Annotated in this window: 51 protein-coding genes (2 of these 51 only partly in view); 21 read left to right on the top strand and 30 right to left on the bottom strand. The window is 29.0% G+C overall.

The window, feature by feature from the left end:
• Positions 1-2607, top strand: partial view of an ATP-binding protein gene (locus ACZ5SO_RS13310; protein ID WP_464625248.1) — the 3' portion only. 870 nt of this gene lie to the left of the window's left edge; 2607 of the gene's 3477 nt are visible here — the last part of the coding sequence; the start codon falls outside the window, past its left edge; the stop codon is at positions 2605-2607.
• Positions 2573-3703: a Wadjet anti-phage system protein JetD domain-containing protein gene (locus ACZ5SO_RS13305; RefSeq protein ID WP_464625247.1), complete on the top strand. Its 1131-nt coding sequence runs from the start codon at positions 2573-2575 to the stop codon at positions 3701-3703. The genes ACZ5SO_RS13310 and ACZ5SO_RS13305 overlap by 35 nt, the downstream gene beginning before the upstream one ends.
• Before the next feature lie 6 nt (positions 3704-3709).
• Here ACZ5SO_RS13305 and ACZ5SO_RS13300 read toward each other — a convergent pair whose 3' ends face one another.
• Genes ACZ5SO_RS13300 through ACZ5SO_RS13285 form a run of 4 tightly spaced genes read right to left on the bottom strand, consistent with a single transcriptional unit; the run spans position 3710 to position 9900 of the window.
• A complete protein-coding gene (locus ACZ5SO_RS13300; RefSeq protein ID WP_464625246.1) occupies positions 3710-4663 on the bottom strand; it encodes a YkvA family protein in 954 nt (317 codons plus the stop codon).
• Positions 4664-4694: 31 nt separating this feature from the next.
• On the bottom strand, positions 4695-6905 hold the full coding sequence (locus tag ACZ5SO_RS13295) for a DEAD/DEAH box helicase (RefSeq protein WP_464625245.1): 2211 nt from the start codon (positions 6903-6905) through the stop codon (positions 4695-4697).
• A 4-nt stretch (positions 6906-6909) separates the two neighbouring features.
• A complete protein-coding gene (locus ACZ5SO_RS13290; RefSeq protein ID WP_464625244.1) occupies positions 6910-8244 on the bottom strand; it encodes an ATP-binding protein in 1335 nt (444 codons plus the stop codon).
• A gap of 9 nt (positions 8245-8253) precedes the next feature.
• Positions 8254-9900: a tellurite resistance TerB C-terminal domain-containing protein gene (locus ACZ5SO_RS13285; RefSeq protein ID WP_464625243.1), complete on the bottom strand. Its 1647-nt coding sequence runs from the start codon at positions 9898-9900 to the stop codon at positions 8254-8256.
• A 132-nt stretch (positions 9901-10032) separates the two neighbouring features.
• Here ACZ5SO_RS13285 and ACZ5SO_RS13280 point away from each other — a divergent pair, with 132 nt between their 5' ends.
• Positions 10033-10812: a GNAT family N-acetyltransferase gene (locus ACZ5SO_RS13280; RefSeq protein WP_464625242.1), complete on the top strand. Its 780-nt coding sequence runs from the start codon at positions 10033-10035 to the stop codon at positions 10810-10812.
• A gap of 11 nt (positions 10813-10823) precedes the next feature.
• On the opposite strand, the gene ACZ5SO_RS13275 is transcribed toward ACZ5SO_RS13280, so the two are convergent.
• From ACZ5SO_RS13275 to ACZ5SO_RS13240, 8 genes are all read right to left on the bottom strand, one after another.
• Positions 10824-12920, bottom strand: coding sequence for a glutamine synthetase III family protein (locus ACZ5SO_RS13275; protein ID WP_464625241.1), 2097 nt, complete (start codon positions 12918-12920; stop codon positions 10824-10826).
• A gap of 102 nt (positions 12921-13022) precedes the next feature.
• The gene (locus tag ACZ5SO_RS13270; RefSeq protein WP_464625239.1) at positions 13023-14852 is read right to left on the bottom strand and encodes an amino acid permease; all 1830 of its coding nucleotides are present in this window, start codon (positions 14850-14852) and stop codon (positions 13023-13025) included.
• Between the two features lie 447 nt (positions 14853-15299).
• Complete coding sequence (fabV, locus tag ACZ5SO_RS13265; protein ID WP_464625237.1) at positions 15300-16496, bottom strand: enoyl-ACP reductase FabV; 1197 nt, start codon at positions 16494-16496, stop codon at positions 15300-15302.
• Between the two features lie 3 nt (positions 16497-16499).
• A complete protein-coding gene (locus ACZ5SO_RS13260; RefSeq protein ID WP_464625236.1) occupies positions 16500-16916 on the bottom strand; it encodes a 3-hydroxyacyl-ACP dehydratase FabZ family protein in 417 nt (138 codons plus the stop codon).
• 5 nt (positions 16917-16921) lie between these two features.
• Complete coding sequence (fabF, locus tag ACZ5SO_RS13255) at positions 16922-18157, bottom strand: beta-ketoacyl-ACP synthase II (protein WP_464625235.1); 1236 nt, start codon at positions 18155-18157, stop codon at positions 16922-16924.
• A 9-nt stretch (positions 18158-18166) separates the two neighbouring features.
• Positions 18167-18877, bottom strand: coding sequence for a 3-oxoacyl-[acyl-carrier-protein] reductase (fabG, locus tag ACZ5SO_RS13250; protein ID WP_464625234.1), 711 nt, complete (start codon positions 18875-18877; stop codon positions 18167-18169).
• 1 nt (position 18878) lies between these two features.
• Complete coding sequence (locus tag ACZ5SO_RS13245) at positions 18879-19796, bottom strand: ACP S-malonyltransferase (RefSeq protein ID WP_464625232.1); 918 nt, start codon at positions 19794-19796, stop codon at positions 18879-18881.
• The gene (locus ACZ5SO_RS13240) at positions 19784-20719 is read right to left on the bottom strand and encodes a beta-ketoacyl-ACP synthase III (RefSeq protein WP_464625230.1); all 936 of its coding nucleotides are present in this window, start codon (positions 20717-20719) and stop codon (positions 19784-19786) included. The genes ACZ5SO_RS13245 and ACZ5SO_RS13240 overlap by 13 nt, the downstream gene beginning before the upstream one ends.
• 120 nt (positions 20720-20839) lie before the next feature.
• On the opposite strand from ACZ5SO_RS13240, the gene accB reads away from it, so the two are divergent.
• The 5 genes from accB (at position 20840) to ACZ5SO_RS13215 (ending at position 25163) form a co-directional block, all read left to right on the top strand.
• On the top strand, positions 20840-21280 hold the full coding sequence (gene accB / locus ACZ5SO_RS13235; RefSeq protein ID WP_464625228.1) for an acetyl-CoA carboxylase biotin carboxyl carrier protein: 441 nt from the start codon (positions 20840-20842) through the stop codon (positions 21278-21280).
• Positions 21277-22593, top strand: coding sequence for an acetyl-CoA carboxylase biotin carboxylase subunit (locus tag ACZ5SO_RS13230; RefSeq protein ID WP_464625227.1), 1317 nt, complete (start codon positions 21277-21279; stop codon positions 22591-22593). Before accB ends, ACZ5SO_RS13230 begins: the two co-directional genes overlap by 4 nt.
• 11 nt (positions 22594-22604) lie before the next feature.
• Entirely contained in the window at positions 22605-23375 is a 771-nt protein-coding gene (gene accD / locus ACZ5SO_RS13225; RefSeq protein WP_464627851.1) for an acetyl-CoA carboxylase, carboxyltransferase subunit beta, read from the top strand.
• On the top strand, positions 23368-24276 hold the full coding sequence (locus ACZ5SO_RS13220; protein WP_464625226.1) for an acetyl-CoA carboxylase carboxyltransferase subunit alpha: 909 nt from the start codon (positions 23368-23370) through the stop codon (positions 24274-24276). Before accD ends, ACZ5SO_RS13220 begins: the two co-directional genes overlap by 8 nt.
• A 116-nt stretch (positions 24277-24392) precedes the next feature.
• Entirely contained in the window at positions 24393-25163 is a 771-nt protein-coding gene (locus tag ACZ5SO_RS13215; protein ID WP_464625225.1) for an NYN domain-containing protein, read from the top strand.
• A 48-nt stretch (positions 25164-25211) separates the two neighbouring features.
• On the opposite strand, the gene ACZ5SO_RS13210 is transcribed toward ACZ5SO_RS13215, so the two are convergent.
• Positions 25212-28448: a tetratricopeptide repeat protein gene (locus ACZ5SO_RS13210; protein ID WP_464625223.1), complete on the bottom strand. Its 3237-nt coding sequence runs from the start codon at positions 28446-28448 to the stop codon at positions 25212-25214.
• A 230-nt stretch (positions 28449-28678) separates the two neighbouring features.
• Here ACZ5SO_RS13210 and ACZ5SO_RS13205 point away from each other — a divergent pair, with 230 nt between their 5' ends.
• A complete protein-coding gene (locus ACZ5SO_RS13205; protein ID WP_464625222.1) occupies positions 28679-29542 on the top strand; it encodes an AraC family transcriptional regulator in 864 nt (287 codons plus the stop codon).
• 21 nt (positions 29543-29563) lie between these two features.
• Here ACZ5SO_RS13205 and ACZ5SO_RS13200 read toward each other — a convergent pair whose 3' ends face one another.
• From ACZ5SO_RS13200 to ACZ5SO_RS13190, 3 genes are read right to left on the bottom strand one after another with little or no spacing between them, the layout of a single operon-like run.
• Positions 29564-30550, bottom strand: a complete 987-nt coding sequence (locus tag ACZ5SO_RS13200) for a substrate-binding domain-containing protein (RefSeq protein ID WP_464625221.1) — start codon at positions 30548-30550, stop codon at positions 29564-29566.
• A 16-nt stretch (positions 30551-30566) separates the two neighbouring features.
• Positions 30567-31562: an ABC transporter permease gene (locus tag ACZ5SO_RS13195; protein WP_464625220.1), complete on the bottom strand. Its 996-nt coding sequence runs from the start codon at positions 31560-31562 to the stop codon at positions 30567-30569.
• Between the two features lie 15 nt (positions 31563-31577).
• Entirely contained in the window at positions 31578-33077 is a 1500-nt protein-coding gene (locus ACZ5SO_RS13190; protein WP_464625219.1) for a sugar ABC transporter ATP-binding protein, read from the bottom strand.
• Positions 33078-33222: 145 nt separating this feature from the next.
• Here ACZ5SO_RS13190 and ACZ5SO_RS13185 point away from each other — a divergent pair, with 145 nt between their 5' ends.
• Positions 33223-34155, top strand: a complete 933-nt coding sequence (locus ACZ5SO_RS13185; RefSeq protein ID WP_464625217.1) for an aldose epimerase family protein — start codon at positions 33223-33225, stop codon at positions 34153-34155.
• Here ACZ5SO_RS13185 and ACZ5SO_RS13180 read toward each other — a convergent pair.
• The 6 genes from ACZ5SO_RS13180 to ACZ5SO_RS13155 form a co-directional block, all read right to left on the bottom strand.
• Positions 34148-34837: an RraA family protein gene (locus ACZ5SO_RS13180; protein WP_464625216.1), complete on the bottom strand. Its 690-nt coding sequence runs from the start codon at positions 34835-34837 to the stop codon at positions 34148-34150. The two genes, ACZ5SO_RS13185 and ACZ5SO_RS13180, sit on opposite strands and share 8 nt — an antisense overlap.
• An 8-nt stretch (positions 34838-34845) precedes the next feature.
• The gene (gene ilvD / locus ACZ5SO_RS13175; protein WP_464625214.1) at positions 34846-36513 is read right to left on the bottom strand and encodes a dihydroxy-acid dehydratase; all 1668 of its coding nucleotides are present in this window, start codon (positions 36511-36513) and stop codon (positions 34846-34848) included.
• 53 nt (positions 36514-36566) lie between these two features.
• Positions 36567-37325, bottom strand: coding sequence for an SDR family NAD(P)-dependent oxidoreductase (locus tag ACZ5SO_RS13170; protein ID WP_464625212.1), 759 nt, complete (start codon positions 37323-37325; stop codon positions 36567-36569).
• Positions 37318-38163 carry an SMP-30/gluconolactonase/LRE family protein gene (locus ACZ5SO_RS13165; RefSeq protein WP_464625211.1) on the bottom strand — a complete coding sequence of 282 codons (846 nt, stop codon included), beginning with the start codon at positions 38161-38163 and terminating at the stop codon, positions 37318-37320. Before ACZ5SO_RS13165 ends, ACZ5SO_RS13170 begins: the two co-directional genes overlap by 8 nt.
• Positions 38150-38932: an IclR family transcriptional regulator gene (locus ACZ5SO_RS13160; protein WP_464625210.1), complete on the bottom strand. Its 783-nt coding sequence runs from the start codon at positions 38930-38932 to the stop codon at positions 38150-38152. The genes ACZ5SO_RS13165 and ACZ5SO_RS13160 overlap by 14 nt, the downstream gene beginning before the upstream one ends.
• A 213-nt stretch (positions 38933-39145) precedes the next feature.
• A complete protein-coding gene (locus ACZ5SO_RS13155; RefSeq protein WP_464625209.1) occupies positions 39146-41308 on the bottom strand; it encodes a DUF4954 family protein in 2163 nt (720 codons plus the stop codon).
• Between the two features lie 209 nt (positions 41309-41517).
• Between ACZ5SO_RS13155 and ACZ5SO_RS13150 the strand changes: the two genes are divergently transcribed.
• Positions 41518-42576 carry an alpha/beta hydrolase gene (locus ACZ5SO_RS13150; protein ID WP_464625208.1) on the top strand — a complete coding sequence of 353 codons (1059 nt, stop codon included), beginning with the start codon at positions 41518-41520 and terminating at the stop codon, positions 42574-42576.
• A 1-nt stretch (position 42577) separates the two neighbouring features.
• Here ACZ5SO_RS13150 and ACZ5SO_RS13145 read toward each other — a convergent pair whose 3' ends face one another.
• Genes ACZ5SO_RS13145 through ACZ5SO_RS13130 form a run of 4 tightly spaced genes read right to left on the bottom strand, consistent with a single transcriptional unit; the run spans position 42578 to position 45230 of the window.
• Positions 42578-43615 carry a hypothetical protein gene (locus ACZ5SO_RS13145; RefSeq protein ID WP_464625207.1) on the bottom strand — a complete coding sequence of 346 codons (1038 nt, stop codon included), beginning with the start codon at positions 43613-43615 and terminating at the stop codon, positions 42578-42580.
• Positions 43615-43893: a leader peptide processing enzyme gene (locus ACZ5SO_RS13140; RefSeq protein WP_464625205.1), complete on the bottom strand. Its 279-nt coding sequence runs from the start codon at positions 43891-43893 to the stop codon at positions 43615-43617. The genes ACZ5SO_RS13145 and ACZ5SO_RS13140 overlap by 1 nt, the downstream gene beginning before the upstream one ends.
• A 53-nt stretch (positions 43894-43946) precedes the next feature.
• Positions 43947-44468, bottom strand: a complete 522-nt coding sequence (gene lspA / locus ACZ5SO_RS13135; RefSeq protein WP_464625204.1) for a signal peptidase II — start codon at positions 44466-44468, stop codon at positions 43947-43949.
• Positions 44469-44477: 9 nt separating this feature from the next.
• Positions 44478-45230, bottom strand: a complete 753-nt coding sequence (locus ACZ5SO_RS13130) for a Nif3-like dinuclear metal center hexameric protein (protein WP_464625202.1) — start codon at positions 45228-45230, stop codon at positions 44478-44480.
• A 54-nt stretch (positions 45231-45284) separates the two neighbouring features.
• On the opposite strand from ACZ5SO_RS13130, the gene ACZ5SO_RS13125 reads away from it, so the two are divergent.
• A complete protein-coding gene (locus ACZ5SO_RS13125) occupies positions 45285-47300 on the top strand; it encodes a Lon protease family protein (protein WP_464625200.1) in 2016 nt (671 codons plus the stop codon).
• On the opposite strand, the gene ACZ5SO_RS13120 is transcribed toward ACZ5SO_RS13125, so the two are convergent.
• On the bottom strand, positions 47268-48074 hold the full coding sequence (locus ACZ5SO_RS13120; protein WP_464625199.1) for a TrmH family RNA methyltransferase: 807 nt from the start codon (positions 48072-48074) through the stop codon (positions 47268-47270). The genes ACZ5SO_RS13125 and ACZ5SO_RS13120 overlap by 33 nt on opposite strands.
• Positions 48074-48766: a 16S rRNA (cytidine(1402)-2'-O)-methyltransferase gene (gene rsmI / locus ACZ5SO_RS13115; RefSeq protein ID WP_464625197.1), complete on the bottom strand. Its 693-nt coding sequence runs from the start codon at positions 48764-48766 to the stop codon at positions 48074-48076. The genes ACZ5SO_RS13120 and rsmI overlap by 1 nt, the downstream gene beginning before the upstream one ends.
• Before the next feature lie 290 nt (positions 48767-49056).
• On the opposite strand from rsmI, the gene ACZ5SO_RS13110 reads away from it, so the two are divergent.
• Together ACZ5SO_RS13110 and ACZ5SO_RS13105 are read left to right on the top strand one after the other, a co-directional pair.
• Positions 49057-49713, top strand: coding sequence for a PspA/IM30 family protein (locus ACZ5SO_RS13110; RefSeq protein WP_464625195.1), 657 nt, complete (start codon positions 49057-49059; stop codon positions 49711-49713).
• A gap of 2 nt (positions 49714-49715) precedes the next feature.
• On the top strand, positions 49716-49943 hold the full coding sequence (locus tag ACZ5SO_RS13105) for a PspC domain-containing protein (protein ID WP_464625194.1): 228 nt from the start codon (positions 49716-49718) through the stop codon (positions 49941-49943).
• A 51-nt stretch (positions 49944-49994) separates the two neighbouring features.
• Here the strand turns inward: ACZ5SO_RS13105 and pspF are convergent, their stop codons facing one another.
• Positions 49995-51014: a phage shock protein operon transcriptional activator gene (gene pspF, locus ACZ5SO_RS13100; RefSeq protein ID WP_464625192.1), complete on the bottom strand. Its 1020-nt coding sequence runs from the start codon at positions 51012-51014 to the stop codon at positions 49995-49997.
• A gap of 231 nt (positions 51015-51245) precedes the next feature.
• Here pspF and ACZ5SO_RS13095 point away from each other — a divergent pair, with 231 nt between their 5' ends.
• The 6 genes from ACZ5SO_RS13095 to ACZ5SO_RS13070 all read left to right on the top strand — a co-directional run bounded on the left by ACZ5SO_RS13095 (position 51246) and on the right by ACZ5SO_RS13070 (position 56456).
• Entirely contained in the window at positions 51246-51887 is a 642-nt protein-coding gene (locus tag ACZ5SO_RS13095; RefSeq protein ID WP_464625191.1) for a PspA/IM30 family protein, read from the top strand.
• A 1-nt stretch (position 51888) separates the two neighbouring features.
• Positions 51889-52257 (top strand): hypothetical protein, encoded by a 369-nt coding sequence (locus ACZ5SO_RS13090; RefSeq protein ID WP_464625189.1) that lies wholly within the window; start codon positions 51889-51891, stop codon positions 52255-52257.
• Between the two features lie 5 nt (positions 52258-52262).
• Entirely contained in the window at positions 52263-52634 is a 372-nt protein-coding gene (locus ACZ5SO_RS13085) for a PspC domain-containing protein (RefSeq protein WP_464625188.1), read from the top strand.
• On the top strand, positions 52631-53533 hold the full coding sequence (locus ACZ5SO_RS13080; RefSeq protein ID WP_464625186.1) for a DUF4097 family beta strand repeat-containing protein: 903 nt from the start codon (positions 52631-52633) through the stop codon (positions 53531-53533). The genes ACZ5SO_RS13085 and ACZ5SO_RS13080 overlap by 4 nt, the downstream gene beginning before the upstream one ends.
• A 184-nt stretch (positions 53534-53717) precedes the next feature.
• The gene (gene aspS / locus ACZ5SO_RS13075; protein WP_464625184.1) at positions 53718-55517 is read left to right on the top strand and encodes an aspartate--tRNA ligase; all 1800 of its coding nucleotides are present in this window, start codon (positions 53718-53720) and stop codon (positions 55515-55517) included.
• 51 nt (positions 55518-55568) lie between these two features.
• Positions 55569-56456: a cation diffusion facilitator family transporter gene (locus ACZ5SO_RS13070; protein WP_464625182.1), complete on the top strand. Its 888-nt coding sequence runs from the start codon at positions 55569-55571 to the stop codon at positions 56454-56456.
• Here ACZ5SO_RS13070 and ACZ5SO_RS13065 read toward each other — a convergent pair.
• On the bottom strand, positions 56453-56989 hold the full coding sequence (locus tag ACZ5SO_RS13065) for a GNAT family N-acetyltransferase (protein ID WP_464625180.1): 537 nt from the start codon (positions 56987-56989) through the stop codon (positions 56453-56455). The two genes, ACZ5SO_RS13070 and ACZ5SO_RS13065, sit on opposite strands and share 4 nt — an antisense overlap.
• Before the next feature lie 166 nt (positions 56990-57155).
• Here ACZ5SO_RS13065 and ACZ5SO_RS13060 point away from each other — a divergent pair, with 166 nt between their 5' ends.
• Positions 57156-57671: the start of a phosphopentomutase gene (locus ACZ5SO_RS13060; protein WP_464625179.1), read on the top strand. Its footprint extends 672 nt past the window's final position; 516 of the gene's 1188 nt are visible here — the first part of the coding sequence; its start codon is at positions 57156-57158; its stop codon lies off the right edge, out of view.

Genomic DNA, 57671 nt, shown 5'->3' with positions numbered 1-57671 from the left:
AAAAGATTAAATAAGGAAAAAGTTAAAAATGATTTTTTACCTATTTGGGCAAATCAAGCTAAATTAAAAATTATTAATGAAGAAATTGAAAGAGAAACAAAAGATTTATCAGACACTGAAAATGAAATAACTAATAAAGAAAATGAAAAGAATCAAATTGAAGATAGTATTGCTGAACTACAAAACACTTTAAATACTGATGAAAGACAAAATAGGATTAATTCTCTCTTAGTTAGGAGAAAAGATTTAAATAATACAATTTCACAAATGCAATCAACAGTAGATTCATACTCTTCTAGATTAAATAATTTAAATTTAGAGTTCCCTCAATCAGAAAAAGAATTTAATAATTTAAGAGATGATGCAATAAATAAAGTATCAATATTAGAAAACAAAATTGAAAAACTTCAGGAAGATAAAGATGAATTAACTTCATTAAAAAATACAGTTGTTCAAAATTTAGAAAACATTAATAACCAACTTATTGCAATAGAGAACAAACAAAGCAACATCCCTCTAGAATATTTAGAAATAAGGGACGAGATATGTAATGAGCTAGGGCTACCTATTGAAGATGTAAAATTCTTTGGGGAATTAATTAGAGTCAAAGAAAACTCTTTAGATAAAGCTCTAGCATTAGAATCTCTAATTAGACCATTAGCCTTATCTCTTATAGTTCTACCACAACATGCTCTGAAAATAGCAGATTATCTTTATTATAAAGAATTAAACAAGAAAATAGAAATAATAATAATTGAAGAAGTAAATCCTCTTTTATTAAATAATGGAGAAGATAAAGATCAATTAAATATTTTTGATGATACTGATGAAATTATCTTTGAAGAAGAAAGCTGTCCAACATTCTCTCCTTATATGTTAGAAGTTAAGGAAGATTATCCACATAGAGCTTTTATTGAAAAACTTTTACATGATAATTATAATCATGCCTTCTCCTCTAACAAAGATATAGTATTAAGCTCTGCTAATACTTTTGGAGAAAAAGCTTTATTAAATATTAATAATAAATTTATTAAAGGGATAACTAATGAAAATTTAGATATCCACATTCTAGGATGGGAAATAGAAAAGAAAAAACTTAGATTACAAAATAAAATCCAAGAATTATCAAAACAATTAAAAGATTTTGAAAGAGATATAGAAAAACAGAAAAGTCTTATTAATAAAACAGAAAAAATAAGACAAGCTTATATTTATATCTCTCAATTTAATAATTATTCTACAATTAACATAAACCAATACACAACTCAAATACAAAATATAGATAATCAAATACTAGAGTTAAAAAATGAATCTTCTGATCTTGATGAATTAAATCAACAACTCGAGATAAAAAAAGAACAAAAAAATAATATAGAAAAAGAAATTGTAAATTTGTATAAAAAGTCTGGGGGAACAAGTCAATCTTTAAAGGAAAAAGAGAAAGAAAAAATTGAAATCAATAATTTCCTTTATAATAAAGATTTAACATCAAGTTTTGAACCAGTTTCTCAATTACAAACAGAATATGAACTTCCTTCTTCATTTTCAGATTTAAAAGAAATTAACCATTATCTAGGTTTAACTGATTCAAAAATTCTTAAAGAAATAAATGCCTTAGGAGAAGAAGAGAGATTATCAGAAAAAGACCTTCTAAAAAAATTAACAAAGTTCAAATCAGGTGATAATAATATCCGATTACTATATCCATCTTGGTCTAGTGACACTGAAGACTTAGATGACAATATTGACTCAATCGAAGCTTATGAATTTATGCTAAATAAATTAAAGACAGACTCTTTACCTAAATATAAAGAACAATTTGCTAATTTAAGGACTCGTCAAATTCAACAAGATATCACTGACTTAAATTCAAGTATTAGGGAGTGGAATCGTAAAATTAAAGATAATATAGAAGATTTGAACAAAAGTTTAGATAGCATTGATTATCAAAAAGACCCCCATAGTAAAATCCGCATAACTATGGAAGTTGCTAGAGATAAAGATATTAGAAAATTTAGATTCTTACAAAAGAAAGCTGAACCAGATCCAGGTATTGCAGCTCTAGGTGAGGCTGAAAAACAAAAAGCAAATGAGAATTTTATCTTAGCAGTTCAAGAATTTGTCACAACACTAAAAGAAAACGAAACATTTGCAAGAAAAGTTTTAGATATTAGAAACTGGTATCAATTTGGTGTTGAAGAATATAATTGCGAAACAAATGAACAAATTAGATTCTACAAAGATAGTAGTGCAATATCAGGCGGACAAAAAGCTAAATTAGCCTATACTATTCTTGCAGCAGCAATTGCTCACCAGTTCGATGTATTTAACTTTGATAATAGTGCTAGATCTTTCAGATTTGTGATAGTAGACGAAGCTTTTAGTAAAAGTGATGATGAAAATAGTAGATATGCAATGGACTTATTTAAAGCAATGGATTTACAACTAATGGTTGTTACTCCTATGGATAAAGTAAATCTAGTTGAACCCTATATTAAAAGTGTACAAATTACTGTTTGTAAAGATGGAAAACATTCTTTTGTTCATAGCATAAAAAAAGAAGAGTTAAAAAATGTTGACAATAGAAGCAATAAAAACAAAAGCTAATAATAAATATAATTCTTATTTAAAAGCACTTGTTGAAGATATTAATTATTTCCCTTTAGAAATAAAGGGAAATAAGAATTTTTCTAAATTAGAATATGCTAAGGCTTTTGAATTATTCCAAAAGTTAAACGATAATAGCAAAGCAGTAAAGGGATATGGATATTGCTTTACTTATGAAAAAACTAGTAAAATCAAAATTACTAAAATTTATTTTGAAACTGAATCTGATTATCTTAAATTTATTAAAAAAGAAACTCAAACTAAAAGATTTAAAGAAAATCTTAATATATTACGACGTACTTTACCAATCTCAAACGAAATAATAAAAACTAACTTATCTAAGATATTAAAATGGGATGTATCTACTTGTAAAAATATTGCTTTAATTTCTTCTTTTATTATAAAAAATCCTGAAAGCAATTTATATCAAAGAGAGCTTCCAATAACTGTTCCAACTAAGTTTCTAGAAAAAAACATTTCTACTATCACATCTTTTATTAGTAATTTTATAGAACTAAAAAACGTTGATAACAAATATCAAAAATTAGGATTACTAGATAAATCTTTTATTATAAAAATTAGATCTCACTCTAATTTTAATATTTTTGATAATAATAAAAACTACTGTTGTTCAAATGATATTATTTACCTTACCCCAAAAGCATTTGAAAAATTTTCACACACTGCAAATCGAGTATTCATAGTAGAAAATGAAACTACTTTTTATAATTTCCCCCTCAATCAAAACGATCTATGTTTATATTCAGGTGGTTTTTCTATCCTTAGTTTTATAAAAAATGGTTATTTGAAAAATACTTCTCTATATTATTTTGGAGATTTAGATGAACATGGTTTTGCTATTCTTTCTATGTTTAGAGAAAAATATAGCAATGTTAAAAGTATTCTTATGAATATGGAAACACTTATAGCTTTTAAACATTTTTGGATAGAAGGAAAAGAGTACAAAGGACAATTAACAAAACTAACAAAAGAAGAAGTTACTACTTTAGAATATATTAAAGAAAATAATATAAGACTTGAGCAAGAAAAAATCCCGAACTCTTATATTACAAAAACAATAGAATTACTAACTTAATTATTTTTATTTAAATAAATTAATAAAACTAACAAAGGGAAGTGTTAATATATCTATAAAATTATAGTCTGTGTAATATATTAAAACTCTCTTAAAAACAAAAACTAACACAATAGCTAATATCATTGTTATTACAACTTCAATAATTGTCTTTCTTAAAGCTGTTCTTTGTAAATAGACTAAATCCTTCAAGTCAGGAAGACCATCAAAAATTTTAACTTTATTTTTATATTCTTCTATTTGATTAATGAAAGTATATCTATCTTTAAGATAATCAGAAACGGCTGAATCTATATCTTTGTCCCTTAAATAAATCTTCAAAAATTTAAATACAATTGGAATTGTTTTAATTACTGAATATATAGTCCTTAGAAGAAGGGCAATTACAATTAAAGATGAGATTAAAGCACCTTCTCTTGAACCTGAATATAAAAATAAAATAGCAATTATAAAAGCTATTAAACTCATTAGACTATTTTTTATTGTATTTTTAGCTTTCTTTTTTAATATGGCTTCTAATTTGTTTTTTCCAAATTCAAAAGTTTTATTATATGCTGAGGTAATAGATTCTTGCACTTTATCTGAAATAGATTGTTTAACAACCTTAGGTGCAATATGGTTGCCTAGTTTAATAAGTTTAGATAATTTATTCCATACATATGTTAAAACTGCGGCATCATCAAGCAAACCTCCAACTGGAATAAAATCAGGAATAACATCCACTGGCAATACCAAATATAATAAAGAGCCAATTAATAATACTTTGATACTTGAAGGAACTTCATCACTCATAAATCCATTATAAATATCACTAACCTTATCCCAGATTTTAGCAATTGGTCCTCTTTTCATTTCTGGAAGTTTTACTTCCATATTACTTATTTGAGTATAATCTGCTTCTTTTCCAAGCTTAGAGGCTAATTGTATAGCTTTTTCTTCATCTTTTTTTGCATTTAACATAAATAAAGAATAATGGTCAAATACACTCTCGTCAATAAAGAGAATAGAATAATGGATTAGTACTGTTTTTTTTCTTATTCAATAAATCTGTTAGAGCTTTCTTCATATTTTCAAAATCACAAAAATAATCTAGATATTGTTTTTTTGCTAGCTCAAAAGGGAGATATCTATCAAATTTAAATTTACCATAAATTAATTCTTTTGGAAGAGATAACGAAAGAGGATCAATATCTTCATCAATAATATCTTTTAAGGCTTTTAAGATAATTTCGCAACTCAAATTTGTTTTTTCTATAGTGATACACAAATCATTATCAATAGAGGTTTTAAACCCTCTTTCTTCTAAACATAACGATAAAGAAAGCATTTCTCTCGAACCAAGCCATAAAAATAAATTAAAAACATTCCTTTCACTTTTTATAATTAAAACTTCATTTAATCTAAGGTAATTAAAACGATAACGACTATCTTCTAAATACTTTTTTGCAGAATTATTTAAATAGGGATAAAGGGTAGAACTAGAGAGGATTTCTTTCATTTTATTTACTATTTTAATATCAAGATTAACAAAATAATCACCATCCCATTTAGCAATACCCCCAACACCATCTCTAATTACATTAACTTCATTCTTCTCAATATCTATATCTACTACTTTCCATTTAATTGAAGACAAAACTATCCTATCTCCAATTCGAACATCTTTCCCTATAGTTCCAATTATTTTATCTTCAAATTTTACACTCATCTCTTTATTTGCCATAAAAACAGAATAAAAATCATAAAAGTTTGTTAAACCTTCACCTTTAGGACCAAGATTTATAGATCCATCTTCCATTATTTCTAATAGTTCATTTTCAATCATGTTTAATACAAGACTTTTAAATTCGTCAATTGAAATATATCTAAAAACCTGAATCGATAGAATTCTTCTAGCTAAAGAACTTGGTGCTAATGCTCCTAAAGATTTTATAGTTGATAAGGTTTGATGAAAGAGTAAAAAATAACAATATTTCATCGTGTGAAAAGGCTCAATCCAATTCTCTTGAATATATAACTCAATAATTGCAATTGTTTTAATTAAATCAATTGGAAAATATAATGGATCTTTTTTAAACATAATATTATGTTTTTTAAGCACAAAAGCCATAACTCTTGTTTGGCCTTTTCTCCCACTCCTTCCAAGTCTTTGAACAAAAGAAGAAACAGAAAGAGAAGAACCTTGTTGAATTATTAAATCAAGTTCTCCTATATCAATCCCTAATTCTAAAGTTACAGTTGCTCCAACACAAACTTGATTTTTTGTTTTAAGGGCTTCCTCTGCTTCATTTCTTTGAAGTCTACTCAAAGATCCATGATGGGCAAATACTTCTAATGTATCGTTTTTTATATTTACTAAATCCTTAAGTCCTGAGGTTATTAATTCTACATCTTTTCTAGAATTAGCAAAAACTATACTTTTTTTACCTCTTGCAAGCTTATATATATTTTTTAAAATAGGTTGCTCAACATCTAAAACACCTGTTTCAGCCTCTCCCTTATTTGAATAACTAAATTCCTGAACACTTAGTTTTAAGGCAGAAGCTTTGTCTTTACCAATACAAACACTACATTTCTTATTATTACTTAAATTTAAAAAATTAGCTGCTTGAGTATAAGAAGAAAGAGTGGCACTTAAACCAACATGTCTCACTCCTCTATTTATTAAATGTTCTATTCTAGAAATTAGAGACATTACTTGTAAGCCTCTTTCGTTATTCATAAAAGAATGTATTTCATCGATTACTATATATCTCAAATCTGAAAATAAATATTTTATGTTTCTTCCCTCTCTCATTAATAAAGCTTCTAATGATTCAGGTGTTATTTGGATAATCCCTTCAGGATTTTTCAAAATTTTCTTTTTAGGAGAGACTAAACTTTGTCCATGCCACCTAACCAAAGGAATATCTTCAATTTCTAGCAAATCAAACAATCTTTCAAATTGATCGTTGATTAAAGCTATTAACGGACTTATATAAATCACACTAATTGTAGAACTTGGATTGTAATAAAGATCTGTTAAAATTGGAAAAAACGCAGCCTCAGTTTTACCACTTGCAGTTTGACTTGCTAAAAGTACATTATTATTTGTCTCTAATATTTGAGGAATTGCTTTTTTTTGAATATCCGTCAAGTCTTGCCATTTATTAGAATAAATGTAGTCTTGTATATATGGGGCAAGATATGAAAAACTATCCATACTACTATATTGTAAAGGTGGCAAATTCGTCATCAATTTCTTCTTCACCATCATCTATGGTAGGTGTGCTAAATGTAAAACTATTAAGCTCTAAGATGGATTTAACAGTTGCATTTGGATTTTGATGAAGTAAATTCATAACTTCAATAAAATCTCTAATGATTTCTCGAGGAGTTATTTTTTCACTTGCTCCTATTCTATTTAATTCGCAAGCTAAAAATGTTTTTATATCATCACTTGTAATTGACTCTTCATAAGAAAAAAGCGAGGAGTGAAGATGAACTAATCTTTCCAACAATACAAACAACTCACTTTCACTTAATTTTTTTATTAAAATTATAGGGGATAATAAATCTTTCATAGTATTATTATAAAAAGAACCTTTTGATAACCTACTTCTTAAGGCCTCATAGCTGAAGACACCTCGCCTTTGATCTTCTAGGCTATTAGGAGTAGCTCCCATTATTATTCCCAAGTATTGAGCCTTTCCTTGTAGCGTATCATTATACATAGCTAATAGTTTTTCATAGTTATTAATTCTAGAAATTTTATTAGATATTTTTGATAAATTTATCATTTCATCACACAATACTAATAAGCCTTTATAACCTGCTTGTTTAGCGAATACTGCAAATAATTTAATATACTCATACCAATCTTCATCGCTTACAATTATATTTACACCTAATTCTCTTTTTGCATCTCTTTTGTTTTGGTACTCACCTCTAAACCATTTTAATACATTATCTTTTTTTTCTAGATCACCTACTTCATAACTTAGATAATATGCTTCTAAAAGCTTTGAAAATTCAAAACCATGAACTAGATTTCTTATATTAGAACACTTTTTATAAATTTCATTTAAAGCCCAATTTACTCTATCTTCTTCTTTGATTTGTTTATCTCTAGCCTCAAAGTTTATTTGATTTATCCATTTATCTAAAATTAATGAAAGAGCACCTCCAGAAGGTTTTGTTGCTGTTGCTATATTGTTAATTAATTCTCTATAAGTAGCTAATCCCTCTTTTTTCGTGCCCATTAATCTTCTAGAAGGAGAAAAATCAGCATCCATTACAATAAAGCCTTTTTTAGTAACATGAGATCTAATTATTGAAAATAAAAAGCTCTTACCAGCTCCAAAGGGACCAACTATAAATCTAAAAGTTGATCCGCCTTCTTCTATAATTGAAATATCATTTAATATAGCTTCTAATTCTTGACTTCTTCCAACAGCAATATATTCTGCTCCATCTCTTGGAACAACCCCTCCTCTTAATGAATTCATTAAACTATTTGCTATTCTTCTTGGTGGCATTTTAAATTTAACTTCATTTTCCATTTTATATCCTTAAGACAATGCTTCAGTTAATTGTTGCTTATAATCTTCAACAATCATCTCTTCTTCAATAATTATATCTTCAGTTAATTCAGTGGCTTTTAAATTAATTGCATCAATTATTAAGGATAACATTACATTTTCCTTTTGTGCAATTTTATTTGCCTTATCTAAATTTCCACTCAAAATACTATTTAATACTAGCAACTCTGTCTTTGTAAGACTTTTTACCACTGAAGTATAAATATTATTATTATTTTCTTTTAATTTACCACTAACAGTACTATTTTTAGTAGATTTAATACTTAATTCACCACTTTTATCTGTTTTTTCGCTAATTTTATTTGTTAGATTTTTATTTATTCTTATACTCTCAAAATATGAAATAGCTTGATTGCCCAACTTTGTAGTTTTTAAGTTTTCAGTTTTTTCTACTTCGTCATCTTCTATTATTAATTTGTCCTGTATCTTAGCACTACTTTCTCTAATCTTTGTAACCTCATTTAAATCAATATTGAATTCGCTCTGCTTTTTTGCAAATTCTAGTTGACTGTAAGATAATTTATATGCATTTTTGCAATATGGATTTTCATCAACCCATGTTTTAATAATCTCAAATATTTCTTTTTCTTTGTCAAAGTTCATAAACTTATTTCTCAAAAAATATGAGTTAACAAAACTTTTATCTTCTTCTTTTACTATAGGTCCATCTAATAATTTTCTAAAACTTTTTTTAGAGTACTCGATTATTTTATTAAAAAACTCTATTGAATAAACAGGTGGACCATAATTTTTTAATGTACCATTTGAAACTATAAGTGTTCTCCCAGTTTTTTCAAACAATTTTTTTTCAACATTTATTGGATATAAACAATAAAGTTTATTGATTGAAGTCTTATGTTTTACTTGACTATTTAATGCTTCCTCAATACTAAGTGTAACTCCATTAATCTTTAAATTGAAATCTATTTTCATTAAGATATTTATAATTCTTTTAAAAGAATTCCTAATTAAATAATCATCAATTCTATTTAATTCTAAACCTCTTCTACTCTTAGTATAAATATATTCATATTTGTCAAAGACTGAAGAATCTTCACTATAATTTTCAAAAATATTATATACATCATACTTCTTCTTAAATTCAGCAATTGATAAATTTAAAGGACATTGAAAAAATAAATGTTCAAAAGCTTCAGTAATCAACTTTTTATATTTCACGCCTTTTGTAAATAATCTATCAATTTTTTTAACCAAATTAAGCTTAGAATCAAAAGATGAAGAATAAAAATCATTTAAAACTTCCATCAAATATATTGAGAGAAAAGACATCTGAGGATTTTTAGGTAATATATTTTTTCGAATCTTTGATCTAAATCCAATATAAGCCATCAATTGAGGGGTTTCAAGATTATAATATTGAAAACAACCTGTTCCTAATTTTGGATTAGAAATGTTTAAATCTTCTTCACCTTCTAAATAAAATAAAATCTTTCCATCTTCTAAAAAAGTTCCAATTTGGTTTGATCTATTCTTTATATATTTTTTTAGCTGACTATCATAAGTTCTTTCACTAGTTCGCAAATTATTTGATTCAATAGCAAACTCAACTCTTTTACGATACTTATCAATTAAAAGTTTTAAATCATAATTATTCAAATGGAACTCCTATAAATTAAAGATATAATATCATTAATTTGTATATAATTAAACATTAAAGATTGGTTAGTTTTTTTATATTTGTTTATAACTTTAATTGAAAAATATAGAAAAACGCATTATTTTAAAATTATGATATTAAGCAGAGCAACAGATAATGATATTTCACAGTTAAAAACTCTTTGGTTAGAAGTTTTTAATTCTCCAAAAACTTTTATTAATGATTTTTTTGAAAATAGATGGAAAATTGATCACTGCTACATTGCCAAAGAAAATAATAATATTGTCTCAGCAATTCATTGCTTACAATTTTCTTATACTAGAAATATGACTGTAACAGAAATATCATATATCGTTGGATGTGCAACTAAGCCTGAGTATCGAAAGCAAGGGCTTATAACTTCTCTTTTAGATTTGGCTCATAAAGAAGAAGGCAAAATATTAACACTTAATTCTAATTTAAATCCTTTTTTCGAAAGACATGGTTTTTATTATTCTTCTCAGAATGTTTGCTATCCTTTACTTGTAAATTCACGAAAAAATGTAACTAATTGTACTGATGATATTTCTTCTATCTATGTAAATGCTACCGAAGAGACAGGATCCTTAGATAGAGACTTTTATGCTTGGAAATTATTAAGGGATAATTGTAAAACTATCATTGCTCAAAGCAATCTCCAAAGAGCTTACGCCTTAGTTATTGACGATGTTGCCTTTGAAACTATGTGTGAAGGTAGAGAAAGTGCTATTGCTCTTAAAAAGAAAATGGAAGAATTTAATATATCTCAAGTTTGGATGCCTTCAAATTCTCCACTTTCCTATCTCTTTAATACATCTCCAACCTTTATTCCTTTAGGAATGAGTAATGAAAAAAATATTTGTGCTGGAATTTATATACCTCAACAATTTTAATTCCTTAAATTTTAGACTGAATATAATAATTCGCCATACACAGGAATAGGCCACTCTTTATTTGGAATTATTAACTCTAGCGCATCACTAATTTCCCTAACTTTATCCATTATAGGAGACACTTCTTTATAAAAGGCTTTAGCTCTTATACGAGAATCCTTATTTTTATTAATTTCTTCAACTTTTAATTCAAGTACTTTAATTTGTTGGTTTAATTTTTCTATGTAAGTAGCTATTGTCTTAACAGTTCTAATACTTGAATTTATATTAACATTAGGAATAAGAGTTTTAGTTTGATTTAATGAAGTGGCTAACTTTCCCATATATTCTTGACAAGTTGGCAATATTTGCTTTCTTATCATATCAATTAAAGTTAAAGCTTCAATATTAAAAGTTTTTTCATATTGCTCAAATAAGATATCACACCTAGATAAGATTTCTTCTTTCGATAAAATACCATAAGTTTCAAATAATTCAATATTTTTTTCATCTTCAAGAACTTCAATTGATTCAACTGTAGATTTTAAATTGGAAAGTCCTCTTTTTTTAGCTTCCTTAATCCATTCATCGCAATAATTATTTCCGTTAAATACAATTCTTTTATGTTTAGAATAAGTTCTCTTGACTAAATCACGCATTGCTAAATCAAAATCATCAGCATTTTCTAATTCATCTGCAAACTCTTTTAATGAGTTAGCTACTATAGTATTTATAGTGGTATTAGTATCAGAAATACTCATAGAAGAGCCTAACATTCTAAACTCAAACTTATTTCCTGTAAATGCTAGAGGTGATGTTCTATTTCGATCAGTTGTATCTTTTGGAAAATCAGGAAGGACATGAACCCCGAGAACCATTGAAGTCTTTTCAACCCCTAAGGCTGTTCTTCCATTTGAAATATCTTCTAGTATAGAAGTTAATTCATCTCCTAAAAATATACTTACTATAGCTGGAGGAGCTTCTGCAGCTCCTAATCGGTGATCATTTCCACAACTTGCTGCTGTTACTCTCAGTAAATCTTGATATTCATCAACTGCTTTAATTATAGCAACTAAAAATAATAAAAATTGTGCATTATCTTTTGGATTATCACCAGGTTCTAATAAGTTAACACCTTTATCAGTCGATAATGAAAAATTATTATGCTTTCCTGAACCATTTAGTCCTGCAAAAGGTTTTTCATGTAATAAACAAGATAGGCCATGCTTATCTGCAACTTTTTTCATAATTTCCATTGCAATTTGATTATGATCACATGCTATATTCGTGGATGTAAAAACAGGAGCCATCTCATGTTGTGCTGGAGATACTTCATTATGACAAGTTTTAGAATATATACCTAGTTTCCATAATTCTTTATCGAGGTCATGCATATATGCACTTACTCTTAAACGTAAATTACCAAAATAATGATCATCTAACTCTTGGCCTTTAGGAGGTCTAGCACCTATTAAAGTTCTACCTGTATATTTTAAATCTTTACGTTTCTCAAATAACTTTTTATCAATTAAAAAGTATTCTTGCTCAGGCCCAACAGTTGGTATAATATTTACAATTTGATCATGTCCAAATAATTTAACAATTCGTAATGCTTGCTTTTTTAATAATTCCATACTTCTTAGCAGAGGAGTTTTCTTATCCAAAACAGCTCCACTGTAAGAACAAAAAGCTGTTGGAATACATAAAGTATGATCTTTAAGAAAAGCATAACTTGTTGGATCCCAAGCTGTATAACCTCTTGCTTCAAAAGTAGCTCTTAGACCACCTGAAGGAAATGAAGAAGCATCTGGTTCCCCTTTGACTAACTCTTTACCTGAAAAAGATAAAATCATTTTCCCATCTTTAGTTGGAGTAATAAAAGAATCATGTTTTTCAGCTGTAATTCCTGTCATTGGTTGAAACCAGTGAGTATAATGAGTAGCTCCATTTTCTAAGGCCCACTGTTTCATAGCATGTGCCACGGCATTAGCAATATTTAAATCTAAATCCTTCCCATTTCTAATTGTCTCTTTTAAGGCATAATAGACATCTTTTGGAAGTCTTTCTTTCATGGCATCATCGCCAAAAACTAGTGAACCAAAATATTCAGAAATCTTTTCAGTGTTCATTTTATCCCCTGCTTAAAATAAAGAAACTTGCCTTTATTTTTAAAAACTCTTAGTAAAAAATAAACACATATTAATAATATATTCAAGTTAACAAATTTCTTTTTAACGTTTTCTTGCATTCATTATAAATAGATTTTTCAAATCTTCTTCATTTTTGGCAGCTAACCACATATCTGGAAAGTTTTCTTCACTAGCAATTTCTGCTATAGATGATAAAATTTTCAAATGGAAAGTTCGCATCTTATATGGACCTCCAAATAAGAAGGCTGCTTTAACACTATCTTCATCATCGCTAAATTTAATACCATCTTTACAACGAACTAAGGTTAAAAACATTTTAGAATCATCATCTGTTATTATATGTGGAACAGCTATAAAAGGAGTCAATGCAGTACTTAATTCATTTTGACGTTCATTGAACCTTCTATATATTTCCGCTTCATCTAAATTTACCTGTCTAGCTATATCTTCAACAGTAATTGAAAGAAGTGAATCAAAATTAATACTATGATCTATATCAAAAACTTTTGCACTTTTGACTAGTTCATCAAAATCATCTTGCTCAATGTTATCTCTATTTATAACAATTTCTCTAAGTTCTTCTTCTAAAAATTCATTAGTTATTCTTTGATCCATCATTCTTTTTATGACATGAAGAATAGCGAAATCACCTGAAAAATGATTTCTTCCATAAAACAAATATACTAACAAACAAGCAAAAAGGAACAAGAGAGAAAGGCCTGTAGAACTTGATCCTAAGTCAATTATGAAGTAAGAAAAAACTATAATAGATATTAATTGAACTACAGGATAAAAAGGACTTTTATAACTGGGTTTATAATTTGCTAAGTGACTTTCACGAAGTACTATTACCGAAAGATTTGTTAATACATAACTTGTTAAAATAACTGTAGAAGCTGCTTTAACCAAACTATCTAAACTAATAAGTAATGAGAAAAAGATTATTCCACCTGTAACTACTATAGAAACAACTGGAACATCACCTTTCTTAGTAGTTTTTGAAAATATTTTGGGCATTAAACCATCTCTTGAGAGAGAGAGGGGATAACGACTTGCAGCAAGTAAACCTGCATTAGCAGTTGTAATAAAAGCAAGAGAAGCTGCTATCGTTATTACAATAAATCCTGGATAACCTAATATCTTTCTTGCAGCATCAGCTATTGGTGTTAATGATGATGAAAACTCATCTCCAGATAAAATACCTGTTGTAATTGTTACAGTTAATGTGTAAAGAATAGTTACAACTATAACTGAAGCTATCATACCTAATGGAATATTTTTCTTTGGATCTTTAACTTCTTCAGCTATATTGGCAACTTTTAGTAATCCTCCAAATGATACAAATACAAAACCAGCTGTATATAGTATCTTATTATATCCTTTTGGAGCAAAGGGGGTGAAATGAGTTATATCAATTTTTGGAAAACCAACTATTACAAAAAATATCATCAATAGTAATAAGAAAAAAACTAAAACAACTTGAAGCCGAGTTGCTTCTTTAACTCCAATTATATTTAGAACAACAAAGAAAATAGTAATCAACGCACCAGTTATTAAAACTGGAAAGCCAGTAAACATATAAACAACTTCAGAAATACCAAATACTGCAAAAGCACTTTTTAGAGAAATTGCTACCCAACCTAATAGACCAGATATAGTACCAATCATTGGACCTAAGGATCTATTTATAAAATAATAATCACCTCCGGCCTTTGGCATTGCTGTAGATAACTCAATAATTGACTGCACACCAATTAAAGCTAAAATACCAGCTAAAAGATATGAGAGCGAAGCAGCTGGACCGCTATTTAAAAAAGCTAATGAAGGTAATATGAAAATACCTGAGCTAATCATAGAACCTGTTGCTAAGGAAAATACTCCTAAAAAACTTACTTCTTGCTTTAACGCCATAATTCCACCTTTTTTTTTATTATATCACATTGTAATTATTTACAAATAATTTTATTTTATAAAAATTATTTTTCTTTAGCCTGTAAGTAATTACAAAAATAGTAAAATGTAATTTTAGCAATTATTATCTCAGTTTTTTAGATTTTGCAAGTTAATTTTTCATTATTTTTTTGTTTTTTTATCAATATATAAATATTTTCTATCGAATATTTTTATCTTAGAACTAGAGACTATCGCTGAAATCTCTAAATAAAAAAAAATTCAGAGTTTAAATGTTCATCTAAATATTTTACAAATTATAATTAAAAAAGTAGTTAACAAAATCCCTCCACATAAATTTTACCAATGCTGTTCAAACAACAATAGGAACAACAAGTTTTTGTTGTTCCTATGTACTCAATTAAAATTTCACTAAAAAGGTTTAGCGTCAACCCACCTCAATATAATTTAAGGTCTTTCTAGATCAACATCTTTTGAGTAATCGATATTTTTATAGCCAAAGCCATGAAGATGAGAATAATCTTGTTTAAAAGATTCTAAATCTCCTATACTCAATTTTTCACCTTCAATAAGAGTCTTCCAAAGCTTTTCAATTTCTTCTTGAATATCTTCTCTCATTTCGAAGTCATCAAGCCTTATTCTACCTTGTTCATCAACTTCCGTTGAGGGTAGCTTACTACTGAAAAGTCTATAAATTTGTTCAATGCAATTTTCATGAACATTTTTTTCTTTCATTACTTGGTATACTAATGCGATATATAAAGGGACAATTGGTATTACAGCACTAGCTCTAGTTACTAAAGCTTTATTGACTGAAACAAAAGCTTTACCATTTACTTTTGCTAATTTCTTATTTAAATCAATAACCCCATTTTCTAAATCTTCTTTTGCTTTACCAATAGTCCCATATCTGTAAATTGGGTATGTAATTGAGGGACCTATGTAAGAATATGCTATTGTTTTACAATTCTCGTTTAAACAATCGTTTTCTAATAAAGTTGCAATCCACAACTTCCAATCTTCACTTCCCATTACTTTGATAGTATCTTGAACTTGCTTTTCGGTTGCAGCTTCAAGTTTTACTTTATTAATAATGCCTGTTTTTAAATCTACATTAAAATTAGAATAGTCTTTCTCAATGGTTTTCAAAACTGATTTATATGTTTCTTTTGTAACAGGATCAATTCTCATAGGAGAAGCAACACTATATATAACAAGATCTATTTTACCTAAATCTTTTTTAATCAGGTTTACTACTTCTTCTTTCATTTCATTTGAAAAAGCATCACCATTTAAAGTTTTTGAATATAAATTTTCTTTAGCCGCTAACTCATCAAAAACTTTATTATTATACCATCCTGGAGATGCTGTTTTCTTATTACTTGGAGCTCTCTCAAACGATACACCAATTGTATTATCAAAAGAACCAAATGCTGAAACTATTCTTGAAGAAAGTCCATATCCAGTTGAGCAACCTAATACTAAAACATTTTTCTTTTCTGCTTTTAAGGGTTTATATAACTCTCCCATCTCTCCATTTATAGCTCTTTTTACAAAATTAACTTCATTTTCTACATATTCTCTACAGCCCAATGGATGAGCTGTTAGACAAACATTTCTAATTATCTTTTCTTCAACTACCATGATTTATTCCTTAACTAAAATACAAAGCCAGGTCGCTTGTGAAACAACTTCACCATTGACTTTAACACAACCCTTCTGCTTAATGCCAATTTTAGATACTCTTAGATTTTCAACCTCAACAATACATTTATCATTTGGTTTTACTTCTTTTCTGAATTTAGCTTTTTCAACAGAACCTAGAACAAACAATTGACCAGGTTCTAATATTTTAGCGTAGGCTAAACCTGCTCCACCAACTTGAGCCATTAACTCAATTTGTAAGACACCTGGAACTACAGGATGATTTGGGAAATGGCCTTTAAAAAAAAATTCATCTTCCTTATATGTATATGATCCAATAATTTTCTTTTCATTTGCTTCTATTATTTCATCAACAAACAAAAAAGGCTTTCGATGTAAAAGTACGTCAGTTAATTCCATTTTTATTACCCCTTATATTTACCAAAAATTAATACACCATTGTGACCACCAAACCCTAAAGATTCACTTAAAGCATAATCCATATTGTTTTCGAAACCTTCATTTGGTATATAGTCCAAATCACATTCATCATCTCTAGTTTGATAATTAATTGTAGCTGGGTAAAATCCTTCTTCAATTGATTTAACACAAACAATTGCTTCAATAGCCCCAGCTGCACCAATTAAATGACTAGTCATAGATTTTGTTGATGATATCTTAATCTTTTTAGCATAATCTTTAAAGACAAGTTTTATAGCATTTGTTTCCATAACATCATTTGCTAAAGTGCTTGTACCATGAGCATTAATATAGTCAATGTCTTCACAATTTAAGCCACTCATAGAAATAGCACGTTCCATAGCTTTTGCTGCCCCTATTCCTTCTGGATTTGGAGCGGTTATATGGAAAGCATCACAAGAAGATCCATAGCCTAAGATTTCTCCTAAAATTTTTGCTCCACGTTTTTTAGCACTTTCTTCACTTTCCAAAATTAACATTCCAGCACCTTCTCCCATTGTAAAACCATCTCGATTTTTATCAAAAGGACAACTAGCTTTTTTGGGGTCATCATTATGAGATGCACTAAGGGCATGAAGTCTAGAAAAGCCAGCAAGAGAAAGCTTAGTTATAGCAGCTTCACAACCCCCTGCCACTGCAATATCAATTAAACCACTTCTAATTGCTAAAAAAGCTGTACCAATTGCATCAGTTCCTGAAGCACAAGCTGTTTGAATAGTTATAGCAGGGCCATGTAAATTATGTAATAAAGCGATATTTCCTGCAGCTTCATTTCCAATTAATAAGGGAATTGTTAAAGGGGATATAGAGCGAGGACCTCTGTTGAATAATTTTTCTAAATTTTGCTCAGCTATTTCAAAACCACCGATACCATTACCTACATATACACCAATATTATTGCTTTCTTCTACTTTAAGATTAGCCATTTCAAAAGCTTCTGCAGCAGCATAAGTAGCAAATTGAGTAAAACGAGCCATAGATCTAGCTCTCTTTTTATTTACTCTTTTTGTAACATCAAAATTTTTAACTTCCCCAGCTATTTTTACAGGATAATCGCTTACATCAAAAAGGGTAATTTTATCTATACCACATTTACCTGCTTTAATAGCATTATAAAAATCACTAACATTATCCGCCAAAGGGGAAATACATCCCATACCTGTTATTACTACTTTATTCATTTTTTTTCCTTAAATTACCATTCCACCATCGACGCAAATAACTTGCCCAGTAATATAACTCGCCTTTTCAGACGCTAAAAATGAAACTAAATTAGCTACATCTTTAGCACTTCCCATTCTATTTAGGGGAATAGCAGATATTATATTTTCTTTTTGTTCTTCAGTTAATTTCTCACTCATACTAGTTTCAATGAAACCTGGAGCTATACAATTTACTCTAATATTTCTTGAAGCAAATTCTTTTGCAAGAGTTTTTGTTAGACCGATAAGACCTGCTTTAGATGCACTATAATTTGCTTGACCTGCATTTCCAACTATGCCAACTACTGAAGAGATATTAATTATTGAACCACTTTTTTGTTTTAAAAATGTCCTTGATAATACTTTAGATGTTATAAAAGCAGAAGTTAAATTAACATTTAGGACATCATCCCAAGCTTCCGTTTTCATTCTCATAATTAAATTATCTTTTGTAATACCTGCATTATTGACTAATAAATCAATTCTAGTTGCTTCTTTAACTATATCTTTAAGAGAAGATTCAAGTTTTTCTCTATCTAAAATATCACAACAAACATGATGAAGATTAGGAGATAAATCATCTTTAATTTTACTTCTGCTTAAATACCAAATTTCATAATTTTCATTTAGTAAATTTTTGATAATGGCTAAACCAATACCTCTTGAACCACCTGTTATAATTGCTTTTTTTAATTCCATATTATAATCCTCTTATTTGATCTATAGTACCACAAGAAGTACAAATCATATTTTCTGATTTAAATAAATTTGAAAGCACAGTAGATACTCCAACTTCTAAAATCTTATAATCTTTAAATCTTTTATTTATATCCTTCATAATTGGAACCCATTGAACTCGATTAGTAATTTGTTTTGAAAGATAAGGTTTAATGTCGAATTCAATTTTACCTGTAACATTACTATATAATGCACAAGTTGGATTTTCAAATTTTATGCTACTAAGATATTTATCAAACTCTATCTCAGCTTCTTTTAATAGTGGAGTATGAAAAGGTCCTGAAACTTGAAGCAGAATAATTCTTCTAGCACCTTTTTCTTTCAATAAAGGAGAAAGTCTTTCAATTTGAGTTTTAATTCCTGAAACAACAACCTGAGACCTACTGTTATTATTAGCAACATAAACATTTTCTAATTGAGATGTATGTATTACATCTTCAACAATATCAACATCTAGTCCAACAACAGCTGCCATTGCAACATCTCCATATTTTCTTATAGAGTCTTCACTATAACGGGCCATTAAAGAACTTCTTTTACGAATTAATTTGAATAAAGTTTCATCATCTATAGAATTGCAAGCTCTTAAGGCCATAAGCTCTCCAAGAGAAAAACCAGCTACTGCAATTGGATGGATACCTCTTTGTTTTAATAAAACAAAAGAACTTAAACTTGCTAAAACAATTGCATTTTGAGCTATTTCTGTTTGCTTTAAAAGTTTTGGATCGCCTTTTTCTAATATCTGATGTAAATTTAACTTAGAAATATCACTCGCTATTTCAAATAAAGTTCTAACCTCTTTACTATAATCATATAAGTCTAAGGCCATCTTTGGCTTTTGTGAACCTTGTCCTGGAAAACACATTACTACTTTGTCCATTTTAAAAATGTCCCTCCGTATGTTAATCCTGCCCCAAATCCTACTAAAATAATATTTGCACCTTCTTTAATTTTGCCTGATTTATTTAGCTCATCTAAGGCGATTGGAATTGACGCCGCACTTGTATTTGCTACTCTATCTACATTTGAATAAAATTTGTTTATATCTATTTTCAATCTCTTAGCAGCAGCTTGGAGTATTCTAATATTAGCTTGATGAGACACAATATAATCGATATCATCAATCGATATACAATTTTGTTTAGCAAGTGCTCTTATAGTATCAACTATACTCCTAACTGCAAAATTGTAAACAGCTCTACCATCCATATTTATATGAAAATTCTTATCAATAAATAATTTGTCAGATCCAGTTTTTTCAACTCCTAAAATTGAATTAAAAGAATTATAACCTTCTTCTACTAAGGCACAACCAGCACCATCAGCAAATAAAACACAAGTATTTCTATCAGAGAAATCAACAATTCTAGATAAAACTTCACAAGCAACTACTAAAACTTTTTTAGCACTTTTTGCTACAATTAAAGCTCTAGCATTTTCAAGTGCATAGATAAAACCAGTACAACCTGCTGTAAGATCAAAAGCTATATTTACTTTTTTTAATTTCAATTTTTCACTAATAATACAAGCAGTTGAAGGGAAACCATTAAAATCAGGAGTTGCTGTTGCAACTATAACTGCATCAACATCTGATATATCTACTCCCATATTATTTATCGCATTTATGGCCAAGTCACTAGCATGTTGGTTGTTAGCTGCATACCTTCTTTCTTTTATTCCAGTATGAGACACAATCCATTCATCACTTGTATCTACAATTTTAGAAAGATTATCATTTGTTACAATTTTTTCTGGCAAATAAGATCCTAAAGCACTTATCCTTATGCTTTTTTTTTCTTCCATAAAGCCTCCAAACACTTTAATATCTATTATTACATTATTTTAAAAAATGTCAATATTGACACTATAAAAATAAAATGTAAATATAAAGAGAAACATAAATTTGTTTAAATGAGGTATAAAATGGAAAACATAGACATTAATAAGATAATGGATCGTTTTGAAAATAGTAGTATTAGTGAACTTGAAATTACTTATAAAGATTTTCAAATTAAATGCAAAAAAAATATAAGTAGTAATAATTCTCAAACAAATTTTAATAAGATAGAACCTAATGAGAAAAATGAAAAAAGTAAAAGTGAAGAGAAACAAGTAGAAAATAACATAAAAATCATAAAATCACCTATCGTTGGAACTTTCTATAGAGCTCCCTCTCCTGATTCACATGTTTATGTAGAAATAGATCAAATAGTTGAGAAAGGACAGCCTCTATGTATTATTGAAGCTATGAAAATGATGAATGAATTAGAGAGTGAATTTAAATGCAAAATTAAAGAAATTTTAGTAAATAGTGGTCAACTTGTAGAATTTGATCAACCTCTTTTTAAGGTAGAAGTCCTATGATAAAAAAAGTACTAATTGCTAATAGAGGTGAAATTGCAGTTAGAATAATCAGAGCTCTTAAAGCAATGGAAATCAAAAGCGTTGCTATTTATTCTACTGTCGATAAAGATGGATTGTGGGTAAAACTTGCAGATGAAAGTATTTGTATTGGACCGTCAAATGTAATGGAGAGTTATTTAAACATAAATAACATAATAAGTGCAGCTTTATACACTCACTGTGATGCTATTCATCCTGGTGTTGGTTTCCTAAGTGAAAGCACAACTTTTGTTAGTGCGATTGAAAATAGTGGATTAATTTTTATTGGGCCAAATAAAGATACTATTAATCTGTTAGGTAACAAGGTTGAAGCTAGAATTTTAGCAAAAAAAGCTGGACTTGATGTTACTCCAGGAAGCTTTAAAGAAGTAGAAAGTATATCTGAACTTAAAGAAATAGCTAACAAATTAGGGTATCCTATCATTTTAAAGGCATCATTAGGTGGAGGGGGCAAGGGAATGCGAGTCATAAATAATGATGATGAACTCGCTTCAAACTTTACAATTGCAAAAGAAGAAGCTAATAAATTCTTTGCAAATCCTGCTATTCTCGTAGAAAAATATCTAACACATCCTCGCCATATCGAAATACAATTACTCTCTAATGGAGATGATGTAATTTTCTTAGGAGAAAGGGATTGTTCTGTTCAAAAAAATCACCAAAAATTAATTGAGGAAAGTCCATCTAATGTTGTAAATGACAAACTTAGAAATAAATTAAAAAAAGCGTCCATTAAACTTTTTCAACTTATAAATTATCAAGGAGCTGGGACAATAGAATTCCTACTTGAAGATGATAAGTGTTACTTTATGGAAGTTAATGCTAGAGTTCAAGTTGAACATCCTGTAAGTGAATTTGTTTCATCTATTGATATCATTAAGGAGATGATTTTAATAAGTGATAATAGTCCATCTAAAAGTATGAAAGAACAACCAATTCTAAGAAACCATTCAATGGAAGTTAGAATTAATGCTCTCTCTTGTGGTTTAATTACTAAATTTAATCCACCACTAGGTCCTAGTGTAAGAGTTGATACACATATTTATTCAGGATATAAAGTATCCCCTTTTTATGACTCCCTATTAGCTAAAATCATCGTATATACAAAAAACAGACAAGAAAGCATTAAAACAATGATTAACTGTTTAAATGAATTAGAAATTGAAGGAATAAAGACAAATAAAGATGTGATAATAAAAATATTAAAAAACAAAGATTTTATAAGTGGAAAATTTGATACATCTTTATATAAAAAAATTGAAAAGGAATTATAATGGAAAAATTTATACAATGTCCAAATTGCCATCAAGAAATAGATAAAGAAACTCTATCTAAAAATTTAGAGGTTTGTCCAAATTGTAATCATCATTTTAATTTCAAAGTAAAAGACAGAATTAAATTAATTTGCGATAAAGATTCCTTTGTAGAAATTGATGGTGATTTGTTTTCTTTAAACCCTCTACAAATTGAGGGTTATGAAGAAAAACTTAAGAAACACAAAAATAAATCAAACCTGAATGATGCAGTAGTTGGCGGAAAAGCTAAACTTAATGGAGAAGATATATATATCTGTATTATGTCTTTTGATTTTATGGGTGGTTCAATGGGAGCCATTGTTGGAGAAAAAATTACTAAAATAATGATAGAAGGGGCATTAAATAATCATCCTGTCATTATTTTCTGTGCAAGTGGTGGGGCTAGAATGCAAGAAGGTATTTTTTCCTTGATGCAAATGGCTAAAACAAGTTCCGCTGTAGCTCTTATGAATAAATGTAAAGTACCTCTTTTTATTGTATTAACACACCCTACCACAGGAGGTGTTACAGCCTCTTTTGCTATGCTAGGTGATGTAATTTTAAGCGAACCTGGGGCCTTAATAGGATTTGCCGGACCTAGAGTCATTCAAGGAACTATTGGAGAAAAACTTCCAGAGGGTTTCCAAAGAGCTGAATTTCAAAAGGAACATGGATTTGTCGATGCGATTGTTGATAGAAAAGACTTAAAAAAGACTCTCTCTTTTCTAATTAAAACACATAAGGTAAATAAAAATGAGTAAAATTGAATTAAAAGAAATGACAGAAAGACTCTCTAGAGTTGAATCTTATGCTAAAAAAAGAACAGCCTGGGAATGTGTTCAACTCTCTAGGAATATCAATAGACCTGGTGTCGAAGACTATATTAAACTTATTTGTGATGATTTTATGCCTCTTTGTGGAGATAGATTATATAAAGATGATAAGGCTATGCTTGGAGGTATTGGTATAATAGATGGGAGGCCAGTCACCATTATAGGGAATAGAAAAGGCTCAAACTTAAAAGAAAATATTGATGTAAATTATGGAATGAGCCACCCAGAAGGATATAGAAAAGCTCTAAGGCTTGCCAAACAAGCAGAAAGATTTAACAGACCTATAATAAGTTTTATCGATACCCCCGGAGCTTATCCTGGTCTAGGCTCGGAAAAAAGAGGAATAGGTGAAGCTATAGCAACTAACTTAAAAGAATTTGCAACTTTAAGTGTCCCAATAATTAGCTTTATAATTGGTGAAGGAGGCAGTGGTGGTGCCTTAGGTATCGGAGTTGGTGATAAATTATATCTATTGGAAAATGCAGTATATTCTGTTATCACCCCAGAAGGTTTTGCATCTATATTAATGCATGATTCTTCTAAAGCAGAAGAAGCTGCAAACATTATGAAAATGACGGCCCAAGATTTATTAGAAATGGAAATTATTCATGGAATTATAAAAGAAGATAAAGATGGTGCCCATGTTAATCCAGAATTTACTGCAAAAGAGATAAAAAAAACAATAAATAGAGATCTAAATTCTCTAGTCAAAAAAAATCCAGATAGTCTTGTTAGATATAGGTTGAAAAAAATTAGAAGCATAGGAGCTAGCAAAGAACAGCAATCTTGGTCAAAACCTTTATTGAAAGTTCTTCAAAAAATATATTAACTCTTAATTTTGGTTTGCTTTATATTTAGGCAAACCTTTTTTATAAAAATCTTAAATAGCATTATTTTGATTTATAGGTTATTATTATTATAAATAATAAAATAAAAGGAAAAAAAATGGATAATGAAAAACGTTTTGCCGTTCTAATTGATTCTGAAAACATTAGTTCAAATTATATAAACATTATTTTCGATGAAATTTCAAAAGAAGGAACTGCTACATATAAGAGAATATATGGTGATTGGACAAAGGGCGATACAAAATGGAAAAGAGTATTACTTGAATACTCTATCATTCCAATACAACAATATAGTTACACTAAAGGGAAAAATGCTACAGATAGTGCTATGATTATTGATGCTATGGATATTCTCTACACTTCTCATGTAGATGGTTTTTGTTTGATATCTTCAGATAGTGATTTCACTAGATTAGCTTCAAGATTAAGAGAATCTGGAAAAATTGTTATAGGGATGGGAGAAAGTAAAACACCAAAACCTTTTATTGCAGCTTGTGATAAATTTAAATTCTTAGATAAATTACTATGTGCTGCTGAAAATGAAGAAAATTGTCCAGAAAACCCTGAATCAAAACCAAATCCTCCTTTAAAACAAATTCCTGAATTACAACCTATTATCAAAGCAATTAAAACTATTGTTAATGAAGCAAGTGATGAAAGTGGTTGGTTAAATGCCGGAACCTTAGGTTCTATTCTTGTTAAAAGGTTTCCAGAATTTGATGTAAGAAACTTTGGTTTCTCAAAAATGACACCTTTCTTAGAATCGATTGATACAGTTGAAACAAGACGAGAAGACTTAGGTAAAAATGGTGTTCAAATAGTCTATGTAAAAAATAAAAGAAGGAAAAGATATAATAAAAATTCTTAAAATATACATAGTGGTACTCAACTTTATTAAGTTAAGTACCACATTTTTTTAAAGATTATTTAATAATAATTTTGCTCTAAAGTGAGAATTATCTAACTCTAATACTTTATCTAAGTATTTCTTATATTTAATATTATTTAGTCCTAAATAACCTAAAGCTAATAAAAAGTTACAATGTATTTTATTCTTTAGATCTAAATCATCTTCAAACAATTGTAAATCTGGTAATGATACTGCGAAATAATCTAAATCAATATGATCAAAATAATGAATTTCTCCATAATCGATTAATTTATTAAAACATTTTCTCGCTTCTAGTTGGTTGTTCAATTGTAAATAAGCAAGACCTTTAAAATAAATCATATCAGGACTTTGATCATAATAATACAACATACTAGAAGGTTCATTTGTTCCTAAAGTAGCTGCTTCAAAAGCATCCTTAGCTAAATCTGAATTTTTTAAAGCTAAATGGCATAATCCAATATAATAATAAATATCATTTGACTTATCACCTTCTAATTTACCCTCACCTAAATTATGTGGAAATGATAAAGCTTTAGTTAAAAGTTTTAAAGCATCATTATATTCTTTGTTTTCCATTTTCTTGATTGCTAGTTCTCTTAAAGCTAATACGTATTGAGCAGAAACACGACCTTCACCACCTTCCCAGGGATTGAATTTATTATTCAATAAGAAGTCATAAGCTTTTTCATGGTTCCTAACTAAATTTAACAAAGTAACATATTCACACTTTAAGTCGTCTCTTTTAACTATCAAATCAATATTACTTTCAAAGTCTTTTAATCTAAGTTCTACATCTTTATTAATTTTTTTATAAATTTGATCTAGTTCGAAAAAAGTTCTCTCATCACTTTTATCTAAATAAAATGCTTGTTCGATTTCTTCAACTGCTTCTTCAACCAAATTTTTCTTATTGTAAAGAAGAATTGATAAATTTCTGTGAACAGAAGCAAAAGTATTATTTATTTTTTTACTCTTTTCCCAACAATCATACGCTTCATCATATCTAGAATTTGCATAATATATATTCCCAAGTAAATATAATGCTTTAAAATCATGTTCATTTTTTTCTATAACAAAATTTAATACAATCTGATCTTCTAATGTTGAAGGAAAAAATGAATTTATACTTGTCTTCATTGCTAATTTTAATTGATTTTGATACTCTTTATTAGACCTAAATAAATAATAAGCCTTATAATATTTAAGCATTATATTTTCACTTTTATATTTATTTAATATCTCTAAAGCCCATTCATGCTCACCTATAAAATCAAAATAGTAAGAAACACTTAAAAGCGTATTTACTCTATTTGATTCAAAATTATTTTCGCTATTTAATTTATCACTTAAAAATAGAGAAATATAATCATATGGATTGTCAACTAAGTTTTCATCAACAAGTTTTTTTGCAACTTCGTTTTTCCCAACTTTCATTAAGATATAAGCTTTTAAAGCTCTAGCTAAATAATTCTTAGAATTATATTGTATAGCTTTGTCTACTAAAGCCAAAGAGCTTTCATAATTTTCTAAAGAAGAATCAATAATTGCTAATTGATAAAATCCAATTGCTGCCTCATTTTGAACCCAAGTCGCTTTATAAAAGGCTTCATAAGCTTCTTCTATTTTTCCTTGATAGATTAAAGAAAATCCTAAATTAATATACGCCTCACTATCATAAGGATTTGGATGTAATTTAGTCAATCTATTTATTGCAGTATTAAAATGTTTTTCAGCTTCGCTAAAAAGTCCTCTTCTCAAGAGTAAAAGGCCGTATGCATTATTACATCTTACATCATTAGGATCTCTTTTTAGTCCTTCTAAATAATAATCATCTGCAATAAATGTAGCATGTCTATATTGTTCTATATGTTGACCTGTTAAATATAATTCTTCAACAGTTTGTATTATTTCTGGCTTTTCCGCAGGTTTTTGAGGGCTTGGCAATTCTTTTATCTCATCCCTTTCTTTTTTATAGGAAAGTAGAGTTTTACCATTTTTAGAATATATGGAAAGAGTTAAATCTTCATCATCTATTTTATTTAAACTCTTTTCAAAAACTGCACTTGGAATGAAAGAAATCTCTTCTTCAAAATAAACTTTCTTTCCTTCTAGTTTTACAATAACATCAGCTTTTCCTGTAGAATATATTTTAAAATTCACATTTTTATCAGAATTTTCTAAATTAATAATAAAATCTTTATTAGCATTTTTAACAGCACCAACAAGTTTATAAGGCATAAAATATTGATTAAATTCTTTTTCTTCGTAAGGCCTTAACCAAGAAAAATCTGGTTGGTTATCAGTATATACACCGGTCATTAATTCAATATAAGGCCCATTGTTATCTGTTAAATTTCGATCCCAAGCTTGACCAAAATCCCCATTACCCCAAGTCCATTGTTTTTTCCCTGGAGATATATGATGATCTGCAACGTGTAGTAAACCTGCATTTTTTCCATAATCATAATTTCCAACAAAATCGTATTTACTCTTATAAGCCATATAACTAGTTGGAACAGGGATATTTTTATATCTAGAAATATCTACCCCCATTCCGTAATCATGTTTATAGTATTCTCCTGTTGCGATAGGAAATTTGGATACGGCTCTTTTACCATGATCATAAACAGCATTTACATCTGGTGGAAAAATAGATTGCGTATTATCATTAACAGCAACAGCAGGGTTTGCCCACCAAAGAAAAGTTTGATTTTCACAAGTTGGATTGAAGAGTCTAGCATTTATTTCAATGTAGCTTTTGTCCTTATATAATGTAAAAGTAGTTACAACACTAGTACCATTCATTCGATCATAATCATAAACTTTAGCACTAACACTTCCATCTGCTCTTTCAAATGTTTTACATTCACATTTCATAAACGTTGTTGGTCTATGGTGTTGTGGCCAGTTAAATTCAATACCCCCAGAAACCCAAGGCCCTAAAAGACCTACTAAAGCAGGTTTTATAACTTCATTATAATACACAAAATCATATCCATTTGTTTTATCAATGGCTCTATGAATTTTTCCACCAATTTCAGGTAATAGTAAAACTTTAATATAGTCATTTTCTAAATAAACACCCTGGTATTCTTTATCCTCTTTTTTATCAACTAAAGTATCAATAATTGCATAAGGATATACTTTACCACTTGAAGCTTGATAAACTCTTTTTTCAAAAAACATTGGATTTTTATTAGGTTCCCCAATTCCATAAGTTGGTATAGTTATAGTTTCTTTATATACTTTTGCATTATTCATAAGTTATCTCCTATCGTTAATAACGATAGCATCTAATTTTTGAGTTATAAATATCGTATATTGCTAATTTATTGTAAAAAATTGCTAAATCAAATAATCTATCTTTTTTTACTATAGAATATTATTTTTTAAAAATTATACCTTTAAATTAAGATGTATAAATTATATATCAATCTTATTTTGTATGGTATTATAAAACTATATTTTCAATATTATGAGGTATTTTTATTATGAAAATTAATGAAAAAGGGGTTCTAAAGGAATCTGAGATTTTTTTTCACAATGCCACGAATTTATCAAAAAAAATATTTTTTAATATAACATGCTGTGGTAATTACGCTTGTGACTTACATTATAAAGTTCAAAGAAACACCTATCACAGTTATTTATTACTCTATGTGATTAAAGGATATGGATATTTAAATCAAGATAATAAAATTACTACATTAAAAGAAAACTCTATTTCTTTAATAAATTGCAACATTCCTCATGAATATGGCACGCACAGTGGATGGAAAATATATTGGGCACACTTTAATGGTGAGCTAGCTCATCAATGGTATAATTTAATTATAAAAAAGAATAAGGGTTATAAAGAATTAGATAATTCAATCAATTGCTACAAATTCATGAAAGAATTAATTGATAATCATAAATATAATAATGGCGCAAATGAAGCACTTACTAATAAATTGCTAGTAAACATTCTAAGTGAGTTACTGATAGAAGAAAATATAAATCAAACACAAGCTCCATTTGAAACTATTGTTGGATATATAAATAACAATTTAAATAAAAAAATTAGTATCGATGAACTAGCAAACAGAGCATGTATGTCTAAATTTCACTTTATAAGAACTTTTAAAAAAGAATTTGGCTACTCTCCTCATGAATTTATTATTAATTCTCGAATCAATGCAGCAAAGTTTTATCTTTTATCCTCAGACAAATCTCTCAAAGAAATAGTCTATCTATGTGGATTTAATACTGAAAGTGCTTTTTCAAATTCATTTAAAAAAGAAGTCCATCTTTCCCCTGCAAAATATAGACAAAAAAATAAAAATAAAGGATTGCTTAATTCTAAGCAATCCTAAATAAATAATTTTTAAATATTATTAATTAGCATATTTGCCCATAACCTGTTGATAATTTTCAGGAGTTACAACAACAGCATCAACCGCAGTTGCTAATGGAACATCTTTTCCGTCTATTAAATCTAAAAGAACTTTAACTGAACCTGCACCAACACTTTCTGATGAGAAATAAGCTGAAGCTTTCATTGCAGAGCCACCTTCATTCTTAAATTCATCTTTAGCCATATAAGCACCTAATCCAACAACACAAGCATCTTTATCTAAACCTGCACTTTCTAGAGCACGTACTGCACCAATACACCCTTCTTCATTAGCACCTGTCACTAACCAAGTTTTAATTTCAGGATGAGCTGTTATAACAGCAGAAGCAGCTTGGTTACCTTTATCTGTTGTTCCATCATAGTCAGCTCTATAAATTTTTGATTTGTCAAAATCTGGAACCAGTTCAGTAAATTTATCATACTCACCTTCTGCTCTAGGAACACATGAAGATACAGTATCCATAGTCATTAATAATAATGCAACGTCATCTTTTCCTACAAGATTATTTTCTTTTGCATAATTGGCAATCCATTCACCATTAGCTTCTCCAATAACATATGCATTAATACCTACCCAAGGAGCTAATTTAGTACCATCTTCTTCTAAAGCATCATCTGCTGCAACAATAGGAATTCCTGCATCAGCCATTTTATCAACAACTGCAGAACTCATTGTTTGATCTGGAATACAAGTAACAACACCAGCTGCATTATTAGCAATAGCATTATCTAAAGCTTTTAAATACTCTTCTGGATTCATTTTTGCATCAACATAAATAAATTCATATCCAGCTTCTTCTGCTGCAGCTTGAGCAGCTGCACCTTCATCAATAAACCATGTTTGATCCCCTGCTTTATAAATTCCATAAATAGTATTTTTAGAACTAGCTTTTTCTTGAGATCCATTTGCAAAAGCAAAACTTAAACCAAAAATAAGTACGAATAAAATTACAATACTCTTTTTCATATCTTTTCTCCTTTTTTTATTCTTCAATAGCAGCTTTTTTACTTGCAGCTAATAAAGCTTTTTCTCTATTTGTTTTTCTTATATAATCGCTTGTTAGAGCTATTAACAATAAGGCACCTCTTGCGACATATTGCCAAAATGAAGGAACATTAACCATTGTTAATCCAGTATTAAAAGCTTGAATTAAAATGATACCTAAAAATACTCCTCCCATATTTCCAACTCCACCAGCGAAAGAAACACCACCTAAAACAGCACCAGTAATAGCATCAAACTCTAAGTTAATATTTGCAGCAGGTTGACCAGAATGCATTCTTGCTGAGAATACAATTCCTCCAACTGCACTTAAAACACCCATTATGATAAACATTAAAACAATAGTTCTTTTTGGGTTTATTCCAGCTAATCTTGCAGCTTGTTTATTACCACCAATGGCATAGATACTTCTTCCAAATCGCGTTCTAGCTAAAATAAAGCCAAAAACAATCATCAAAATAAGCATAATCCAGACTGAAATAGGTAGTCCTAAAAATCTTGCTCTTCCTAATGCAATATATGTTTGATTTTTTATTGCAACAGGTTTGCCTCCACAAATAATATATGCAAAACCTCTTACAATTGACTGAGATACTAACGTTGCAATGAAAGGTTGTAATTTAATTTGGTTAACCATCCAAGAGTTAAACAATCCTATTATAGCGCCAAAAACTAATGTAATTAGAACAGCAATTAAAAAGGGAACTCCTGTTGCAACTAAAGTTGCAGCTAAAACACCAGAAAAAGCAACTAATGAACCAGGTGACAAATCAACTTGAGCTGCAATAATTAAATAGGTCTCACCAATTGCTATCAAACCAGCGAGTGAAGCAGCAACTAAGATATTTACAAAATTAGTTGATGAAAGATAATTAGGATTTAAAAATGTAAATAAAGCAGTAATAGCTATAATTGCCAATATTAAAATTAATTTACCACCATCTAATGCACCATTATTTATTTTCTTTAATTTCATTAATAATTCTCTCCCTTATTTCTCTGACATTGCATATGATAAGATTAGGTCTTCAGTAGCATCTTTAGCGTCCACAATACCACTTACTTTTTGGCCTCTCATAACGATTATCCTATCTGATAATCCAATAATTTCGGGCAATTCACTCGAAATCAAAATAACCCCTAAACCTTGTTTAGAAAAATTACTAATCATATTATAAAATTCACTCTTTGCTCCAACGTCTATTCCTTTTGTTGGTTCATCTAAGATTAAAACTTTAGGATTAGTAGCCATCCACCTTGCAACAATACATTTTTGTTGATTTCCTCCAGATAATTCTTTTATTAATTTTTTGGAATTTGGAGTCTTAATTGAAAAATCCTTAATTGATTTTGTTACTAATTGTTCTTCTTTTGCTCTATTTAATACACCTAATTTGTTAGAATTTGCATCCATAGACCCAATTGAAATATTATCGCCAACATCTAAAAATTCTAAAATACCTTGAGTTTTTCTATCTTCTGGAACTAAAACAATTCCATTAGAAATAGCTTGGTGGGGATCAGCATTCCTTATTTTCTTTCCTTCAAGATATATAGAACCAGTTTGCATTTTATCAGCACCAATAATGGCTCTCATCAATTCAGTACGTCCTGATCCAACTAGACCAGAAAAACCTAAAACCTCACCTCTATGTAATTCAAAAGAAACAGGCTGAACATAAGCACTAGATACATTTTCTACCTTAAAGTAAGCTTCTCCTATTTTTTTATTCTTATCTAAGGAAGCAAAAATATCACCTAAATCCCTACCTACCATCATATTAATCATTTTCGTTTCAGTTGTAGTTTTAGCATCAACAATATCTATAAATTTACCATCTTTAAATATGGCAACCTTATTAGCAATTCTTTTAATTTCACTCATTCTATGTGAAACATAAATAATTATCTTCCCTTCATTTTTTAGTTTTTGTATTATCTGGAAAAGAATTTCAATTTCAGAATCACTTAATGAAGCTGTAGGTTCATCAAAACATATACACTTTAAATTTTCCCTACTGTAAGCTTTCATAATCTCAACCATTTGTTGATAAGCAATACTTAAATCTTTTACTTTATCAGTAGCTTTAATATTTTTTAAATTAAAGTCTTTGATTATCTTTTCAGCTTCTAAATTAGCTTTCTTAACATCAATGATTCCAAATTTATTAACAGGCATTCTTCCCAAAAAAATATTCTCTGCGACAGATAATTCCATCAAGATCTGTCGCTCTTGGTATATAACACTGACTCCAGCCTCGATTGCCTGATGCGGCGTGTTAAAATGAACATTTTCATTGTTTAATAAATAGTTTCCACTTGTAGGCTGATAATCACCATTTAAAGTTTTTAACAGAGTTGATTTACCAGCGCCATTCTCTCCAAGAAAAGCTAGAACTTCTCCTCCAAATGCTTTAAAACTAACATCATCAAGCGCCCTTACTCCAGGAAAATACTTTGTAATATGCTGAAATTCAACTGAATACTGCATAAATAACTCCTCTTTATTAGCGTAATTTTAATTTACCATGCATATTTACTCTTGCAATTATTACAAATTGCTATTTTATTGTAAAAAATTGCTATTCTATTTGACTTCTAATTTTCTATAAATTAAACTCTTATTGGAGTTTTTCATGAATAAAAATATAGAAATCAAAAATAATTATTTGTCTTTTCAGATAAATCCTCGTGGTTGTTCACTTGAAAAAATAACAGTACAAAATAGATTTTCACCTTTAATGCAACTTAACTCAAGCAAACGCTATGGCTTAGATCCATCTTTATCTGGCTCTATAGTTGGTCCTTATTGTGGGAGAATTAAAAATGGAAAACTTCTTATAAATAATTCAAATTACAAGTTGGTTCAAAATGAAGGGACAACACATATCCACGGAGGATTAATCAATTTATCTAATAAAACTTGGGATATAATATCTCAATCAAAAAATAGTATTTGTTTACAGACCTTTCTAAGGGATAACGAACAAGGCTATCCAGGCAACAGATGGATAAAAACAAGATATAGCTTAGAAAATAAGTCTATTTTAATTGAAATTGAAGCTAAAAGTGATAAAGATACTATCTTTAACATTACAAACCATGCATATTGGAATCTCTCATGTGATTTTACTAAAAAGATTTTTAATCACAAATTCCAAATTCCTTCCTCTTCTTTTTACTTAAATGATCCATTTCACATTCCAAGATCTTCCCTAGATGTTAATAATACCTCCTTTAATTTTATTACTTCTAAAAAGTTAAAAGACAATCTTTCTATATTAAAACCTAAAAATCAAATTATTATGGAGCGTGGATATAACCACGCTTTTCATTGCTCAAGTTGTAATGTCGAGTTTAATCATATTAGCTTAAATGTTTCATCTTCCTTTCCGGATATCCATTTATATACTGGTGGATTTTTAGATGAAAATACAAAATTAATAAATAATGTAAACGCAACATCTAATTGTGCTTTTGCAATAGAACCTCAAGAAATTAATCGAAGGAAAATAACAAAACCTAATGAAAAATATAAGCAATTTATCACTTATACAATTCTCACATAATGTGCCATTTATTCCAGGAATCAATACAAGATACACCTTTTTTTATTTCCTCAGATACAAGTTGTTCTCCTGTTGCCTTTTCATAGGCTTTTTGGATAACTTCTTTTTCTATATCTCTTGGAATTACTAGAACTCCATCTAAATCCCCAAAAATTAAATCTCTAGGATTAATTCTCACTCCTTCTATTTCAATTGGAACTCTCCAATCAATAACTTTTCCCCTGGGGCCTTGATCTTGTGCATACCTTCCATAGGAAAAACAAGGTAGATCTAATTTTAAAATACCCTTCGTATCACGGTGAAATCCATTTACTATAGCTCCAGCACCTTTTAATATTTTTATTCTAGTGCACATCAACTCACCAACAAGGGCATAATTAAGTGAAGAACCTGTGCAAATATAAACTTCGTCTTCTTTAATATCATCTAAGGCGTTTAGCATTAATCCAAAATTTTGAGACATAATTGAATTATTTCCATCTGAAATAATTTCAAAAGCATCAGCTTCTAAAACTGGCATTGCTCTTCCAGCAATTACCATATCTAAATCTAAAGGAGTTAGTTTTTGTGGTAAAAACTGATGTAAGTAACCCATGGAGTCTAAAATATCTCCAATAACTGACGAATATAAATGATTTTTCATAATTGAAAACAATTCTTTGTCATTTTTCCATTTAATCATAAATTCTCCTAATCAACTATTGCACCTTTCGCTGCTGATTTTCCTATTTTTTTATATGTATTTAGATATCCGTTTGGAATATCTTTTTCTACTCGAACCCAATGTTTTCTTCTTTCTTCAATTTTGTTTTGATTAACTAACAAAGTAATCTTTTTATCAAAAATATCTATTAAAATTTCATCACCATCTTTAATTAAGCCAAGCAATCCCCCTTCATAAGCTTCTGGTGAAATATGTCCAACAAAAAGGCCTCTATTTGAACCTGAAAATCTACCATCTGTAATTAGCGCACAACTATCGCTTAAACCCATACCTTCTAAGTTTTTCATAGGTCTATACATTTCAGGCATACCAGGACCACCTTTAGGCCCTTCATAAGCTATTACAACAACAGTATTTGAAGCAATCAATCCATCTAAAATTGCGTCACAAGCATCATCTTCACAAGTAAATACTTTAGCTTTACCTTTAAATTTTTTTAAATCATTTGGGATAGCTGCGGGTTTAACAACACAACCTAAAGGAGAAATATTTCCTCTTAATATTGCAATTCCACCATTTTCATTGAACGGATTATTCATTGTTTTTATTATTTCATTTTCTTTGAAATCATACTTAGCTAAATTTTCTTTAACACTTTTCATAGTAACAGTTAGAGCACTGCCTTTTAATAAAGGCTCTAAAGACTTCATTACAGCTTGAGCTCCACCTTTTTCATGAAATGAAACAAGAGTATATTTACTTGCAGGATAGATTGACGCGACTTGGGGAGTTGAATAACTAATTTTGTCGAAATAAGAAAGATCTAATTCTCCTAAACCACTTTCATAATATATAGCTTGAAGATGCATAATTGCATTTGTACTACCACCTATACCCATTAATGTTGTGATTGCATTATGGAAGGCCTCTTTTGTTAATATTTTACGACTTGTTATATTGTTTCTAACTAAATTGACAATTGTTCTTCCACTTTCGAAACCAACTTTTAATCTATCAGCACTAATTGCAGGAATAGTTGCCGAACCTGGTAAACTCATACCAAGAGCCTCACTAACAATCGCCATAGTATTTGCAGTTCCTAACATTGCACAGCTACCACAAGAAGGTTCTGCTAAGTTTTCTATTTTAACAAATTCCTCTTCATCTATTATGCCTCGTTTTTTCCAACCAATAGCTTCTGTTATAATATTTCCATCCCAATCTTTATCATTGTACTTAGCGGGATACATAGGTCCACCATTGCAAAGAATACAAGGAATATTTAATCTTCCTGCTACCATTAATAAACCTGGTACAATTTTATCACAAGAGCCTAATAAAACCAGTCCATCAAATTTATGAGCACGTGTCATACACTCAACACTTGAGGCTATAAGATCTCTAGATGGAAGAATATACCTCATTCCAGCATGACCTTCTGCTATACCATCACATGGAGCAATGGTTCCAAAAGTCATAGCTGTTGCTCCAGCATCATGTATACCCTTAATTACATAATCACATACATTATTTAAATTAAAATGACCTGAAGTAGCATTTGTATAAGTATTTACTACACCAATAATTGGTTTTGAAAGAGCTGAATCATCAAACCCCATAGATTTATATAAGGCTCTTTTCAATGCTCCTTTATCTCCTTTTAAAATGGGATTAAAATTATTTCTTTCTTCCATTTGAATAACCTCTTATATTTAAGAAATGAACACATAAATATATTTAATTTATATTAATCATTAACATCGTTACAAACAGCTAAAGGTAAAGTTGCTCCACCATCAATTGTTAAAACACTTCCTGTCATATATTTCGCATCATCTGATGCTAAAAAAACTACAGAGCGAGCTATTTCTTTTGTAGAAGCAAAACGTTTTAATGGAATTAATTGTTCAGCTTTTCTGATATGACTATCTTTAGCCCATCCGATATCTGTGTATCCTGGAGCTATAGCGACCATTCTAATATTATGAGGGGATAATTCCATAGCAGCGTTTTTAGTAAATTTTGTAACTGCTGCTTTAGCAGAAGCATAAATGGTAGCTCTAGGCCAACATCCGTCTACTTGGTTTGAAGAAACATTAATTATAACTCCATTCAAATGATTTTTAATCATATGCTTTGCAGCAAATTGACTTGAGAAAAATAAACCTTTCCAATCTATTGAATTTACTAAATCAAAGTCTTTTTCACTAGCATCTAAAAAATAAACCTCATTAGAAACTCCAGCGTTATTTATTACAACATCAATTGTTTTAAACTCTTTGATCGCAACTTCATACATATTTTTAATTTCATCAACTCTAGCCATATCAGCATAAATTGCTACAGCTTTTCTATTTAATGTTTTTGCATATTCGCACAAACCCATAGCTTCTTGCTTAGCTGTTCTATAATTAATAACAACATCATAACCTGCTCGAAGCATTTCTAAGGTAATAGCTTTTCCTATTCCTTTTGCACCACCTGTAATTAAAGCAACTTTAGACATTTAAATTCCCCTTATATTTATTTGGAGCTTTCCCAATATAATTTGTTTCAACCTTATATAATGAGCCTTTATTATTTTTGTTTTTTGCAGAAGTTATAAATAAAGTATTATATTTTTCTCCCCCAAAAGTTACACAAGAAATAAATGGATCTTCAAATTGAAGTTCTTCTATTATTTTTTGTGTTTTATATGAATAACAGACAACTTTTTTTCCACCCCAAAGGGCAACCCAGAAATTATGATCTTTATCAATTGTCATCCCATCAGGAGATGCCTCAAAATCAGAAATAAATGCAATCTTGTTCTTTAAAACACATTCATCTATTACTTCATATCTATAGAGTGTGTTATCAGCTGTATCAATATGGAAAAAATAATTATCAATCCAATCTAAGCCATTTGGAATAGAAAAATTCTTATATTCCTTAATTACTACATCGTTTTTTATACAGTATAGAGAACCAAGATTTTTACTTGTTTCATAATCATAATAGATAGCCATGGTACCTATCCAAAGATTCCCATACTTATCACATTTACCATCATTAAATCTCAACCTTTTATCATCAAAAATTCTAATAGTTTTAATAATTACTTTTACTTTAAGATCAAAATAAACTAATGATTGGCCAACTGCACAAACAACAATATTTTCTTTATACCAAACTACACAACCAACATGGGCATCAAATGAAAAATACTCTTTTTTTTGTGTTAATTCATTGTAATAATGGATTGTATATCCTTCGATATCTACCCAAACTAAGTAATTTGCACTATTAATATAAAGTGGGCCTTCAGCTAATTCAAACCCCGAATAAAGTTTAGTAATTTTCATTTGAAAACATCCTCGATAATTTTTTTGCTGTTTCTTGAGAAATGTCATTAATTTTGTTAAAGAATTCCGCACTTTGGAAAACGTCTTTTAATGCAGAAATTGAAAATGCTGCTATTAAATTATTATTAGAATCAAAAATAGGTCTTGTTAAACAAGATAAATATGGTTCATGTTCTCCAACATTTAACGCATAACCTTTCTTTTGAACATCTAATAAAACTTGATTAAAGGTTTCTCTGTCTGTAATTGTATTAGTTGAATATGATTCAAATTTACATTTTTCTAATAACAATTTCTTTTGTTTTTCAGTGCAATATGCTGCAATTATTTTACCAGCACCTGTACAATGAACAGGTACCTCACCTCCAATAGAACTAGCTAATACAAGAGCTTCCATTCCATGAGAAGGAAAAATTCTATCTATTACTAAAATTTTATCATGTTCTAAAATAGATAAATGAATTAAACTTTGACTTTTAATTGCTGTTTCTTCTAAAACTGACCTACAAATTTCTTTTATATCTATAAATCCCATAGAGTTACTTAAAGAGTGAATTATATAACCTAACGAATACTTTCTTGAACTAGCATCATATTTTATAAACCCTTCTTGTGATAGCGTTGCTAAAATTCTGAGCATATTACTTTTAGTATATCCTGTTTTTGTTGTTAGCTCTGTTAATGTAAGCTCTCTATTTTCACTGTTAAATTGCTTTAAGGTCTTTAAAACTTTACCAATAGAGGCTACGTAGTATCTTTCATTATCCATAAAATATATCACTCCATAAAACTAGGTTTTATTATATGATACTATATTTACACGATCTGTCAACTTATTATTTTATTTCTAGATTTGATATCATTGTAAAGTGAGAAATAAAATAAATTTAAAGAGGTTAATCAAAAAAAAATTCTAAACTTAAGATTTTCCTAAATTTAGAATTTTTAATTCGATGAAATTAGTTTTTAAAATCACTTATTCTCAGATTTTAACATTATTTAGTTTTATAATTAATTCTTTTGTAATTTCTTTACTTTCATTAATAAAAGAATTTTCTTCTACTGCACCTAAGACAATATCTCTTTCTTCATCATTTCTAAATGTTATTGATCTAAATGGATTATTGTAATCTTTAACTCGAGTTTGGAAAACTTGATCTTCAATATATTCCCTAGTTTTTATAGCATTAAATTTGATAGTATCCCATATCTTTTCATCAATGAAATCAACTTTTAAGCAATATTTTAAAACCCCAAGAGCATTAGCAATTTTCTCTTTTTTATAAAATTTTCCCCATTCTTTATATCTTTGATGTACATCATCCCAACTCTTTATTACAGAATTATTGACATCTTCTCTAAGTTTATCAACTGAACTTTCAGGAACTATTTGTCCACCAACATTTGTCCAGGGATCCAAATTACTTTTAATATCTTCTTGCAATTCACTTAAAGAACATTTATTTTCATCACACCAATAAGCGACTTCTCTTGCTCCATAATATATAAGCATTTCTTTATATGCATGATAGCCTTCATAGGGTTTCAAAATTTTAACTGGGATATTAGAATTTTCACTATCATAGCTTACAACATCTAATTCATCTACTAAAGTTTTATCGGAATTTAACAATTCAAAACCTAATTTTAAAAGTTTATTTTTTTCTATTTCATTTTTATTATAAGCTTTTCCAACAAGAATTTTTAAATTTTTTATAGCTTCAATTATTTCTAATGCAGTATCAGGAGCCAAATATTCACTTTCAATTATTTGGTTAATAACTTTCCTTTTGTCTCGCGTCTTAACTTTAAAACTATTTCTTTCTAAAGCATAAAGATTATACATCCACCAATATGCTGGCATAATCTGTCTTCTATTATTTTCACTACTTAATAGAGAAAAAGGAAAAATAATATTTAATTCACTAGGATAATTACCTTTCGCAATTAAAGTATAAGAAGCAAATTTACAATTGTGTTTTAAAGTACTAGATAAAGCGGGCCAGAAGCCTCTTTTTGCAACAATTTCTCCATCTGCCCCTCTACTATTATGATTTGAACCAATATTTGCACCTGCTGCCATATTAGACAAGCCTTGGATATTGGAAGCAATTAGAAATGAATTATTGTGATGCTGTTCATGAGAAGGGAATACTAAATTATTTAATACTTCACAGCAACTTATTGTTGAATTCTCACCTAATACAGAATTTATTAATCTAGCTCCATATTTTAAATAAGAGTTATCCATCATAACAAAGCGTACGGCTTTACATCCATAGAAAATATGACAACCTTCTCCTATTATACCATTTACTAATTCAACACCTTCTCCTATTTGTGTTGGCATGATAGGGCTAGATTTAATAGTTAGATTTTTTAATTTATTAGCACCCTTTACATAAGTGCACTTATAAAAATGAACATCTTTTATAATTCTACAGCTTTTAATAACACATTCTGATTCAACAACACCATAAAATCCACGTTTATGACTTATTGTATTATTTGTAAATTCATCAAATTTTTTCATTAAATTTAAATCTGCTCTATAACTTCCCCAAAGATAGGCATCGGCACAAGTCATAGAAACAAAAGGATGAATTTTTCTCCCTCCTGATTCATTCATTATATCGATAGAAACTCTAACATCTTCATCTTCTCCTTCCTTTACAATACCTACGCCAAATTTTGCATGATTTGTGGCTTGTATTTCATCAATTTGATGAAGGATTACTCTATCTTTTATTATATAATGACTTAAATAATGGCATTTACTTATCGCACAATTATCGCCAATATCACTCGAAATTATTACACTATCAATAATTCCTTGAGAGAGAATAAAATCATGATATTTTAACAAACCTCTTTCAATTTTTCCTATTCTGACCAAGCCATAAAAACTTGATCTAATAACTAGTGTAGGATCAAAAGGATCACAAACTAAAATATCTTCCCATGAAGAAGCTGTATTACCATTTTTTATTAATATCTCTATTTCAAAATTAGTTAATTTTCTCCATTTCTTTTTATCTACTTGTTGATTTCTAAAATAAAACTCATCACAACCCTGTTGTAGAAAATCTTGTGTTAGAAAATTCTCTCCTAATTCATCTCGATTTATTAAAATTACTTTATCCATAACAAATAGTATAAATAAATTTTATCAAATTGCAACAAAACTCTTTCTTTTAATAAAAAAAGATACTTTATTTAATATAATGTAAATATTTATGTCAAAAAAAAACTTTTTTTTCCACACTTAACTCTTTATGTGATTTTATGTATATTAGATTCATATTTATACAACAATACTTGCCTTACTATAATTGTTGAAGTAATATATTCATTATGAGTGATAAAAATAATAAGAAATTATTGAAATTGATAAATATAATTAAGAAGAATAAAAATATATCAGATTTTCAAAATCTGACACAACAAAAAATTGATCAATTAAATGATGATACTCTTCCAAATAAATTTTGGGTCAAAAGAGCTTTAAAAAAACATGCTAAAAATATTTCAAAAAAAACATTTATTATACCTGTCGAAGGTGGTGCTATAACAGGATATTTATTTGAAAAAGAAAATAATGTAAATCACGGCGGCTTAACTCCATTAATTATATTTTTTCATGGTGGTGGTTGGATTTGGGGAAACATGGAATTATATTCCTATTATTGCTCTCGTATAACAGAAGTAACAAAAGTAAGAGTTTTGTCAGTTGATTATAGATTGGCTCCAAGATTTAAGTTTCCAACAGCTTTAGAAGATTGCTATAACACTTTAATCTGGGCAGCAAATGGAGCACGCTATTGGCGAGTGGATCCAGATAGAATTTTTTTAATGGGAGATTCTGCAGGAGGAAATCTCTGTGCTGGAGTTTCAAGATTAGCTAGAGATAGAAAAGGCCCAAAGATCGCAGGACAAATTCTATTATATCCGATAACCGATGCTAGAATGAGAACAGATAGCTATGAAAAATATTCTACTACTCCAACAATCAGTAAATCAGAAATCAGTTTCTTCATAGAACAATATCAATCTGAACCAAAAGATATATTAAACCCAAACTTCTCTCCTTTATTAGCCAAAGATCATTCGAGACTTCCAAAAACATTAATAATTAGTGCTGAACTAGATCCATTGAGAGACGATGCTATGTTGTACGCTGATGCACTTGCTTCAGCAGACACTCCGGTAAACTATTTAGAAATAAAAGAGGCAATTCATGGATTTATAAACTATCCAAAGGCAATAGGTAATGAAGAGGCAGAATGTGCTGTACTACAATTTGTGAATGGGAAAAGTTTATCAAAAATAAAATTGACGACTGAAAAGCAAATGAAAAAAGAAATTAAAGCAGAGAGAAAAAGAACAAGAAAAAAAATATTTAAATTTGTCTAAATTAGTCAGAAAAAACTTTTCTTGGCCTTGGATCTTTACCTAATAATAATCCTAAAGATTCTTTAACATAAAAGATAGGCCCAAATTTGATTTTCTCATTAGCAGAATAATAACAATAAAAACAATAATCATCTTTCATATATCTAATATCACAACTTGTTATATATCTAGAAGCCCATCCTTTTTTAGGTAATTCTAATAAAGGTTTTTTTTCAGACTGTTTCCAAGATAATCCATCAGTACTTTCTAATTGAATCAAAGAACTTACACTTTTATTATTTTCTTTATCCCATCCAAAAGCACATTCAAAAGCAATATAGCCACCATCTTTTATAGGAAGTATTCTAATACTACCTGTAGCTAAATTTCTATATTTATCATCAGCATCAGGTGAAATTAAAGGTTTTCCTTCATTTTCAAGAATATAAGGGCCTAATAAAGAAGGAGATTTTGCCATAGCAAAATATAACGAGGCTTTTTGCTTTGAATCTTTGAGGCGGATATGTGAAGCCCCAAAAAATAATCTATACCCTCGCTCTTCATCATAAAACAGTTGTGGTCTTGATAATCTAGGTCGTTGTAACTTATCCTTTGCAAAAGGAACATCCTTACTGTCTAATAAAATTTGAGGTTTACTAAAATTAATCATATCTTCAGTATGACAAATTTCAATTCTACTTCTTGAAATCCTTTTATTATTATTTTCTTTTATCTCATGCCAATCAAGATTATCTGGTGTTGAATCATGTTTTTCATAAATTAAATACCAAAAACCTTTTTTAAAAAAAATAAAAGGAGAATGGCCTCTAAGCTCAATCATCTTACTACTTTGCCAATCTAAGCCATTATTACTTACAAAATGTTGAATCCCAATCCAGTTATGCGCAAAAAGATGCCACCTTTTATCAGGTGAATCTTCTGGCATTACTAAAGTTGGATCACAAAGACGAGGAGTTATTATACTTGCTTCAAGTATCGGCTCATCTGTAAAAGGATACCAACTTAAACTATTAAAAGTTTCTAAGGATTGGAGTTCCATTATTTTTTACGACCCTTTCTTCTAGAAAAAATTGGAATTAATTTTTCTTCTAAATTAAATTTAGCAACAGCCCAATTAACTAATTTAGAATAAATAAATATACTCCCACCTATTGCTACCACAAAAGATAGGCCTAAAATAACAACACCAATATTTCCATTTAGATCAAAAATTAAACTTGCTACTACAAAAAAGATGATAAATAAAGCTAACATTATTAGAATATTCACTATAGTTGCTACAATTATAAATATAGCTGTATTTGATTGTTTACTCATAACTTCCTCTTTAATAAAAATAATATCATATCACATTCTAATCATCAATAAAATCAAAGATCTTCATTCTGTTTGCGTTTATTAAGATATCCATAAATTATACTACTCAACATTAGAACACCACAGACAACAACAGTTGCATCGGCAACATTCCAAGTTGGCCATCTCTCTAAACCAAACAAACCATAAACTTTATTACTTATAAAATCTACAACCTGAAAATCTCTAAAAATTCTATCAATCAAATTTCCAACTCCACCACCAATAAAACCAGCTAAAAGCCAGCGTTGAAAATTAGTAATTTTTATTTCCTTTTCAAAATACATTAAATAAAAAACATAAAATAAAACTATAATAGGTACGAAAATAAATAAAATAGTTCTAATTGGTAGAGATAAAGTATGGCCTAAACTAAAAGCAACAGCATTATTTCTAACATGAACTATCCATAAAAAGTCATTAAAAAAAGTATAACCTATTGTGTTGACTTTAATGTTTGAAACAATAAAATTCTTCGATAATTGATCAATAATTATAATTAGAGCAGATAAAAGCAAATGCCTATATTTTTTCATTTTTAATCCTTATAACCCTGTAGGAATATCAATAAATTTTATTAATATTTTATATTTCTTACTTAATTTAACAGCAAGAGCTTTTACTCCATAAGTTTCAGTTTCATAATGTCCACCACATATCATAGAAATCCTCTCTTCTTTGCAATAATGATATTCACTATGACGAGGTTCACCTGTAATTAATAACTGAGCACCTAATTCTTTAGCCTCATGAATATCATGAGCACCTTCTCCACTTACAAAGGCTATTTTATTAATAGGCTGATCACTAAAGTCTAAAATTATAGGGTTAGTAAATTCAAGAGAATTAGAGATATCTTCAAGACTTAATGTCTCTTTTGTTTGACCTATCACTCCAATATATACTCCTTTGTAATTAAATGCGGGTATAATATTAATTAGATTTAATCGCCTCGCCATTACCTTATTGTTTCCAACTTCCATATGAGCATCTAAAGGTAAATGGGCAGCATATAAATCAATATTATTATCAATCAACAACTTAATCTTTTTATAAAAAGATCCTTTTATCGGAAGTGGAGAGCCCCAGTATAACCCATGATGAACAATAAGCATATCAGCCTTCGCTTCAATGGCTTTATTAATAGAATCTAAACAAGCATCAACTGCAAAGACAATTGTTTTGATTTCTCTATTTTCTCCACCAACTTGCAACCCATTTAGAGAGATATCTACGTTTTTATATTTATCTATTTCTAAATATTGGTCTAAATAAGATATTAAATCATTTCGTTTCATAAAAACCATTATAATAGAGTTGACAGTGTTTTTCCACCACTTTATATTTTTCACATGGCAGAACATAAAATAAACATACAAGAGTTATCTTTTGAGAAAGCTTGCTTTTCTATAAAAGAGCTACCAAAAGAAACAATCGAATTAAAAGACAATGAAATTATTGGACAACCAAGAGCAATAAAAGCCCTAGAAATGGGACTTAATGTTGATCGTTGGGGTTATAATATATTTATATCAGGAGATAGTGGAACAGGTAGATTATCCGCTATTCAAGCTGTTGAGTCTACTCTATCTAAAGACTTATCTAATATTAAAGATATTGCTTACGTTCATAATTTTATTAATAGTGATAATCCAAAAGTTCTAATCTTAGACAGAGGTCTTGGAAAAAAATATAAAAACAGTTTAGAACAATTCATTCATAAATTAAAAAAGAATTTAAAAAATGATAGAGAGCATGCAATAGAATTCGCTTTAGAAGATGTAAAAAAAATTCAAATGGAATATGATGATAAAGGAATTATAGAGCATCTCTCACTTATAAAAAAAGATTTAAAATCGATATCTTTAACTACAAACAAAGATATAACAGCAAGATATAATATAAACCTTGTAATTGATAATCAATTTAAAAAAAGAAGACCTTTCATTATTGAAAATCATCCTTCATTTGCTACTCTCTTTGGAGGCATTGATAATAGTAAAGATGATAACCTCTTACCTTATCAAAGGTTAAAAGCTGGTTCTATATTAGAATCTTGTGGAGGAATCTTAGTTTTATATGCTGGAGAACTATTACAAGTTGAGGGCTTGTGGGAAGCTTTAAAAAAATATTTAGATTCAAATAAACTTAGACTAAAAAATGATAATTACTCTCCAAAAGGAATTTTAAGAGATCAAAATATAAGAGCTGAAGTTCCAAAACTTCCAATTAAAGTTATATTAATTGGTAATGAAGATGTTTATAATAAATTAAGTGAAATTGATGAACAATTTTTAAAACATTTTAAAATTTCAGCACAATTTGATTATTCTATGGATTTAAATTCTAAAAATATGGCTTTAACCTTAGCTTATTTAAAGAAATTTTCTATTTCCAATAATTTATTAGATTTAGATGATTCAGGCAAAAAGGCCATTCTTAGATATAGTGCTTGGTTTTGTGAACATAGAAATGAACTTACCACTCAATTTTCTCAACTAACAGATCTGTTAGTTGAAGCAGATTGGTGGGCAAAAAAACTTAATCAAAATATAATTGATGAAAAAGCAATTAGAAAAACACTTGAAGAGAGAGATTATACAGTTTCTTTAATTGAAAGCAAAATAAACCAAGAAATAGAAAGAGGAGAAATGTTAATTTCTTTAACAGGAGCAAAAGTCGGTGTTGTAAATGGACTTGCTGTAATTGATAGAGGAGCCGCATCATTTGGCCTTCCAACGGTTATTACAGCAACTGTAGCTCCTGGAAGTGAAGGAATTGTAAATATAGAGCATGAAGCAGGACTTTCTGGAGAGATTCACGATAAAGGACTTCTCATTTTAGAAGGATACCTTAGAAAACATTATGCTAGAACCTTCCCTCTTTCAATTTATGCTGGAATCTGTTTTGAACAATCTTATGCAGAAGTGGATGGGGATAGTGCCTCTTCTTCGGAACTATATGCTCTTCTCTCTGCAATTGCTGAAATTCCTATAAGACAAGATATCGCTGTTACAGGTAGCGTAAACCAAATGGGAATAATTCAGCCAGTTGGTGGAATTAATGAAAAAATTGAAGGTTTCTATAATGCATGCAAGCACTTAGGATTGAGTGGAAGACAAGGAGTAATAATTCCAATACAAAATGTCAAAAATTTAATTTTATCTTATGAAGTTGAAGAAGCAATTAAAAACAAAAAATTCCATATCTATCCAGTAAGAAATATTGATGAAGGAATGCAAATATTAACTAATAGAGCTATTGGAGAAAGAGGCAAAAAAGGCAACTTCCCAATTGATACTCTAAATAGACAAATAGATGATGCCTTAAAAGAATTATTTAAGATGGTTAGTGCTTCTCGAAGCTAAAAACCAATATTGCAACATTATTCCAGTAGCCACACTCACATTTATTGACCCCTTAGTTCCGGCTAAGGGGATTGATACTCTTCCTAAAGATGAATCACAAAATTTAAGAAGATTTGGACTTACCCCAAATTCCTCACTTCCAATGACTGCAATACCATCTTTTGGAAAATCAAACTTTTCAATACTAGTTCCACCTAATTCTAAGGCAAAAACTTTAGCATTAGACTTTTTAAGCTCTTCAATTAAAACTTCTTCTTCTACAACTCTATTAGAAACTGTTTCTACAGTCCCTCGAGCACTTCTTAGACAACGAGGATGATTAATATCTGCACTTCCTTCAATTAAAGTAATATTTTTTACCCCAAAAGAATCTGCACTTCTAAATATTGAGCCTATATTAAAAGGAGCCCTTATTCTATCAATAATTAAATTATGGTTTAAAATAATTCTCTTTTCTTGATTTAAAGAACCGCTTTCGTTATAAAAATCCCAATCAGAAGGCTCAGACCCTAAAGCTTTAAGTAAAAGTTGAGAAATATCTTCATAAAGAATAAAGTCAGCTTTATCACTAACAAGTTTTTCTCTTAATTTATCTAATTTATCATAATGCTCTTTAGACAAAACTTTTTGACTTTTTTCACTATATAAAACATCAAAAACTTCAATTAAATAAGATTTTTCAAAACAGTTAGTAGTAGCTTGATGAAAAATTGCAGAACATTTTCTAACTTGAGTTCTTTCTTTTAAAGTATATAGTTTTTTTACAGTAATCATTAATTTTCCTTTACATTTGCAGCTTTAGGACAAATACAGATAGCAAACTCTCCCTTAATTGCTTGACGAGAGGAAAAATCGCTTACAACTTCTTTTATATTATCTCTAATAATTTCTTCATGAGTTTTAGTCATTTCTCGTGCAACTACAACAGTTCTATCTTCATCAATTTCTTGGATTTCTTTTAAAGTTTTCAAAACTCTATAGGGAGATTCATAAATAATAAAAGCTTCATCTCTATCAATTAAAGTTTGTAAACGAGTCATTCTTTTACCTTTTTTAATTGGTAAAAATCCTTCAAAAGTAAAAGTCTTTCCAACATAACCGGCTACGCTAATTAAAGTTGAAAAAGCACTAGCACCAGGAATAGCTACAATATCATAATTTGCTTCTCTAACCTGTGTAACAAGCCTAGCCCCAGGATCACTAATAGAAGGGGTACCGGCATCACTTACAAAAGCAATATCTAACCCTTGATCTAATAACCCAACAATTCCTTTTGCAGAAGAATCCTCATTATGTGCATGAGTTGCTATAAGTCTTTTATGAATATCATATTTTGATAAAAGTTTCTGTGTATGTCTTGTATCTTCACAAGCAATTACATCAACACTTCTTAGAATATTTAAAGCTCTTAAAGTAATATCTTCTAAATTTCCAATAGGTGTTGCTACTATATATAATGTTGCCATTTTTTCTCCTACCATATTAGCTTATTATAATGTACAACACTTAAAAAAAGAAAACAATAAAGACATATTTATTTCAAAAGAATTACAATTTGCTTTTTTCCCAATATAATACTAATTTTGGTAAAATTTACCAAAATAGTATTAAAAATCCCAAATTACTTAATATATATATAGTTAAAAAATGTAATTTATTCCCTTAATTTAGGCATTTTTCTATTTGGCACGAAAAATGCATTAGTATTTATACAAACTTAGAAATAGTAAAAAAACAATAATAAAGGATAAAAATTATGAAAACCTTAAAACGATTTAAAAACATTGTAAGCTCAAATCTTAATAGTGCCTTAAATTCACTAGAAAATCCGGAAAAGATGATTCACTTAATGATAAGTGAATTAGAAGAAACCTTATCCCAAGTTAAAAGAACAAAAGCTTCTCACCAAAAAGAAAAAATTATTCTTGAAAAAGATCTAGAAGATCTTAAAGCGAGGATAGAGCGTTGGGATAGTAGAGCTAAACTTGCGGTTGAAAAAGGTAAAGATGATTTAGCAAGAGAAGCTTTGAATGAAAAAAGAGAATGCGAAATTAAAGTAAACAAAATTTATGAAGATTTAAAAAGCTATGAAAGTATTTTAATGAGTGATGATGAATCTGTTGCTCAATTAGCAACTAAATTAAAAGAAATTAAAGAAAAACAAGCTGCTCTAGTTAGAAGAGCAAAAAATGCTAAAACAAAAAAGAAAGTTGAAAGTGCTTTAAAAGTATCTGAAAGCTTTGAAATTGGTGAAAAATTTAATGAATTAGAAGCAAGAATTGAACAGATGGAAAATGAAGTAAATTTAGACCATAGTTCAAATATTGACGAATTCGAAAAATTAGAAATTGATAGTGAGATTGAAGCTGAATTAGAAAAGCTTAAAGCTCAACAAAAAAAGGATAAAGAGTAGATATGGATTTTGATGAATACGAATATTACCATAAAAAAAGACATCGTAAGAAGCTTTACAGAAGCCCATATGGTATAGTTTTTGGAGTTTGCGAAGGACTTGCAAATTATACTGGAATTAATGTTGGTGTTATACGATTCTTAACAATTATTACGTTTATTTTTTCAGGCTTCTTTCCAATAGGAATCATATATTTATTAATGGCTATTTTTATACCTGTAAGGTATTAAACCTAAACCAATAAGACCTCTAAGTAAATTTACTTAGAGGTCTTTAAACATCTAAAGCAGATGCTTAAATTTTCTATACAATCCTCTCAATTGATCATAAGAGAGCCCCAACAGCTTAGCAGCTTCTCTTTGATTATTATTAGCTTCTAAAAGAGCTTGTTTTAAATACTGTAAATCAAAATTCTGACGATTAATTAAATAATTTTCTAATACAAGTTTATCTTTAGTAGATTCTTCAACTTCTTTATCAATTTTTTCTTCATCATTTTTTTTATCTTTATCTATATCCTCTTCATTCTTTTCAAATGGATTTTTAAAGGGATTTAAATCAATTTCAGTAATAAGGGAAGACTCAGATCTATAAACAGCTCGCTCAACTACATTTTTTAATTCTCTTACATTTCCTGGCCAGCTATAATTCATCATTTGCTCTATAACTTCATCACTGAATTCTGGAAGAGGTTCAATATGACACTCTAAACTCATTTTTGAAGCAAAATAATTTGCTAATAACAATATATCATCACCCCTAGTTCTTAGAGGGGGTAAAAATAAAACTTCAAAAGACAATCTATCTAATAAGTCTTCTTTGAATTTTCCTTCCTTACAAAGTTTAATTAAATCTAAATTAGTAGCACCTATAATTCTAACATCTACTTTATGAGACTTAGAAGAGCCTACTCTTTCAAAAGTACCATATTCAACTACACGTAAAATCTTCTCTTGAACTTCTAAGGGAATCAACCCTATTTCATCCAAAAAAAGAGTTCCACCTTCAGCTTCTTCAAATCGGCCTTTCCTAGCTTTTTGAGCGCCTGTAAAAGCACCGCTCTCATGACCGAATAACTCTGTCTCAATTAAGGAAGGAGGCAAAGCAGCACAGTTTACAGTAACCAGAGATTTTTCCCATCTTGGAGATAAATAATGTAATCTTTGAGCAGCAAGTTCTTTACCACTTCCTCTCTCACCAATTACCAATACGCTACGATCTACTCTAGCAGCTTTACTTAATCTGCTTTGGAATTTTAAAAATATATCACTTTCGCCTAAGGGTTTATCGATTTGATACATATTTGTCTCCTACTTGGTGAATTTTACCATATTTTGGTATTATTACAAATCTTATATTTTTTAAATAACAAACAATTATTATTAATTACATATAGTTTATACATATAATTAATTACTGTACAAGCAAATACGCAAAAGAATTAATATTTTTAATTAAATTTTATCACTTTGGCATTATTATTGCATTATTATAATTGAAATATAAAAATATGAAAACAGGAGATAAAAACTATGAGTGTATTCTCAAGATTTATGGATATTGTCAATGCTAATATCAACTCACTATTAGATAAGGCAGAAGATCCTGAAAAAATGATAAAATTAATGATAATGGAAATGGAAGATACTTTAATTGAATTAAAAACTTCATGTGCTGCTTCTATGGCTAATGAAAAAAGAATCCTTAATAAAATAAAAGAAATTGAATTAGCAATAAGTCGCTGGCAAAGCAGAGCTATGTTAGCTATAGAAAAAAATAGAGAGGATTTAGCTAAAGAAGCTTTATTAGAAAAGAAGAAACTAGCCAAAGAATTAGAAAAAAAACAAAAAGAACTTGATAGTATTAAAGAGATTGTTAAAGTTTCTAAGGATGAAATTTCTCAAGTTGAAGAAAAACTTAGAAGCGTAAACAGTAAATATAATTTAATGAAAGAAAGAGCAAAACGTGCTGAAGAAGAAAGAAAAGCCCAAGATATTTTAAATAAATCAAAGGGTACAAACTTCGATTTTATGGAAGAAAAAATCAATAGAATGGAAGCTATGAATGACCTAGATAGCACTTTTGATGATTTAAATAAAAAATTCCAAGATTTAGAAGGTATGGATGATATCGAAAAAGAATTGGATGAATTAAAGAAGAAATTGGAGAAATAATATGGCTGTATTTATTGTTGCTATTGTTTTTTCTTTTACAGCTTTTTCAGCTTATCTTGATTACAATAGAAAAAGAGAAAAAGACAAAATTAATGCTGCATTAAGAATGGAAGAGATGAGACGAGGGTATCGACCTGGCACTTATAGTTCTTACTCCCCTTCTAAAAAAGAAAAAAAGAAACATCGTAAACATTATGATGATGATTTTGACCCATACTTTGATAAATCATCTCAATTTAAAGACGATGATAAATTTACTACAGAAAGAAACAAAGAAAGAGCAGATTTAAGAGCAGGTATTGATGATTTAATGACAAGAATAAATAATTTAGAAGTTATTATGGAATCTGAAAAGGAAAAAGGTAAGTAATTGTGATGAGAGATATAAGATTAATTAGAAGATCAAATAAACATGCAAGAATCTTCGGCGTTTGTTCAGGTATTGCACAATGGGCAGACTTAGATATAAAGACATTTCAGCTCTTTGCGTTTTTAATTGTTTTGTTTACTGGCTTTTTCCCAGGAGCCGTTATTTATATTATTTTAGCGTTAATTATACCAGCTGAAGATTCATCTTCAAACCCTTATTATAGTTCATATGAAACAAAAGAAGATCCATATTACGATAAAACTACAGATGAACTAAGAAAAGAATATGAAGAATTAAAAAAGAAAGTTGAGTCTATGGAAAATGAGATGTTTGACAAAGAAAAAGATTGGGATCAGAGGTTTCACGAAGACAAATGAGAATAAAAGATACTAAAGCTAATAAGATTTTTATGCTTCTCTCTCTTATAGTTTTAATGTTCTTAGTATTTAGTCCTAAATTTGCTAGACGCTCTACTATAGAACAAACAATAGATTATAAGAAAGGAATAACGATTGAATCAGTATCCGCTAATATAAATATTTGGATAGATAGTAATTTAAATGACGCTAAGATTGAATATAGTACAAAAGATAGTAGTGAAATAGATATTGATACTAAAATCAATGGTGAAACTATCATAAAAGAGAAAAATAAAAACAAATTTATTAATCTAAAATTTGATAGAGAAGAGCCAACTATTTCTCTATATCTACCAAATGATGAAATCGAAGAGTTAACAATAAAAACTTTAAGTGGCAACATTGAAACATATAATGCTATAGAATTAAATACTTTATCTATTAACTCAACAAGTGGGGATATAAACTTACTAGATGTTGATGCTAAAGATAATTTGGTCATTAAGACAATTTCAGCAAATATAAATTTGCAGAATACTAAATCTAATCAAATGAGTATTTCATCAACTAGTGGAAATATAGAAGCTGAATCTCTAAATTCTAATGACCTTTCCATTATAAGTACTAGTGGAAAAGTATATATCGATGAAATAAATAGTGGCAAATTGAAAATTAACTCAACTTCTGGAGATATTGAAATTGACTCATCAAATATAACAGAATCAATCTCTTTATCTGTTATCTCTGGAGATATTGATTTCATCACAGCAGATAAACCTTATAAATATGATGTAAATTCTATCAGTGGTGATATTACCATTAATAATAAAGAATATGAAACAAGTTACTCAACAAAAGATGGAATTCCTTTTAATATAAAGAGCATTTCAGGAGAGATATCTATATTTACTAAATAATTGTTTCACAAAATATTAAGTTGTATACTTTATATAAATTTAAGAAAAAAAAACTTAAAAATATTAAAGTATACAACTTTTTTTATTTATATTCTTTGTGATATGATAAACTTAATAAACGTTGTTTTTTATTAACTAAAATGATATTATCTAATGAATAAATTACTTAATTAAAGGAAATTATATGTCAGAAGAAGCTTACGCACAAAGAACTACCACTTGTGGTGGCTTAACAAAAGCAGATGCAGGAAATACTGTTGTTTTAAATGGTTGGGTTCACAGAGATAGAAACCATGGAGCTTTACACTTCATCAACTTAAGAGACCGTTATGGAATTACCCAAGTAGTAGTTGATGATGATGCTTCAAAAGAACTTCAAGAAACAGCAGCAAAACTTAGAATGGAATACTGTATATCTGTAACTGGTTTAGTTCGACAACGCCCTGATAATATGGTAAACAAAGATATGGCTACTGGAGAAATTGAGGTTAAAGCTGAAAAAATCGAGATTTTAAACAAATGTCTTCCTTTACCATTCATGATAGACGAAGAAACTGAAGCAAATGAAGATCTTAGACTTAAATACAGATATTTGGATTTACGTTCTAACGGTATGCAAAAAAGAATTAAACTTAGACATGAGTTTATTAAAGCTATTCGTGAATACTTATACCAAACAGATTTCTATGAAATTGAAACTCCTACCCTTATAAAAAGCACTCCTGAGGGAGCTAGAGACTTTTTAGTACCATCTCGTTTTTATCCTGGTAAATTTTTTGCTTTACCACAAAGTCCTCAACTATATAAACAAATATTAATGGTCGGTGGTTTTGACAAATATTTCCAAATCGCAAGATGTTACAGAGATGAAGATGCTAGAGGAGATAGACAACTAGAATTTACTCAACTAGATTTAGAAATGAGTTTTGTAAAAAGAGATGATGTTTTATCTCTTATGGAAGACTTATTTAATAATGTATTTAAAAAAGTCATGAATGTAGATTTACCAAAACAATTTATTAGACTTTCCTATGAAGAAAGTATGAATACATATGGTAATGACAAACCTGACTTACGCTTTGATGTAAAAATTAAAGATGTTGGAGAGCTAGCTAGTAAATCTTCTTTTGCAACATTCCAAGACATTGTTAATAATGGAGGCTTTGTTAAAGCCTTAGTTGCTCCAAAAAGTGACGAACTTAATTTTTCACGAAAATATATTGATGCACTTCAAGATGCAGCTAAAACTTATGGAGCCAGCGGCCTAGCATGGATGAAAGTTGGAGCAAACAACACATTATCAGGTGGTGTTTCAAAATTCTTTGTATCTATGGAAGAAGAAGTTATATCAACACTAGAGGCAAAAGAAGGTGATTTAATTCTAATGGTAGCTCACTCTTCTTGGACAAAATGTTGTACAAGCTTAGGTGCTGTTAGAAGTAAACTTGGCAAAGATTTGAAACTTATTCAACCTGGATTCAAATTCTGTTGGATAGTAGATTTCCCCCTATTCGAATTTAACGAAGAAGAAAACCATTGGGAAGCTGCCCACCACATGTTCAGCATGCCTCAAACAGAATACCTAGATACTCTTGAAAGTGATCCAGGAGCAGTAAAAGGGGATCTTTACGACCTCGTCTTAAATGGATATGAAGTAGCTTCTGGCTCAATTCGTATTCATGATGTTGAATTACAAAAACGTATTTTCAAAATTTGTAATTTTAGCGAAGAAGAAGCTCAACAAAAATTTGGATTTTTATTAGAAGCATTTAAATATGGAGCTCCACCACATGGAGGAATAGCTCCAGGAATAGATAGAATGGTTATGATTATGGCTGAAGAAACATCTATTAAAGAAGTAATTGCCTTCCCTAAGAATACTTCAGCTTCGTCCCCAATGGATGATTCGCCCTCTTTCGTTGATGAGCAACAGCTTAAAGATTTACATTTACAAGTTGTTTATCCACCTAAGAAAGAAAATTAAAAATATGGGGTATCTGATTAGATACCCCTTTATTTTTATTCGGATTTAAATATGGCTAAAACAATAGAACAAAAAACTGTAAAACAAATTAGTACTGTTAGTATATTTGCTAATGTCTTATTATCGATTTTTAAATTTTTTGCTGGTATATTTGGGCACAGTGAAGCCTTAGTAAGTGACTCTGTTCATTCACTCTCCGATGTGTTTTCAACAATTATCGTCATAATAGGTATTAGAATAGCAAGCAAAGCACCTGACCGACATCACCAATATGGACATGAGAGATTTGAAAGTGTTACAGCAATCTTATTAGCAATTATTTTAGCAAGTACTGGAATTGGTATTGGCTTAAATGGAATAAATAAAATAGTCTCACAAAGCTATTTAAATGCTCAAAGCCCAACAACAATAGCTTTGATTGCTGCCCTTACCTCTATAATCGTAAAAGAAGCAATGTATTGGTACACAAAAATTGGGGCTAATAAGATAAATAGTGGAGCATTAATGGCAGATGCTTGGCATCACCGTTCAGATGCTCTCTCTTCTGTTGGTTCTTTAATTGGTATTATTGGAGCTCAAAATAATATACCTATCTTAGATCCTATTGCTACATTAGTTATTTGTCTATTCATATTAAAAGCAGCATTTGATATTTTTAAGGATGGCATTAATAAAATGGTTGATGCTTCAATTTCAAACAAGGATATTGATCACATAAGAAGAGAAGTCATGGAAGTTGAAGGAGTAATAGATATTGATTTACTAAAATCTCGTCAATTTGGCAACAAATGCTATATTGATGTAGAAATTGCTGTTCAAGAAGATCTTCCATTAATAGAAGCTCATGAAATAGCTGCTAATGTTCATCAAAATATAGAAGATAAATTCCCTAATGTAAAACACTGTATGGTTCACGTAAATCCATACAAAAAAAATTAGTCTATCTTATCATTGAGTAAAACCATATGAACATGGTCTTCCCATTTTCCGTTAATCTTTAAATATTTTTTTGCTACTCCCTCAAAAGTAAAATTATTTTTTTTTAAAACTTTAAGCGATGGAAGATTATGCGGCATAACATTAGCTTCAATTCTATGAAGATTTAAATCACAAAATGCAAAGTTGATAATTTCTTTTATAACATAGCTCATGTATCCATTATTTATATAATCTTTATCAAGAGCATATCCCATAAAACAAGACTGGAAGACACCTCTTACTATATTTGTTAAACCAATATGACCTATGAGCAGATTTTTATCTTTTAAAAATATATAAAAATTGTAATTAGATCCCTGTTCAAAAGCCTCTATATTATTTTCCAATATTTTTTTTTGATATGATAAAGTATAAAAATCATCAGTCCTTAAAGGAGATAATTTTGCTAAAAAGTCCCTGTTTCTTATCTCATATTCTAATAAATCATTAGCAAATGATAAGTTTGGTTTTTTCAATATAATAGAATTACGCATTTTAAATTCTCCAAAATTTTATATAATCAATAGATTATATTTTTTCTAGTTGATACTAATAATTTTTATAGTTATTATAAATGTACAAGATATAAAGAGATTGTAAAAGAAACATACCAGTATAATCAATACTGAAAGCCTTTAGAACAGCCTCTAGGAGGATAGTATGAAATTTAAAAGAATCTTTACAATTGTTGTGGATTCAATGGGTGTTGGCGAAATGCCAGATGCAAAAGATTATGGTGATGTGAATGTTAACACTTTAGGTCACATTTCACAAAGTGTTGATACTTTTAATATACCAAATCTACAAAAACTTGGCCTTGCAAATATATGTAAACTCAAACAGGTAAAAAGTGTTGAAAAGCCTAGTGCTTATTATACAAAATTAGCAGAAAGAAGTTTAGGCAAAGATACAATGACAGGGCACTGGGAAATGATGGGTCTTCATATTACTAAACCATTTCAAACATTCACCGAAACAGGTTTCCCAGATGATTTAATTAAAGAATTAGAAAAAAGAACAGGGCATAAAGTAATAGGAAACAAAAGTGCTAGTGGAACTACCATACTTGACGAGTTAGCTGAAGAAGAAATAGCAACAGGCAATATGATAGTATATACCTCAGCTGATTCAGTATTACAAATTTGTGGAAATGAAGAAACTTTTGATTTAAAAGAA

The organism is Pleomorphochaeta naphthae, from assembly GCF_055396005.1.
Note: the sequence above shows the minus strand (reverse complement) of the source record. Positions and strands in the feature narration are given on the sequence as shown.

Excerpts from the sequence above, each read along its gene's own strand:
- ACZ5SO_RS13305 (WP_464625247.1), top strand. The coding sequence starts at position 2,573 with ATGTTGACAATAGAAGCAATAAAAACAAAAGCTAATAATAAATATAAT.
- ACZ5SO_RS13300 (WP_464625246.1), bottom strand. The coding sequence starts at position 4,663 with ATGTTAAATGCAAAAAAAGATGAAGAAAAAGCTATACAATTAGCCTCT.
- ACZ5SO_RS13295 (WP_464625245.1), bottom strand. The coding sequence starts at position 6,905 with ATGGATAGTTTTTCATATCTTGCCCCATATATACAAGACTACATTTAT.
- ACZ5SO_RS13290 (WP_464625244.1), bottom strand. The coding sequence starts at position 8,244 with ATGGAAAATGAAGTTAAATTTAAAATGCCACCAAGAAGAATAGCAAAT.
- ACZ5SO_RS13280 (WP_464625242.1), top strand. The coding sequence starts at position 10,033 with ATGATATTAAGCAGAGCAACAGATAATGATATTTCACAGTTAAAAACT.
- ACZ5SO_RS13275 (WP_464625241.1), bottom strand. The coding sequence starts at position 12,920 with ATGAACACTGAAAAGATTTCTGAATATTTTGGTTCACTAGTTTTTGGC.
- ACZ5SO_RS13270 (WP_464625239.1), bottom strand. The coding sequence starts at position 14,852 with ATGGCGTTAAAGCAAGAAGTAAGTTTTTTAGGAGTATTTTCCTTAGCA.
- fabV (WP_464625237.1), bottom strand. The coding sequence starts at position 16,496 with ATGGTAGTTGAAGAAAAGATAATTAGAAATGTTTGTCTAACAGCTCAT.
- ACZ5SO_RS13260 (WP_464625236.1), bottom strand. The coding sequence starts at position 16,916 with ATGGAATTAACTGACGTACTTTTACATCGAAAGCCTTTTTTGTTTGTT.
- fabF (WP_464625235.1), bottom strand. The coding sequence starts at position 18,157 with ATGAATAAAGTAGTAATAACAGGTATGGGATGTATTTCCCCTTTGGCG.
- fabG (WP_464625234.1), bottom strand. The coding sequence starts at position 18,877 with ATGGAATTAAAAAAAGCAATTATAACAGGTGGTTCAAGAGGTATTGGT.
- ACZ5SO_RS13245 (WP_464625232.1), bottom strand. The coding sequence starts at position 19,796 with ATGGACAAAGTAGTAATGTGTTTTCCAGGACAAGGTTCACAAAAGCCA.
- ACZ5SO_RS13240 (WP_464625230.1), bottom strand. The coding sequence starts at position 20,719 with ATGGAAGAAAAAAAAAGCATAAGGATAAGTGCTTTAGGATCTTATTTG.
- accB (WP_464625228.1), top strand. The coding sequence starts at position 20,840 with ATGGAAAACATAGACATTAATAAGATAATGGATCGTTTTGAAAATAGT.
- ACZ5SO_RS13230 (WP_464625227.1), top strand. The coding sequence starts at position 21,277 with ATGATAAAAAAAGTACTAATTGCTAATAGAGGTGAAATTGCAGTTAGA.
- ACZ5SO_RS13220 (WP_464625226.1), top strand. The coding sequence starts at position 23,368 with ATGAGTAAAATTGAATTAAAAGAAATGACAGAAAGACTCTCTAGAGTT.
- ACZ5SO_RS13215 (WP_464625225.1), top strand. The coding sequence starts at position 24,393 with ATGGATAATGAAAAACGTTTTGCCGTTCTAATTGATTCTGAAAACATT.
- ACZ5SO_RS13210 (WP_464625223.1), bottom strand. The coding sequence starts at position 28,448 with ATGAATAATGCAAAAGTATATAAAGAAACTATAACTATACCAACTTAT.
- ACZ5SO_RS13205 (WP_464625222.1), top strand. The coding sequence starts at position 28,679 with ATGAAAATTAATGAAAAAGGGGTTCTAAAGGAATCTGAGATTTTTTTT.
- ACZ5SO_RS13200 (WP_464625221.1), bottom strand. The coding sequence starts at position 30,550 with ATGAAAAAGAGTATTGTAATTTTATTCGTACTTATTTTTGGTTTAAGT.
- ACZ5SO_RS13195 (WP_464625220.1), bottom strand. The coding sequence starts at position 31,562 with ATGAAATTAAAGAAAATAAATAATGGTGCATTAGATGGTGGTAAATTA.
- ACZ5SO_RS13190 (WP_464625219.1), bottom strand. The coding sequence starts at position 33,077 with ATGCAGTATTCAGTTGAATTTCAGCATATTACAAAGTATTTTCCTGGA.
- ACZ5SO_RS13185 (WP_464625217.1), top strand. The coding sequence starts at position 33,223 with ATGAATAAAAATATAGAAATCAAAAATAATTATTTGTCTTTTCAGATA.
- ACZ5SO_RS13180 (WP_464625216.1), bottom strand. The coding sequence starts at position 34,837 with ATGATTAAATGGAAAAATGACAAAGAATTGTTTTCAATTATGAAAAAT.
- ilvD (WP_464625214.1), bottom strand. The coding sequence starts at position 36,513 with ATGGAAGAAAGAAATAATTTTAATCCCATTTTAAAAGGAGATAAAGGA.
- ACZ5SO_RS13170 (WP_464625212.1), bottom strand. The coding sequence starts at position 37,325 with ATGTCTAAAGTTGCTTTAATTACAGGTGGTGCAAAAGGAATAGGAAAA.
- ACZ5SO_RS13165 (WP_464625211.1), bottom strand. The coding sequence starts at position 38,163 with ATGAAAATTACTAAACTTTATTCGGGGTTTGAATTAGCTGAAGGCCCA.
- ACZ5SO_RS13160 (WP_464625210.1), bottom strand. The coding sequence starts at position 38,932 with ATGGATAATGAAAGATACTACGTAGCCTCTATTGGTAAAGTTTTAAAG.
- ACZ5SO_RS13155 (WP_464625209.1), bottom strand. The coding sequence starts at position 41,308 with ATGGATAAAGTAATTTTAATAAATCGAGATGAATTAGGAGAGAATTTT.
- ACZ5SO_RS13150 (WP_464625208.1), top strand. The coding sequence starts at position 41,518 with ATGAGTGATAAAAATAATAAGAAATTATTGAAATTGATAAATATAATT.
- ACZ5SO_RS13145 (WP_464625207.1), bottom strand. The coding sequence starts at position 43,615 with ATGGAACTCCAATCCTTAGAAACTTTTAATAGTTTAAGTTGGTATCCT.
- ACZ5SO_RS13140 (WP_464625205.1), bottom strand. The coding sequence starts at position 43,893 with ATGAGTAAACAATCAAATACAGCTATATTTATAATTGTAGCAACTATA.
- lspA (WP_464625204.1), bottom strand. The coding sequence starts at position 44,468 with ATGAAAAAATATAGGCATTTGCTTTTATCTGCTCTAATTATAATTATT.
- ACZ5SO_RS13130 (WP_464625202.1), bottom strand. The coding sequence starts at position 45,230 with ATGAAACGAAATGATTTAATATCTTATTTAGACCAATATTTAGAAATA.
- ACZ5SO_RS13125 (WP_464625200.1), top strand. The coding sequence starts at position 45,285 with ATGGCAGAACATAAAATAAACATACAAGAGTTATCTTTTGAGAAAGCT.
- ACZ5SO_RS13120 (WP_464625199.1), bottom strand. The coding sequence starts at position 48,074 with ATGATTACTGTAAAAAAACTATATACTTTAAAAGAAAGAACTCAAGTT.
- rsmI (WP_464625197.1), bottom strand. The coding sequence starts at position 48,766 with ATGGCAACATTATATATAGTAGCAACACCTATTGGAAATTTAGAAGAT.
- ACZ5SO_RS13110 (WP_464625195.1), top strand. The coding sequence starts at position 49,057 with ATGAAAACCTTAAAACGATTTAAAAACATTGTAAGCTCAAATCTTAAT.
- ACZ5SO_RS13105 (WP_464625194.1), top strand. The coding sequence starts at position 49,716 with ATGGATTTTGATGAATACGAATATTACCATAAAAAAAGACATCGTAAG.
- pspF (WP_464625192.1), bottom strand. The coding sequence starts at position 51,014 with ATGTATCAAATCGATAAACCCTTAGGCGAAAGTGATATATTTTTAAAA.
- ACZ5SO_RS13095 (WP_464625191.1), top strand. The coding sequence starts at position 51,246 with ATGAGTGTATTCTCAAGATTTATGGATATTGTCAATGCTAATATCAAC.
- ACZ5SO_RS13090 (WP_464625189.1), top strand. The coding sequence starts at position 51,889 with ATGGCTGTATTTATTGTTGCTATTGTTTTTTCTTTTACAGCTTTTTCA.
- ACZ5SO_RS13085 (WP_464625188.1), top strand. The coding sequence starts at position 52,263 with ATGAGAGATATAAGATTAATTAGAAGATCAAATAAACATGCAAGAATC.
- ACZ5SO_RS13080 (WP_464625186.1), top strand. The coding sequence starts at position 52,631 with ATGAGAATAAAAGATACTAAAGCTAATAAGATTTTTATGCTTCTCTCT.
- aspS (WP_464625184.1), top strand. The coding sequence starts at position 53,718 with ATGTCAGAAGAAGCTTACGCACAAAGAACTACCACTTGTGGTGGCTTA.
- ACZ5SO_RS13070 (WP_464625182.1), top strand. The coding sequence starts at position 55,569 with ATGGCTAAAACAATAGAACAAAAAACTGTAAAACAAATTAGTACTGTT.
- ACZ5SO_RS13065 (WP_464625180.1), bottom strand. The coding sequence starts at position 56,989 with ATGCGTAATTCTATTATATTGAAAAAACCAAACTTATCATTTGCTAAT.